General features: G+C 74.7%; 46 protein-coding genes and 3 tRNA genes. 26 read left to right on the top strand and 23 right to left on the bottom strand.

Translation table 11 applies throughout. From position 1 onward, the window contains the following. Positions 1 to 91: 91 nt before the first annotated feature. The gene (locus ACWF41_RS20600) at positions 92 to 1,756 is read right to left on the bottom strand and encodes an ABC transporter substrate-binding protein (protein ID WP_380324974.1); all 1,665 of its coding nucleotides are present in this window, start codon (positions 1,754 to 1,756) and stop codon (positions 92 to 94) included. 145 nt (positions 1,757 to 1,901) lie between these two features. Beyond that, positions 1,902 to 3,041 carry a LacI family DNA-binding transcriptional regulator gene (locus ACWF41_RS20595; RefSeq protein WP_380324976.1) on the bottom strand — a complete coding sequence of 380 codons (1,140 nt, stop codon included), beginning with the start codon at positions 3,039 to 3,041 and terminating at the stop codon, positions 1,902 to 1,904. Positions 3,042 to 3,305: 264 nt separating this feature from the next. Here ACWF41_RS20595 and ACWF41_RS20590 point away from each other — a divergent pair, with 264 nt between their 5' ends. Beyond that, complete coding sequence (locus ACWF41_RS20590; protein WP_380324979.1) at positions 3,306 to 4,091, top strand: hypothetical protein; 786 nt, start codon at positions 3,306 to 3,308, stop codon at positions 4,089 to 4,091. A gap of 86 nt (positions 4,092 to 4,177) precedes the next feature. On the opposite strand, the gene hemL is transcribed toward ACWF41_RS20590, so the two are convergent. The 6 genes from hemL to hemE form a co-directional block, all read right to left on the bottom strand. Further along, positions 4,178 to 5,527, bottom strand: a complete 1,350-nt coding sequence (gene hemL / locus ACWF41_RS20585) for a glutamate-1-semialdehyde 2,1-aminomutase (RefSeq protein WP_380325306.1) — start codon at positions 5,525 to 5,527, stop codon at positions 4,178 to 4,180. Next, complete coding sequence (hemB, locus tag ACWF41_RS20580; protein WP_380325309.1) at positions 5,515 to 6,465, bottom strand: porphobilinogen synthase; 951 nt, start codon at positions 6,463 to 6,465, stop codon at positions 5,515 to 5,517. The genes hemL and hemB overlap by 13 nt, the downstream gene beginning before the upstream one ends. A 62-nt stretch (positions 6,466 to 6,527) precedes the next feature. Further along, on the bottom strand, positions 6,528 to 7,388 hold the full coding sequence (locus ACWF41_RS20575; RefSeq protein ID WP_380325303.1) for a uroporphyrinogen-III synthase: 861 nt from the start codon (positions 7,386 to 7,388) through the stop codon (positions 6,528 to 6,530). Continuing rightward, a complete protein-coding gene (hemC, locus tag ACWF41_RS20570) occupies positions 7,385 to 8,455 on the bottom strand; it encodes a hydroxymethylbilane synthase (RefSeq protein ID WP_380325300.1) in 1,071 nt (356 codons plus the stop codon). The genes ACWF41_RS20575 and hemC overlap by 4 nt, the downstream gene beginning before the upstream one ends. Before the next feature lie 224 nt (positions 8,456 to 8,679). Beyond that, positions 8,680 to 10,191 (bottom strand): protoporphyrinogen/coproporphyrinogen oxidase, encoded by a 1,512-nt coding sequence (locus ACWF41_RS20565; protein ID WP_380325297.1) that lies wholly within the window; start codon positions 10,189 to 10,191, stop codon positions 8,680 to 8,682. Beyond that, positions 10,188 to 11,342 carry a uroporphyrinogen decarboxylase gene (gene hemE, locus ACWF41_RS20560; RefSeq protein WP_380325294.1) on the bottom strand — a complete coding sequence of 385 codons (1,155 nt, stop codon included), beginning with the start codon at positions 11,340 to 11,342 and terminating at the stop codon, positions 10,188 to 10,190. Before hemE ends, ACWF41_RS20565 begins: the two co-directional genes overlap by 4 nt. A gap of 49 nt (positions 11,343 to 11,391) precedes the next feature. Here hemE and ACWF41_RS20555 point away from each other — a divergent pair, with 49 nt between their 5' ends. The 3 genes from ACWF41_RS20555 (at position 11,392) to ACWF41_RS20545 (ending at position 14,410) form a co-directional block, all read left to right on the top strand. Then, entirely contained in the window at positions 11,392 to 12,798 is a 1,407-nt protein-coding gene (locus ACWF41_RS20555) for a glutamyl-tRNA reductase (protein WP_380325291.1), read from the top strand. Between the two features lie 197 nt (positions 12,799 to 12,995). Continuing rightward, the gene (locus ACWF41_RS20550; protein WP_380325288.1) at positions 12,996 to 13,370 is read left to right on the top strand and encodes an SHOCT domain-containing protein; all 375 of its coding nucleotides are present in this window, start codon (positions 12,996 to 12,998) and stop codon (positions 13,368 to 13,370) included. A gap of 92 nt (positions 13,371 to 13,462) precedes the next feature. Beyond that, complete coding sequence (locus tag ACWF41_RS20545; protein WP_380318969.1) at positions 13,463 to 14,410, top strand: Ppx/GppA phosphatase family protein; 948 nt, start codon at positions 13,463 to 13,465, stop codon at positions 14,408 to 14,410. 28 nt (positions 14,411 to 14,438) lie between these two features. On the opposite strand, the gene ACWF41_RS20540 is transcribed toward ACWF41_RS20545, so the two are convergent. The 4 genes from ACWF41_RS20540 to ACWF41_RS20525 all read right to left on the bottom strand — a co-directional run bounded on the left by ACWF41_RS20540 (position 14,439) and on the right by ACWF41_RS20525 (position 17,525). Further along, the gene (locus ACWF41_RS20540) at positions 14,439 to 14,729 is read right to left on the bottom strand and encodes a DUF6510 family protein (protein WP_380318966.1); all 291 of its coding nucleotides are present in this window, start codon (positions 14,727 to 14,729) and stop codon (positions 14,439 to 14,441) included. Further along, entirely contained in the window at positions 14,729 to 15,451 is a 723-nt protein-coding gene (locus tag ACWF41_RS20535; protein ID WP_380318963.1) for an FAD-binding oxidoreductase, read from the bottom strand. Before ACWF41_RS20535 ends, ACWF41_RS20540 begins: the two co-directional genes overlap by 1 nt. Beyond that, a complete protein-coding gene (locus ACWF41_RS20530) occupies positions 15,448 to 16,041 on the bottom strand; it encodes a sulfite oxidase-like oxidoreductase (protein WP_380318960.1) in 594 nt (197 codons plus the stop codon). The genes ACWF41_RS20535 and ACWF41_RS20530 overlap by 4 nt, the downstream gene beginning before the upstream one ends. Positions 16,042 to 16,163: 122 nt before the next feature. After that, positions 16,164 to 17,525, bottom strand: a complete 1,362-nt coding sequence (locus tag ACWF41_RS20525; protein ID WP_380318957.1) for a CoA transferase — start codon at positions 17,523 to 17,525, stop codon at positions 16,164 to 16,166. Positions 17,526 to 17,735: 210 nt separating this feature from the next. Between ACWF41_RS20525 and ACWF41_RS20520 the strand changes: the two genes are divergently transcribed. The 5 genes from ACWF41_RS20520 (at position 17,736) to ACWF41_RS20500 (ending at position 23,438) form a co-directional block, all read left to right on the top strand. Further along, complete coding sequence (locus ACWF41_RS20520) at positions 17,736 to 18,569, top strand: DUF5926 family protein (protein WP_380318954.1); 834 nt, start codon at positions 17,736 to 17,738, stop codon at positions 18,567 to 18,569. Between the two features lie 253 nt (positions 18,570 to 18,822). After that, positions 18,823 to 19,749, top strand: coding sequence for a glycosyltransferase family 2 protein (locus ACWF41_RS20515; RefSeq protein ID WP_380318951.1), 927 nt, complete (start codon positions 18,823 to 18,825; stop codon positions 19,747 to 19,749). 136 nt (positions 19,750 to 19,885) lie between these two features. Continuing rightward, complete coding sequence (locus ACWF41_RS20510) at positions 19,886 to 21,049, top strand: ROK family protein (protein WP_380318948.1); 1,164 nt, start codon at positions 19,886 to 19,888, stop codon at positions 21,047 to 21,049. Beyond that, entirely contained in the window at positions 21,046 to 22,035 is a 990-nt protein-coding gene (locus tag ACWF41_RS20505) for a ChbG/HpnK family deacetylase (RefSeq protein ID WP_380318945.1), read from the top strand. Before ACWF41_RS20510 ends, ACWF41_RS20505 begins: the two co-directional genes overlap by 4 nt. Beyond that, positions 22,032 to 23,438 (top strand): MFS transporter, encoded by a 1,407-nt coding sequence (locus ACWF41_RS20500; RefSeq protein ID WP_380318942.1) that lies wholly within the window; start codon positions 22,032 to 22,034, stop codon positions 23,436 to 23,438. Before ACWF41_RS20505 ends, ACWF41_RS20500 begins: the two co-directional genes overlap by 4 nt. 29 nt (positions 23,439 to 23,467) lie before the next feature. On the opposite strand, the gene ACWF41_RS20495 is transcribed toward ACWF41_RS20500, so the two are convergent. Beyond that, entirely contained in the window at positions 23,468 to 24,709 is a 1,242-nt protein-coding gene (locus tag ACWF41_RS20495; RefSeq protein WP_380318939.1) for an MFS transporter, read from the bottom strand. Between the two features lie 127 nt (positions 24,710 to 24,836). After that, positions 24,837 to 26,516 (bottom strand): glycoside hydrolase family 13 protein, encoded by a 1,680-nt coding sequence (locus ACWF41_RS20490; protein WP_380318936.1) that lies wholly within the window; start codon positions 26,514 to 26,516, stop codon positions 24,837 to 24,839. Between the two features lie 216 nt (positions 26,517 to 26,732). Between ACWF41_RS20490 and ACWF41_RS20485 the strand changes: the two genes are divergently transcribed. After that, positions 26,733 to 27,983, top strand: coding sequence for an ROK family protein (locus tag ACWF41_RS20485; protein ID WP_380318933.1), 1,251 nt, complete (start codon positions 26,733 to 26,735; stop codon positions 27,981 to 27,983). Positions 27,984 to 28,017: 34 nt separating this feature from the next. Here the strand turns inward: ACWF41_RS20485 and ACWF41_RS20480 are convergent, their stop codons facing one another. Next, positions 28,018 to 28,974 (bottom strand): hypothetical protein, encoded by a 957-nt coding sequence (locus ACWF41_RS20480; RefSeq protein WP_380318930.1) that lies wholly within the window; start codon positions 28,972 to 28,974, stop codon positions 28,018 to 28,020. Between the two features lie 206 nt (positions 28,975 to 29,180). On the opposite strand from ACWF41_RS20480, the gene ACWF41_RS20475 reads away from it, so the two are divergent. Next, a complete protein-coding gene (locus ACWF41_RS20475; protein WP_380318927.1) occupies positions 29,181 to 29,738 on the top strand; it encodes a hypothetical protein in 558 nt (185 codons plus the stop codon). 87 nt (positions 29,739 to 29,825) lie between these two features. Here the strand turns inward: ACWF41_RS20475 and ACWF41_RS20470 are convergent, their stop codons facing one another. Beyond that, on the bottom strand, positions 29,826 to 30,623 hold the full coding sequence (locus ACWF41_RS20470; RefSeq protein WP_380318924.1) for an SDR family NAD(P)-dependent oxidoreductase: 798 nt from the start codon (positions 30,621 to 30,623) through the stop codon (positions 29,826 to 29,828). A 126-nt stretch (positions 30,624 to 30,749) separates the two neighbouring features. Between ACWF41_RS20470 and ACWF41_RS20465 the strand changes: the two genes are divergently transcribed. After that, positions 30,750 to 31,370: a TetR/AcrR family transcriptional regulator gene (locus tag ACWF41_RS20465; protein ID WP_380318921.1), complete on the top strand. Its 621-nt coding sequence runs from the start codon at positions 30,750 to 30,752 to the stop codon at positions 31,368 to 31,370. On the opposite strand, the gene ACWF41_RS20460 is transcribed toward ACWF41_RS20465, so the two are convergent. After that, positions 31,354 to 35,964 (bottom strand): hypothetical protein, encoded by a 4,611-nt coding sequence (locus ACWF41_RS20460; RefSeq protein WP_380318918.1) that lies wholly within the window; start codon positions 35,962 to 35,964, stop codon positions 31,354 to 31,356. The two genes, ACWF41_RS20465 and ACWF41_RS20460, sit on opposite strands and share 17 nt — an antisense overlap. A gap of 147 nt (positions 35,965 to 36,111) precedes the next feature. Further along, positions 36,112 to 37,221: a diacylglycerol/lipid kinase family protein gene (locus ACWF41_RS20455; RefSeq protein ID WP_380318915.1), complete on the bottom strand. Its 1,110-nt coding sequence runs from the start codon at positions 37,219 to 37,221 to the stop codon at positions 36,112 to 36,114. Between the two features lie 189 nt (positions 37,222 to 37,410). Between ACWF41_RS20455 and serS the strand changes: the two genes are divergently transcribed. Together serS and ACWF41_RS20445 are read left to right on the top strand one after the other, a co-directional pair. Further along, on the top strand, positions 37,411 to 38,682 hold the full coding sequence (gene serS / locus ACWF41_RS20450; protein ID WP_380318912.1) for a serine--tRNA ligase: 1,272 nt from the start codon (positions 37,411 to 37,413) through the stop codon (positions 38,680 to 38,682). Further along, a complete protein-coding gene (locus ACWF41_RS20445; protein ID WP_380318909.1) occupies positions 38,679 to 39,515 on the top strand; it encodes an HAD family hydrolase in 837 nt (278 codons plus the stop codon). The genes serS and ACWF41_RS20445 overlap by 4 nt, the downstream gene beginning before the upstream one ends. Here the strand turns inward: ACWF41_RS20445 and map are convergent. Beyond that, positions 39,499 to 40,281: a type I methionyl aminopeptidase gene (map, locus tag ACWF41_RS20440; protein WP_380318906.1), complete on the bottom strand. Its 783-nt coding sequence runs from the start codon at positions 40,279 to 40,281 to the stop codon at positions 39,499 to 39,501. The genes ACWF41_RS20445 and map overlap by 17 nt on opposite strands. Positions 40,282 to 40,505: 224 nt before the next feature. Here map and ACWF41_RS20435 point away from each other — a divergent pair, with 224 nt between their 5' ends. From ACWF41_RS20435 to ACWF41_RS20425, 3 genes are all read left to right on the top strand, one after another. Further along, entirely contained in the window at positions 40,506 to 41,909 is a 1,404-nt protein-coding gene (locus ACWF41_RS20435) for an ABC transporter substrate-binding protein (RefSeq protein ID WP_380318903.1), read from the top strand. 113 nt (positions 41,910 to 42,022) lie between these two features. Beyond that, positions 42,023 to 43,012, top strand: coding sequence for a carbohydrate ABC transporter permease (locus ACWF41_RS20430; protein WP_380327111.1), 990 nt, complete (start codon positions 42,023 to 42,025; stop codon positions 43,010 to 43,012). After that, on the top strand, positions 43,009 to 43,989 hold the full coding sequence (locus tag ACWF41_RS20425) for a carbohydrate ABC transporter permease (RefSeq protein ID WP_380327108.1): 981 nt from the start codon (positions 43,009 to 43,011) through the stop codon (positions 43,987 to 43,989). The genes ACWF41_RS20430 and ACWF41_RS20425 overlap by 4 nt, the downstream gene beginning before the upstream one ends. Positions 43,990 to 44,073: 84 nt before the next feature. Here ACWF41_RS20425 and ACWF41_RS20420 read toward each other — a convergent pair whose 3' ends face one another. After that, positions 44,074 to 44,463, bottom strand: coding sequence for a DUF805 domain-containing protein (locus ACWF41_RS20420; protein ID WP_380324098.1), 390 nt, complete (start codon positions 44,461 to 44,463; stop codon positions 44,074 to 44,076). A gap of 243 nt (positions 44,464 to 44,706) precedes the next feature. Between ACWF41_RS20420 and ACWF41_RS20415 the strand changes: the two genes are divergently transcribed. Next, a complete protein-coding gene (locus ACWF41_RS20415; RefSeq protein ID WP_380324104.1) occupies positions 44,707 to 45,537 on the top strand; it encodes an EamA family transporter in 831 nt (276 codons plus the stop codon). Positions 45,538 to 45,550: 13 nt separating this feature from the next. Here the strand turns inward: ACWF41_RS20415 and ACWF41_RS20410 are convergent, their stop codons facing one another. Together ACWF41_RS20410 and ACWF41_RS20405 are read right to left on the bottom strand one after the other, a co-directional pair. Then, positions 45,551 to 46,153: a bacterial proteasome activator family protein gene (locus ACWF41_RS20410; protein ID WP_380324095.1), complete on the bottom strand. Its 603-nt coding sequence runs from the start codon at positions 46,151 to 46,153 to the stop codon at positions 45,551 to 45,553. A gap of 54 nt (positions 46,154 to 46,207) precedes the next feature. Beyond that, on the bottom strand, positions 46,208 to 47,185 hold the full coding sequence (locus tag ACWF41_RS20405; RefSeq protein WP_380324092.1) for an NAD(P)H-quinone oxidoreductase: 978 nt from the start codon (positions 47,183 to 47,185) through the stop codon (positions 46,208 to 46,210). A gap of 183 nt (positions 47,186 to 47,368) precedes the next feature. Here ACWF41_RS20405 and ACWF41_RS20400 point away from each other — a divergent pair, with 183 nt between their 5' ends. The 5 genes from ACWF41_RS20400 to ACWF41_RS20380 all read left to right on the top strand — a co-directional run bounded on the left by ACWF41_RS20400 (position 47,369) and on the right by ACWF41_RS20380 (position 53,129). Further along, entirely contained in the window at positions 47,369 to 51,073 is a 3,705-nt protein-coding gene (locus ACWF41_RS20400) for a sensor histidine kinase (protein WP_380324089.1), read from the top strand. 34 nt (positions 51,074 to 51,107) lie between these two features. After that, on the top strand, positions 51,108 to 51,557 hold the full coding sequence (locus ACWF41_RS20395) for a roadblock/LC7 domain-containing protein (protein ID WP_380324086.1): 450 nt from the start codon (positions 51,108 to 51,110) through the stop codon (positions 51,555 to 51,557). 10 nt (positions 51,558 to 51,567) lie between these two features. Then, on the top strand, positions 51,568 to 51,984 hold the full coding sequence (locus tag ACWF41_RS20390) for a DUF742 domain-containing protein (protein ID WP_380324083.1): 417 nt from the start codon (positions 51,568 to 51,570) through the stop codon (positions 51,982 to 51,984). 397 nt (positions 51,985 to 52,381) lie between these two features. Beyond that, positions 52,382 to 52,927, top strand: a complete 546-nt coding sequence (locus ACWF41_RS20385) for a GTP-binding protein (RefSeq protein WP_380324101.1) — start codon at positions 52,382 to 52,384, stop codon at positions 52,925 to 52,927. A gap of 114 nt (positions 52,928 to 53,041) precedes the next feature. Continuing rightward, positions 53,042 to 53,129: transfer RNA gene (locus ACWF41_RS20380), tRNA-Ser, on the top strand. A gap of 51 nt (positions 53,130 to 53,180) precedes the next feature. Here ACWF41_RS20380 and ACWF41_RS20375 read toward each other — a convergent pair. After that, the gene (locus tag ACWF41_RS20375; protein WP_380324080.1) at positions 53,181 to 55,070 is read right to left on the bottom strand and encodes a GMC oxidoreductase; all 1,890 of its coding nucleotides are present in this window, start codon (positions 55,068 to 55,070) and stop codon (positions 53,181 to 53,183) included. Between the two features lie 112 nt (positions 55,071 to 55,182). Here ACWF41_RS20375 and ACWF41_RS20370 point away from each other — a divergent pair. The 3 genes from ACWF41_RS20370 (at position 55,183) to putP (ending at position 57,228) form a co-directional block, all read left to right on the top strand. Further along, positions 55,183 to 55,274, top strand: a tRNA-Ser gene (locus tag ACWF41_RS20370). A gap of 185 nt (positions 55,275 to 55,459) precedes the next feature. Then, positions 55,460 to 55,532, top strand: a tRNA-Arg gene (locus ACWF41_RS20365). Positions 55,533 to 55,722: 190 nt separating this feature from the next. Next, positions 55,723 to 57,228 (top strand): sodium/proline symporter PutP, encoded by a 1,506-nt coding sequence (gene putP / locus ACWF41_RS20360; RefSeq protein ID WP_380324077.1) that lies wholly within the window; start codon positions 55,723 to 55,725, stop codon positions 57,226 to 57,228. The last annotated feature ends 443 nt before the right edge of the window (positions 57,229 to 57,671 follow it).

Below are 57,671 nucleotides of genomic sequence, written 5' to 3'. Positions count from 1 at the left end.
CCTCCGGGTCGGTGGTCGGTCGGTCGGGTGGGGTCGTGCGGGGGCGCCGCCCGGCGCGCCCCGTGATGGGGCGGCGCTGGGCGGCGGCGGGTCAGCCCTGGGCGGGCTTGAGGTGCGTGAGGATCAGCAGCGGGGTCGAGTCCCACGTCTTCGGGGAGGCGTAGGGGTCGTCCGCGCTGGGCCAGCCGGTGAAGTTCTTGTTCGAGAACAGGCCCCACGAGCCGCCGTAGAAGAGCGCGACCATCGGCAGCTCCTCGTAGGCGATGTTCTCGAGCTGGTGGGTGATCTTGAGCTGCTTCGCCTCGTCGGTGGTGACCTTCAGCTCGGCGAGGAGCTGGTCGGCCTCCTTCGACTCGAACCGGCCGAAGTTGCCGGCCGCCGTCTCGCCGACGGGGAGGCGGAACTCGGAGCCCATGAGGCCGTTGTAGTCCTGGAACGGCTGGCCGGAGCCGCCGACGGTGCCCATGATCATGTCGAAGTCGCCCGAGCGGAGCTCCTTCTGGTAGGCCGCGGGCTGCGGCTGCACGACGGTGACGTCGATGCCGATCGCGCTGAGCTGGCTCTTGACCTGCTCCACGCCCTGCAGCCAGTCGGACCAGCCGTTGGGGGTGGTGATGTTGATCTTGAGCTGCTTGCCGGACTTGTCGACGAGCTGCTTGCCCTTCTGGGTGTAGCCGGCCTTCTCGAACGAGGCGAGCGCCGCGTCGGTGTCCTGCTCGATGTAGCCCTGGTTGGGGATCGTCGAGTCGAGGACGGACTCCTGGTTGGGGAGCATGAGGCCGGTCTGGCTGGCCATGTCGACGTAGCCCTGCTCGGCCTTGTCGGCGATGACCTGCTTGTCGAGGGCCAGGGCGACGCCCTTGCGGAAGTTGACGTCGTCGTACGGCGCCTTCGTCATGTTCGGGATCAGCGAGATCGCCGCGCCGGCCGGGAACCAGTAGGTGTTGTTCTCGGGGTCGGCCTTGACCCAGGTGTCCTCGACGTCGCTCATGAACGCGTAGGCCCAGTCGTAGCCGTTGTTGACGATGTCCAGCTCGGAGTTGGCGGCGGGCTGCACGAGCTCGTCCACCGCGACCTTGTCGGCCTGCCAGTACGTCGGGTTCTTCTTCAGCGTGTACTGGTTCGGCGTGAACTGGCCGAGGGTGTACGGGCCGGACCCGACGGGCTCCTCGTTGGTCCAGGTGACCGGGTCCTTGACGTCCTTCCAGATGTGCTCGGGGACGATGAGCTGCTGCGAGATGATCTGCGCGGCGGGCACGTCCTCGGCCTGCAGGTGCGCGACGACCTTGGAGCCGTCGACCTCGACGGACTTCAGGTGCGACCAGACGCCCTTGAGGTCCATCTCGGGGTGCTTCTTGACGAGGTCGAAGGAGTACTTCACGTCCTCGGCGGTGAGGGGCTGGCCGTCCGACCACTTCACGCCGTCGCGCATGGTGAAGACGACGGTCTTGGCGTCGGGCTGCTCGTAGCCCGTGGCCAGCCAGGGGGTCTCCTCGCCGCTCATCTCGTTGATGACGACCAGCGGCTCGTACATGTACGTCGTCGTGTTGCGCTTGCCGGACGAGTACGGGTTGAAGTTCCGGTCGAACGTGGGCGAGCCGTTGTCGGCCGCGATGAGCATCGACGTCGCGCCGCCCGCGGCGCCGTCGTCGTCGCCCTTGTTCTGCACCGGTGCCGAGCAGGCCGCCGTGGCCAGCACCGCGACGGTGGCCGCGATGGCGGCCAGACGCCGCCCCGAGCGCGCTGTACGCGTCATGGACTTTTACTCCTCTTCGTCGAGGCCTCTCCTGCGAGGGCCCGTGCGCGCCTGGTCGGCGCGCGCCGTCCTTGGGAGTGTATGCGCATACATTTAGCGGCGCCAAACCGCCGGACAAACCCCGAGGCCAGACGCCCGGACGCCCTCAGTGGCAGCCGCAGCTCTCGCGCAGCAGCACCCGCACGGGGAGGTTCACCGTGGCCGCCGCCGAGGTCGGGTCGGCCAGCCGGGAGCGCAGCAGCTCCACGGCCGCGCGCCCCAGCTCCACCATCGGCTGGCTCACCGTCGTGAGCCGGGGGATGGAGGCCTGCGTCGCGTCGATGCCGTCGAAGCCCGTGAGGACCACGTCGCCCGGCACGTCCACGCCCGCCTCGGTGAGGACGTCGAGGAAGCCCAGCGCCGTCTGGTCGTTGGAGCACACCAGCGCGCGGGGGAGCGAGGTGCCCGTGCCGCCACGCGCCCCGCCGCCGCGCCCGGTGACGTGGGTCTCGAGCATCCGCCGCGCCAGCGTGCGCGCGCCGTCGCGGGTGAAGTCGCTGCGCGCCGCCGGCTCGTCGGGCACCGGCAGCCCGGCCGCCCCGAGGGCGTCGCGGAACCCCTGGAACCGCTCGTGCGCGTCGGGGGAGTCGAACGGGCCGCCGACGAACGCGAGGTCGCGGATGCCGTGCTCGGCGATCAGATGGTCCACCAGGGCGCGCGTGCCCGCCCGGTTGTCGACGGAGATGTGGTCGTAGGCGTCCTCCTGCGGCGGCCCCGCCATCACGACCACCGGGACGCGGCGGGCGATGTGCGCCAGGAGGTCGTCGGGCACCGACTTCGAGAGCACCGCGAGCCCGTCCACGCGGCCGGCGAGCTCGTTCACCGCCTCCGCCCGGCGCAGGCCGCGGGCCACGCCGATCATCACCGCGTGCCCGGTGCGCCACGCCTCCAGCTCGGCGCCGCGCATCACCTCGCCGAGGTACAGGTTGCTCCAGCGGGCCGCGGCCGGGCCGCCGACGTCGCGGACCACCTCGACCGCCTCGCCCACCCGGACCGGGTCGGGCAGGTCGGCGATCTCGTCGATGCCGTCGACGTCCGGGAAGCACAGGCCCAGCACGCCCGTCGAGCGCGCGGCGAGCCCGCGCGCCGCGCCCGACGGGACGTAGCCGAGCTCGTTGATCGCCTCGTGCACCACCGTGCGGGTGCTCTCGCGGACGTCGTCGGGGCGCCGCAGCACCCGCGAGACCGTCGCGATCGAGACCCCTGCGCGCTGGGCGACGTCGTACACCGTGGGGGCCTTCGCCACCGGAACTCCTTGACCGCTCACATCGCCCGCACGGCCGTGCGAGCGGTCCCACGATAGTGATTGCGCATACATTTCCGCATCGCGGCAGGTCAGCCCTCCGGGTGTGTTCCACCGCGGCGGCGTGAGAGCTTCGGCCGCACGGTCGGAGCGTTCCGTGGGCGCGGCGTGAAGACCGCCCACGACCGCCCGAACCGCCGTCGCGCGCCACGTACGCTCCTGGCGGCCCGCAGGCGGGCCGCCACGCGAGAGCAGGGGAAAGTCCACATGAAGCGCAAGATCGTCGCGTCGCTCGTCGGCGCGGTCGTGGCCGTCGGCGCCGTCGCCGGGCCGGCCGCGGCCGGTACCGGGTCGACCACCGACACCGACTACGACGGCCGGTCGGTCAAGATGACCGTCACCACGCCCACGTACGTGACGATCAACCGCGCGGGGTACACGAAGATCCCGGTGACGGCGAAGCTGGCGTTCTCCGGGCCGGGGACGTTCACCGGGTGGTGGGCGAGCGGCAGCGCGACGGCGGAGTCCATCAACGGTCCGTGGCAGTGGTCGGACTCGGAGTTCACGAACACCGTCTCGACGACGAAGAAGACGACGATCACGTTCCGGAAGTACGACCACCTCGTGCCGCAGAGGCTGGCGGTCGGGGCGGACCTCGCTCCGGAGTACGGCGAGGCGTGGCTCTACCCGGAGAAGGACCACCTGACCACCGTCTACCTGCGCAACAAGCGCGCGGTGGGGGGCACCAACGCCTACCGCGCCAAGGGCTCCCGCGCGTACGTCCAGGTGCGCGGCACGGTCAAGGAGAACGTCTGGAAGAACTCGTACACCGACTCGGGCACCTGGAAGGGCAAGAAGGGCGTGCGCGTCGCGGTCCGCTTCAACCCGACCGGCCCGGCCGGGTGGCGCACCGTCAAGCACGTGACGACCGGCACGGGCGGCAAGGTCGTCACGCGGGTGAAGAGCTCGAAGGCCGGCACCTACCAGATCGTCGTGCCGGCGACGACGAAGACCACCGCCGCGAGCGGTAAGGACGGCGTCGCCCGCCGCTGACGCCCGTTCCCTTCGAGCAAGCGATCCGTCGCGCCATCACCCCGGATGGCGCGACGGATCTCGCTTGCTCGAAGGGGGCTCTCCGGTCAGGCGGTCGCCGCGGCGGCGGCCTTCGCGCCGGCGGGCAAGGCCTCGAGGATGCGGTTCACGGCGTCGTCGTCGTGCGCGGCCGAGACGAACCACGCCTCGAAGACCGACGGCGGCAGGTTCACGCCGGCGTCGAGCAGCGCGTGGAACAGCGCCCGGTGGCGGAAGACCTCCTGGGCCTGCGCCTGCGCGTAGTCGCGCACGCCGTGCTCCGCGGCGAACGGGCCGAAGAAGACGGAGAACAGCGAGCCCGCGCGCTGCACGCGGTGGGCCACGCCCTCGGCGGACAGGGCGTCCCCGAGCGCGGTGGCCAGGGTGTCGGCGACGGCGTCGACCCGCGCGTAGACGGCCTCGTCGGCCAGGCGCAGCGTGGCGAGGCCCGCCGCGACGGCCACCGGGTTCCCGGACAGGGTGCCCGCCTGGTAGACGGGGCCGGTGGGCGCGAGCTGGTCCATGATCGCCGCGGGCCCTCCCAGGCCGGCCACGGGCATCCCGCCTCCCACGACCTTGCCGAACGTCAGCAGGTCGGGCGCGTACCCCTCGCCGCCGCCGGCGCGGATCGCGGCGTTCTCCAGGCCCCACCAGCCCGACGGGCCGACGCGGAAACCGGTGAGCACCTCGTCCATGACGAACAGGGCGCCGTGCGCGCGCGTGATGCGGCGCAGGCCCTCGTTGAAGCCCTCCGCGGGCGGCACCACGCCCATGTTCGCGGGGCTCGCCTCGGTGATGACCGCGGCGATCCGGGAGCCGTGCTGCGCGAACGCGGCCTCCACGGCGGCCAGGTCGTTGTACGGCAGCACCAGCGTCTCGGCGGCCGACGCCTCCGTCACGCCCGCCGTGCCCGGCATGGCGAGCGTCGCGACGCCCGACCCGGCCTCCGCCAGCAGCGCGTCGACGTGGCCGTGGTAGCAGCCGGCGAACTTCACGACCAGCGGCCGCCCGGTGACGCCGCGCGCGAGCCGGATCGCCGTCATCGTCGCCTCGGTGCCCGTGGACACCAGCCGCACGCGCTCCGCGACGGGCACGCGACGGCGGATCTCCTCCGCGAGCTCCACCTCGGCCACGGTGGGGGCGCCGAACGACAGGCCCCGCGCGGCGGCGTCCTGCACGGCCGCGACGACCTCGGGGTGCGCGTGGCCCAGCAGGGCCGGGCCCCACGAGCACACGAGGTCCACGTACTCGCGCCCCGCGACGTCGGTGACGTACGGGCCGCGGGCGCTCGCGAGGAACCGCGGGTCGCCGCCCACCGAGCCGTACGCGCGCACGGGGGAGTTCACGCCCCCGGGGATCGCGGCCTGGGCGCGCAGGAACGCGGTGTGGTTGTCGAGGTGCTCGGTCACTTGATCCACTCCGCGATCTCGTTGGCCCAGTAGGTGAGGACGATGTCGGCGCCGGCGCGCTTGATGGCGGTCACCGACTCGAGCACGGCGCCCTTCCGGTCGATCCAGCCGTGCGCGGCAGCCGCCTCGATCATGGCGTACTCGCCGCTGACCTGGTACGCCGCGACCGGCACGTCGGACCGGTCCGCGACGCCCCGCAGCACGTCGAGGGACGTGCCGGCGGGCTTCACCATGACGATGTCGGCGCCCTCGGCGAGGTCGAGGTCGGCCTCGCGAAGCCCTTCGCGGGAGTTGGCGGCGTCCATCTGGTAGGTGCGCCGGTCGCCCTGGAGCGCGCTGTCGACGGCCTCGCGGAACGGGCCGTAGAACGCGCTGGCGTACTTGGCGCTGTAGGCGAGGACGGAGACGTCGGTGAAGCCCGCGTCGTCGAGCGCGTCGCGCAGGACGGCGACCTGGCCGTCCATCATCCCCGACGGCGCCACGACCTCGGCGCCCGCGCGGGCCTGCGCGACGGCCATCGCGGCGTAGCGGTCGAGGGTCGCGTCGTTGTCGACCGCGCCGTCCGCGGTGAGCACGCCGCAGTGGCCGTGGTCGGTGAACTCGTCGAGGCACGTGTCGGCCATGACGACCGGCCCCGGCCGGCCCGTCGCCGCCTCGACCTCGGCGACGGCCTCGCGCGCGATCCGGATGCCGCGCTGCAGGATGCCGTCCGGGTCGTCGCCCGCGGAGCCGGTGGCGTCACGCACGGCGGGGATGCCGAACAGCATCACGCCGCCCAGGCCCGCGCGGGCGGCCTCGGCCACGGCGTCGCGCAGGGTGCCCTCGGTGTGCTGCACCTGGCCCGGCATCGAGGTGATCGGGGCGGGCGCGTCGAGACCCTCCTTGACGAACAGCGGCAGCACGAGGTCCGCCGGGTGCAGGCGGGTCTCGGCGGCCAGCCGTCGCATGCGCGGCGTGGTGCGCATGCGGCGCGGCCGGTACACGATGCCGGACGTGGTGCCCGAGGTGCTCACGGGTGCTCCTTCGTGGGGGTGGGGGCGCCCGCCGTCGGGTCGGCGGCGGGCGCGGTGGTGCCGGGGGAGTGCAGGTCCGGGTCGACGGCCGGGTCGAAGGCGGCGGCGACGGCCGCCGCGAGCGCGTCGTCGGTCGGGTGGGTGGCGACGGCCGCCACGTGCAGCCCCGCGTCGCGCGCGGCGTCGGCGGAGGGGCCGCCGATGGCGACGACGGCGGTGGCCGTCCCCGCCTGGGCGGCGATCTCGCGCGCCACCGAGCCGGACGACACGACCACCAGGTCGAAGCCCCCGGCGCGGGCGCGGTCCGCGACGTCGGCGGGCAGCGCGTGGTGCACCGTGCGGTAGGCGGTCACGACGTGCGGCGCCCAGCCGCGGACGGCCAGGCCGTCGTCCAGGGTGGGCCGGGCGAGGTCGCCGAGCGGCAGCAGCACGGCGCGCGGCTCGTCGTCGGTGGCCTCCGGGTCGGGGAACGCCGCGACCAGCCCGGCGGCGGTGGCGTCGGCCTCCGGCACGAGGTCGGTCGTGACGCCCGCGGCGGCGAGGGCACGGGTGGTCGCGGGCCCGACGGCGGCCCAGCGGACCGGCGCACCGGCGAGGTTCGCGCCGGTGCGGGCGGCCGCGTCCACGAGGGCGTCGACGGCGTTGACGCTGGTCACGACGGCCCAGGCGAAGGCGCCGCCGGCGAGGCCGCGGACGGCGTCGTCGAGGGGGCCGAGGTCGGCCGCGGGCGCGCGCTCGATGACGGGGGCGACCACGACGTCGTGCCCGGCCGCCCGTAGCAGCGCCGCGAGCGATGCCCCGCGCTCGGTCGTGCGCGCCACGAGGACGGCGCGCCCCGTGGTGCGCTCGCCGGTCACGAACCCTCCGGGTCGTCCGTGCCGGTGGGGGCGTGGAGCGGCTCGACGTCCTGTCGCGGCGCGACGTGGTCCGCCTCGCCGGTGCGCGGCATTCCCGTGCCGCCCACGAGCGGCGCGAGCCGTTCGGCACCGTCGGCCAGCAGGGACTCCGCCACCCGGACGCCGAGCGCCGTCGCGGCCTCGTCCTGCGCGACGGCGTCGCCCCCGAGCGGCGCGGACGCGGCGTGGGTGAGCTGCTCGGTGCCGTCGACGCGCGCCACGACGGCGGTGAGCTGCAGCTCGCCCGCCTCGACCCGGGCGTGCGCGCCGACCGGCGCGGCGCAGCCGGCCTCCAGCCGCGCGAGCACCGCGCGCTCGGCGAGCACGGCGAGCCGGGTGGGGCGGTGGTCGAGCGCGGCGAACGCCTCGCCCAGCGCGGACCCCGCCAGGTCCGCGGTGCGTGCCTCGACGGCGAGCGCGCCCTGCCCGGGGGCGGGTGCGACGACGGCGGGGTCGAGCAGGTGCGTCACGACCTCCGTGCGGCCCAGGCGCGACAGCCCGGCGTGCGCGAGGACGACGGCGTCGAGGTCGGCGTCGGGGCCGAGGGCGCGCGCGAGCCGCGTCTCCACGTTGCCGCGGATGTCGACCAGCTCGACGTCGGGGCGTGCGGCCTTCACCTGTGCGGCCCGGCGCGGCGACCCGGTGCCCACGCGGGCGCCGCGCGGCAGCGTGTCGAGGGTCAGCCCGTCGCGGGCGCACAGGGCGTCGCGCGGGTCCTCGCGCTCGGGGGTGACGATCGTGAGGTCGGCGGGCTGCGCCGTGGGCAGGTCCTTGAGCGAGTGCACGGCGACGTCGCAGCGCCCGTCGAGCAGGGCCTCCCGCAGCGCGGTGACGAAGACGCCGGTGCCGCCCAGCGAGGCGAGCGAGCCGGTCTTCACGTCGCCCTCGGTGCGGATCCGGACCAGCTCGACCGGCCGGCCCAGCAGCTCCTCCAGCCGGCGCGCGACCATGCCGGACTGCGTCGTGGCGAGGGCGCTGCCGCGGGTGCCGAGGCGCAGCGGGGCAGGGGCTGTCTCGGGGGTGCTCACCCGTCCAGTGTCGCGCAGCGGTGCGGCCTGTGGACAACTTCCGGCCGGACGGGCGACCGATCTCACACGGTGCGCCCGTCGTCCTGACGTCCGGTCGTGACAGCGCGTCACCACCATCGCCGAGGTAGTTCGAGAATCGCCGAGGTAGTTCCAGACCCCGCGAGGTAGTCCACTACCTCGTCAGGTCTCGAACTACCTCGTCAGGTCTCGAACTACCTCGCGGGTCAGAGGGCGGCGACGGCGGCCTGCGCGTGCGCGACGATCGCCGCGAGGCCGGTGCCGGCCACCCACCCCCCGGTGACGGCCAGCCCCGGCGTGTGCCCGACGGCGGCGGTGAACGCCGCGACGTCGGCGCGGTAGGCGGGGGTGGGCGGCGGCAGGGAGCCGTCCCACCGCTGCAGCAGGTGGTCGCGGACCCGGCCGGTGAGGTCGACGCCGAGCAGCGCGGACGCGTCGCGGGCGGCCTCGTCGGCGGTGGGCGGCACCGTCGGGGTGCCGATGCGGCCGTACGACAGGCGCACCACGTGCACGCCCGGCCCGACGGCGGCGCGCACGCGGTCGGCGAGCCACGGCCACTTCGCGGTGGCGTGGGTGAGCGCCTTCGCCCGCACCCCGGAGCCGGCGCCCTCGTCGTCCGGCGCCACGAGCATCCCGGAGCCGCGGGGCGCGTCGTCGAGCTCGGGGGCGTCGAGCAGGAGGGTCGCGAGCCAGATGTCGGCGCCGTCCTCGGGGGTGGGCACGACGACGCCGACCGGCGCGGTCACCGGGTCGTTCTCGAGCGGCGCGACCCACGGCGCGAGCAGCGGGGCGACGCGCGGCGTCGTCACGACCAGCCGCGGGGCGCGCACGGTGCCGCCGGCGGACGTCGTGACCTGCCACTGGGTGCCGAGACGCTCGACGGCCACCACCCGCTGCGCCACGCGGACGGCGGCGTGGATGGGGCCGGTCGCGTCGGTGCGCGGGGAGTCGGCGAACTCCTCGGCGCTGGCGGCGATCTCGCCGGTCAGGGCCTCGACGAGGGCGTGGATGCCGCCGTCGATGCCGCGGACGGCGGACCCGGCGGGCGCGGCGGACCGCAGCTCGCCGACGGCGCGCGACAGCGACCCGGTGCGGGCGAAGGCGTCGAGCAGCCCGGGCGCGACGGTGGCCACGTCGAGCCGGTCGAGCGGCGCGGAGTGCACGCCGGTCGCCACCGGGGCCACGAGGCGGTCGGCCACGCGCCGCCCGAGACGGGAGCGCACCAGCGTCCCGAGGTCCGTGGTGTCGGCGACGAACCGCGGCAGCACCCGGTCGAGGCTCGCCCGCAGCACGCCGGGCCAGCCGATCGCACGCCGCACGTCGGGGGCCCACGGCGTCGACGGGATACCGAGCACGCCCGCCTTCGGCAGGGGGAACGCGTGGCCGGCGGAGTAGCCCCACGCGGACAGGGGGGCCGGGCTCACGACGTCCAGCCCGAGCTCGTCGGCCAGATCCGTGACGGCGGTGCCGCGGGCGGCGAACGACTCCGCACCCAGGTCGAGGCGCACGGGCACCGACCCGAACGCGCCGCCGCGCACGGGGCCGCCGACGCGGTCCGACGCCTCGAGCACCACGACCTGCAGCCCGCGCCGCACCAGCGTGCGCGCGGCGACGAGCCCGCCGATCCCGCCGCCCACGACCACGGCGTCGACGTGCTCCGCGGCCCGCGCGGGCGGGGTCGCGGCGTCGGGGGAGCCGAGCGGCGGGAGCGGCGTCACAGCGAGTGGACCAGCTCGACGACGCGGGTCAGCACGGTCGGGTCGGTGTCCGGCGGCACGCCGTGGCCGAGGTTGACCACGTGGCCGGGCGCGGTCGCGCCGCGTGCGACGACGTCGCGCACGTGCGCCTCGAGCACCGGCCACGGGGCGGCGAGCAGCGCGGGGTCGATGTTGCCCTGCACGGGCACGGCGCCGCGGGGGTGGTCGGCGAGCAGGGCGGCGGCCTCGTCGATCGGGGTGCGGTAGTCGACACCGACGGCGGGGTGGGTGACGCCCGCCGCGTCGAGCACGTCGCGCAGCGCGGGCAGCAGGTGCCCGGTGCCGGTGCCGAAGTGGATGGCGGCCAGGCCGTCGTCGCTGCCGGGGAGGCGCAGGTCGGAGACGTGCGACAGCGCGGCCGTCGACGAGGGCGCGACGTGCGCCGTGTAGTCGGCGAGCGCGAGCGAGCCGGCCCAGGAGTCGAAGAGCTGGACGGCGGACGCGCCGGCGAGCACCTGCGTCCGCAGGAACCGGCCGGTGAGCTCCGCGGTCCACGCGGTGAGCCGCGCCCAGGTCTCGGGGTCCGCGTGCATGAGGGTGCGCGCGGCGAGGTGGTCGCGCGACGGGCGCCCCTCCACCAGGTAGGCGGCGAGCGTGAACGGCGCGCCGCCGAAGCCGAGCAGCGGCACGTCGCCGAGCTCGGCCACGGTGAGGCGCACGGCCTCGGCGATCGGGGCGAGGGCGCCGTCGTCGAGGGTGCGCGAGGTGAGGCGGGCGACGTCCTCGGCCGTGCGGTACGGCTGGTCCATCACGGGCCCGACGCCGGGCTTGATGTCCACGTCGACGCCCGCCAGCCGCAGCGGCACGACGATGTCGCTGAAGAAGACGGCCGCGTCCACGTGGTGGCGCCGCACGGGCTGGAGGGTGATTTCCGCGGCGAGCGGTGGCCGGAGGCAGGAGTCGAGCATCCCTACCCCCTGACGGACCTCGCGGTACTCGGGCAGGGACCTGCCGGCCTGCCGCATGAACCACACGGGGGTCACGTCCGGACGATCGCCCCGCAGGGCACGCACCAGCGGGGCGTGCGTCGTCCGGCCGTCGACCAGCGGGTGGTCGGCGGGCAGCAGGGTGGGCTCGCGCCCCGGCTCGGAGGCGATCGTGGGGGATGTCACGGTCCATGATTCTGCCCCGGTTGTTCGGCCCTCTTAAAGTGGAGCCACTGTGGTACTCCTCTCCCTCACCGCCTCGCACCGCGAGCTGGACCTGGACGCGCTCGAGCGGCTGTCCACCGGTTCCGGCTCCGTCGGGCGAGTCGCCGTGGGTTCCTGCGGGCCCGTCCAGGGCGCCGTGGTGATCTCCACGTGCAACCGTTTCGAGCTCTACCTGGACGTCGACGCGCCGGTGCACGGCGACGCCGTGCGGCACACGACGAAGCACGTCGCGGCCCTGGTGGCGGCGGGTTCCGGCGTGACCGAGGAGGTCGCGGCGGACTCGTTCACGGTCCGCACCGGGCCCGAGGTCACCTCGCACCTGTTCGCGGTCGCCGCCGGGCTGGACTCGATGGTCGTGGGGGAGCGGGAGATCGCCGGTCAGGTGAAGCGCGCCCTCGCCGAGGCCCGCGAGGACGGCACCACGTCCAAGACCCTCGAGCTGCTGTTCCAGACGGCGTCGCGCACGTCGAAGCGCGTCGGCACGCGGACGGAGCTCGGCGCCGCCGGGCGGTCCGTCGTGTCGCTCGGTCTGGACCTCGCAGGCCGGGACCTCCTGCGCGGCCGGGGCGAGCACGACGGCTCGTGGCGGGGCGTGCGGACGGTGCTCATCGGCACGGGCTCGTACGCGGGGGCGTCGGTGGCGGCCCTGCGCGCCCGCGGCTGCGACGACGTGCGGGTGTACTCGCGCTCCGGCCGCGCCGAGGTCTTCGCGGAGGGCCACGACGTCGAGGCGGCGCCGGACCTGATCGAGGCGCTCGCCGACGCCGACCTCGTGGTGTCGTGCTCGGGTGCCCGCGGACGCGGTCCCGCCGGCGGGGTCGCGGACGGGCGGGCCGAGGCCTCCCTGGAGTACGTGCTCGACGCCGCCGCCGTGGTGCGCTCGCGCGAGCGGGCCGCGGCCGCCGCGGGAGACGAGCCCGAGCCGCGGCCCCTCGTGGTCCTCGACCTGGCGCTGCACCGCGACGTCGACCCGCGGGTCGCGGACGTCGAGGGCGTGCTGCTGTACGACCTGGGCACGCTCAAGGCGCACGCCCCGGCCACGGCCGCGGACGTCGTCGACCGCGCCCGGCGGATCGTGGACGACGCGGCCGAGGGCTTCGAGGAGACCCGCCTGGGCCGCGCCGCGGACGCCGCCGTCGTGGCGCTGTTCGACGCGGCCGAGGTCGAGGTCCGGCGTGAGGTCGACGCGGCGGTCGACCGCCTGACGACGGAGCTCGCGGCCCGCGGCGAGACCCCCGACGAGGCCGACGTCGACGCCATCGCGCGCGACGTCCGCAAACGCGCGCACGCCGCCCTGCACGGCGAGATCGTGGCGGTGCGCGCCGACGCGCTGGCGCGGGCGCGGGCCGAGGAGGCCGCCGTCGTGTCCGGGGCCGAGGAGCTCGTCTCCGACGCGGAGCGCGGGGCCCGCCGCTGAGCGGTCGCTGACCGGGACCCGAGCAGGGTCCGGCCTGTCGCGATCGTCCGGCAGAGCCCGGTTCGGCGGGGGAGTCCTGGATCACCCTGTTTCAGCGCGCGCGTCCGGCATGTCAGCACTAGCGTTCCGAGCGCGGGCCACCGGTCCGCCACAAGCCGGCCGTCGACGGCTGGGTCCGCCTCGAAAGGACGCACGAGATGAACACGTTCTGGGACTTCTTCTGGTACCTCGTCTGGATCTTCCTCTTCATCGCCTACCTGATGGTGCTGTTCCAGATCCTCACCGACCTGTTCCGCGACCGGGAGCTCAACGGCTGGTGGAAGGCCCTGTGGGTGGTCCTCCTGATCTTCATCCCGCTGCTCACGGCCCTCGTATACCTCATCGCCCGCGGCCGGGGGATGTCGGAGCGGCAGATCGCGGCGGTGAAGGAGGCCAAGGCCGGTACCGACGCGTACATCCGCGACGTGGCGGGGGCGCCGGCGGACCACATCGCCTCGGCCAAGAAGCTGCTGGACGAGGGCACGATCACGCCCGAGGAGTTCGAGCGCCTCAAGGCGAAGGCCCTCTCCTGACGGTAGCCGCCTGACCAGCGCACGACGACGCCCGGCCCCGCACCCCGCGGGGCCGGGCGTCGTCGTCCCCGCGCGTCGCTACGCTCGGCAGCATGACCTCGGCGACGGCCCGGGCGCCGCGGCTCGGCGTGATCGACATCGGCTCCAACACGGTGCATCTGCTCGTCATGGACGCCCGGTACGGCGTGCGGCCGGCGCCGCACGCGTCGCGCAAGATCGCCGTGCGGCTGATGCGCTACCTCGACGACGAGGGCGCGGTGACGCCGGAGGGCCGCACCGCGCTCCTCGCGGCGGTCGACGACGTCATGGCCGTCGCGCGTGAGTCCGCCGTCGAGGAGCTGATGCCGATGGCCACCTCGGCCCTCCGCGACGCGGCGAACGGCGCCGAGGTGCTGGCCGCGATCTCCGCGCGGGTGGGACGCGACGTCGTCGTCCTGTCGGGGGAGGACGAGGCACGCCTGACGTTCCTCGCCGCCCGCCGCTGGCACGGGTGGGCCGCCGGTCGGCTGCTGGTGCTCGACATCGGGGGCGGCTCCCTGGAGATCGCGACCGGCGTGGACGAGGAGCCGGACCTCGCCGCGTCCGTCCCGCTCGGCGCCGGCCGCACGACGCGCGAGTTCCTGCGGCACGACCCGCCGTCCGCCGACGAGGTGCAGGCCTTGCGCGAGCACGCCCGCGCGCTGCTGGCGCCCGTCGTCGAGCGGCTCGCGGCCGTGGCTGCCCCGGATCACGTCGTGGCGACGTCGAAGACCTTCCGCTCCCTGGCGCGTCTCGCCGGGATGCAGGTGGAGGCCGTCGGCCCGGACGACCGCTGGCGGATGCGCCTGGCGCAGCTCGCCGACTGGGTGCCGCGCCTGGCCCGCATCCCCGCCGACGGGCGCACCGCCCTGCCGGGCGTCACCACCGACCGCACGTACCAGATCGTCGGCGGCGGGGTCGTGGCGGAGGAGACCATGCGCGCGCTCGGCGTCGACGAGGTCGAGATCTGCCCGTGGGCCCTGCGCGAGGGCGCCGTGCTCCAGCGCCTCGACCGGATGTAGGGGGCGCCGAGCCGTCGATCCGGGGCGGTCAGGGGCGCGGCGGCGCCTGCACCCACGCGGCGCCGGGGGACGACACGCGCGCGCCGTCGGGCCGGTCCACGACGACGAGCAGGACGGCGGCGCAGGTCGCGCAGCGCACGACGCCGCCCATGGCGGACAGGTGCACGGTGGTGCGGGCGAGGACGTCGGTGTGCCCGCAGTGCGCGCAGCGCACGACCGCGAGGGTGGCGTCGAAGGAGTAGACCTCGCTGAGCAGCCCGGCCAGGGCCGAGCCGTCGAGGACGGGCCTGTCGGGGGTGGTCGGGGCGGTGGACGTCATCAGGCACCTCCGAAGCGTTCGGTGCGGACCCGGGCGGACGGGTGTCCGAGGCCGGTGAGCAGCTCGGCCGCGGCCTCGACGAAGCGGGTGGGGCCGCAGACGAAGACGTTCGTGCCGTCGTCGGGGCCGAACCCGGGGGCAGAGAGGTCGTCCGGCGTGAGGCGCGCCGGGGGCGTGGGCCAGCCGGGCGGCACCTCGCGCGTGTAGACCCACCGCACGTCGAGGCCCGGGTCGGGGGAGTCGATCTCGTCGCGCCCGATGGCGCCCGCCGGCCCGCGCACGGAGCAGACGAGCCGGAACGGGGCCCGGCGCCCCGACAGGCGACGGGCGCGCAGCATCGCCAGGAACGGCACGACGCCGGAGCCGCCGGCCACCAGCAGCACGGGGGCGGGGTCGTCGTCGTGCCACACGAAGTACCCGCCCAGCGGGCCGCGGACCTCGACCTGGTCGCCGGGGCGCGCGTCGTGGGTCAGGTAGGGCGACACCTCCCCGTCCGGCACCTCGTCCACGACGAGGTCGACCCGCTCGTCCACGCCCGCCGTCGCGAGCGAGTAGGCGCGGGTGGCCTGGTAGCCGTCCGGCGCGGTGAGGCGCACGTCGACGTGCTGGCCGGGCAGCGTGCCGCCGAACCCCGGCACGGCGAGCGTGAGCTCCCGCGCCGTGTCGGTGAGCGGCCGGGCGCCGACGACGGTCGCCACGTGCCACCCGGTCTGCCAGGTCACGAGTACCGCTGCTCGAGCCAGGGGTCGCCGTACGCGTGGTACCCGTTCTGCTCCCAGAAGCCGAGGTCCTCGGCGTCCATCAGCTCCAGGCCGCGCAGCCACTTGGCGCTCTTCCAGAAGTACAGGTGCGGCACCAGCAGCCGCGCCGGCCCGCCGTGCACCGGCTCCAGCGGCTCGCCCTCGAACTCGAACGCGACCCACGCCTGCCCGTCGAGCAGGTCCTGGAGCGGCAGGTTGGTCGTGTAGCCGCCGTAGGAGTGCGCCATGACGAACTCCGCGCTCGTCTCGACGTCGGCCAGCAGGGTGTCCAGCGAGACGCCGCGCCATGACGTGCCGAGCTTGGTCCAGTGCGTGACGCAGTGGATGTCGGTCTCGATCTCCTCGGCCGGCAGCGCCATCAGGGCGTCCCAGGTCCAGGTACGGCCCTCGCCCGTCTCCGTGCGGACGGTGAGCTCCCAGTGCGCCTCGTCGACGTGCGGCGTCGGGCCGGCGGACAGCACCGGGAAGTCGTCGGTGACGAACTGGCCCGGCGGGATCTGGTGCTCCGGCTCGGGGCGCCGGCCCCCGAAGCCCCGCGTGACGACGCCCATCGGGCCTCCCTCTCGCCGTGGTCGGGCCTGCCGGCCCTGGATTCCTCACCCGGGTCGCTCGAACCCTGCGTCCGATGAGACCAGAGGCGCGGGCCCCTCGCACCTGCCGGGCGGGGGAAGTGTCAGCGCGGCGACCAGGCGGCGTGGTCCGTGCCCCACGGGCGCGCGGGCGCCGGGTGGTCGTCGACGCCGGGCAGCGCGGGGCGCGCGGTGGTGACGCGCGGCCGGTGGCCGTGACTCACGACCGACCCAGGCCCGGGCACCCCGGCCGGCGGGTGGCCGGGGTCGCGGCCGTCGGCGTCGAGCAGCCAGGTGGCCGTGCGGGCCAGCGCGGTCACGACGTCCCGCCCGCACCCGTCGTGGCCGCGGGCGGCGAGCGCGTCGACGACACCGGCGGCGAGCAGGTACCCGGTGGCATGGTCCAGCGCCTGCGCGGGCAGCGCGCCGGGGGTCGCGCCGTCGGTGGACTCGAGCAGCGCGACGCCCGACGCCGCCTGCACGATGGAGTCGAAGCCGCGGCGGCGGGACCACGGCCCGGCCTCGCCCCACGCGGAGACGCGGCCGACGACGGCGCCCGGCGGCGGGCGCAGCCCGAATCCCTCGAGAGCGCCGGGCCGGTAGCCGGTGACCAGTACGTCCGCGTCGTCCAGCAGCGCCTGGGCGCGCTCGCGGTCGCCCGCGTCGTGCAGGTCGAGCAGGGTGGTGCGCTTGCCCTGCCCGACGTCGAGGTGCTGGTGGCGGATCTCCGCTGGCACCGGCGGGTCCACGCGCAGCACGTCGGCGCCGAGCGCGGCCAGCGCGCGGGTGGCGACGGGCCCGGCGATGACGCGGGTCAGGTCGAGCACCCGCACCCCGGCGAGCGGCGTGTGCCCGCCGGGAAGGAGGACCGGGCGCGCGGCCACGTCGTCGCGCACCGCGACCCGCACGAGCGGGCCCCGCGCCGCGGCCGCCCCGGGCGCCGACGCCCGCCACGCGGCCTCGTCCCGGACGCGCGCGACGATCGCGCCGACCGCCGCGGCATCGTCCTCGAGCCCGGCGGCGGAGACGTCCGCGAGGCGCGCGGCCAGGCCGTCGCGGTCCGTGCCGTCGGGCAGCCCGAGCAGCCGCAGCAGCCGCGCCCGGTGGTGCGGGTAGTTGGCGTGCGTGCGCACCCACCCGTCGCCGGTGGCGAAGAAGCCGGACAGCGGCGCGAACCCGGCGACTGGTCGGCCGTCCAGCCGGAGCAGCCGGTCCGAGCCGAACGACGCCGCCACCCGTGCCGGCGACGGGCCGCGCTCCACCAGCGGCCCCGTCGCCCCCGCTCGGCCGGCGGCCGAGCACAGCGCGGCGACCGACCCGAGCGCCAGGTCGAGCGCGGGCAGCGTCGCCGCGAGCCACGCTCCCCGCGCGCCGTCGAGCGCCGTCGCCCGGTCCCCGCCGTCGTGCGCGAGGCCCGGTGCGACTCCGTCCCGGTAGTCCGCCACGAGGCGGCGCCAGCCCTCCACGGAGTCACCGTACCCACCGCCGTCGAGACAGCTCAGGTGCCCGCGAGGTAGTCCAGATCCCCGCGAGGTAGTTCCGGACCTGCCGAGGTAGTTCAGATCCCCGCGAAGTAGTCCGGATCTCGCCCAGGTAGCTCGGCCCGTTCCCTACCTCGCGGAGTTCCGGACTACCCCGCGGGAGGGCGGGACCGCGGGCCGGATAGGATCGCGGGCATGGCCAAGAGCTCTGCGACCACCCCCGTCCTGCGTCCGTTCGAGGGTCTGCCGGGGGAGGCGGACTGGGTCGCGATGCGCGAGGTGGTGCCGTCCGCCACGGCGACGGCGCGGACGACGCCGGACCACGGCGGCCGCGACATCGTCGTCACGACCGTCCTCCCGGGCGGCTGGTGCGCGCTGCACCGCGAGGACGGCACCGTCCTGCTCGCGCTGCACGGCATGGGCGCCTCCGACGACCTCAGCCGCGACCTGGCCGCCGCGCTGCTCGCGGCCGCCGCGGCGGAGCCCGGCACGGGCGTGCTGCCCGAGGAGCTGCCGGCCCCCGAGGACGGCGACCCGCGGCTGCAGGACGTGCTCGACCTCGACGTCCCGTTCGAGGTGACCGTGCACGACGACTACGACTACTGGCTCGACGCCGGCACCGAGATGACCGACGAGATCCGCGAGTCGCTCGACGAGGCGGCCGAGGCGTCCATCCCGACGGTGAAGCTGTCGTCGGTGCCGGCGGCGTACTGGTGCCGGATGTCGCGGGAGTTCCTGCGGTGGGCGCGCACGGAGGACGAGGACCGCGTCGTGGACGCGATCGCCCGCCTGCACGCGCGCCGCGAGTCGGGCCTCGTCGGCGGCAAGTTCCTCGGCATGTTCCGCGCCTGCGGCCTCGTGGTGCCCGTCTGGGAGCTGCCGCGCGGCACCGAGGCGGCGGAGCTCGAGGAGCCGGTGGCGGAGCTCGCGGCCCGACTCGACGAGGCGCTCGCGGTCACCGAGCCGCTCGACGCGAACGAGCGGCGGGCCCGGGCCGGTATCGTCTCCCGACAGGTGACGCTGCGCTGACGCAGCGCCCCCGCGCGGCCCCCGCCGCGGGCGGGACGACCGGCTCGGCGGCGGCTCCGCACGATCTTCACGGCACGTCCCGGACGACACCCTTTCTTGACCCGAGATCGGGCCTTCCGGGGGAGTACAGTTCTTCGGGAAAAGTTTGCTCTTCTGATCCCCGGTGATTCCCCCAAGGAGCCACCGCACAGCAGCGCCGCGCGGGCGTCGTCCGCACGGCCGACACGGGCAGAGACCCAACAGGCAGGGAGTCGTGAACACGGACCACGGAGCGACCCGCACGGGCGCTGAGGTGTCCACCAGCCAGGACGATGCCGGCGAGCGGAACTCGGTCGACGGCCAGGACGGCGCAGGCGCGTCCGTCACCACCCGCGGGGGTGCGCTGCCCGTCGCCAAGACGCCGCGCCCACCGACGGCGCAGGGGCGCCGCAACCCGCAGCGGGTCGCGGTGATCATCCCCGCCAAGGACGAGTCGGCGCGCATCGCCGCCACCGTGCGGTCGGCCCGCGCGATCCCGCACGTCGACCTCGTGCTCGTGGTCGACGACGGTTCGACGGACGACACGCAGCACGTCGCCCGCGACGCCGGCGCCGTCGTGGTGCGGCACTCGCACAACCGGGGCAAGGCCGCCGCGATGGAGACCGGCGCGGCCGTCGTCGCCATGCGCGACGCCGACGGGCGCGCCCCGCGCCTCCTGCTCTTCGTGGACGGCGACCTGGGCGACACGGCCGTCAACACGGCCCCGCTGGTCGCGCCCGTGCGCGAGGGCGTCGCGGACCTCGCGATCGCCCTGCTGCCGCGGCAGACCGGGGCCGGCGGCCGGGGGATCGTCGTGGGCACGGCGCGGCGCGCCATCCAGCACCTCACCGGGTGGAGCCCCACGCAGCCGCTGTCCGGCATGCGCTGCCTCACCCGCGAGGCGTTCGAGGCGGCGACGCCGCTCGCGCACGGCTGGGGCGTCGAGACGGGCATGACGATCGACCTGCTCCGCCAGGGGTACGTGGCCGTCGAGGTGCCGTGCGACCTCAAGCACCGCGCGTCGTCGAACGACCTCAAGGGGCAGATCCACCGCGCGGGGCAGTATCGCGACGTCGTGCTCGCCGTGAACGCGCGGCGGGTCCGCGGCGCGGTCGACGCCGTCCGCGGGATCGGTCGCTCGCGCGACCACGCGGCGTCCTGAGCGCGTCCCTGATCTGCACCGACGTGCCGTTCGCCCCCCGCAGGGGCGGCGGGGCCTGCGTCGACAACCCCCGGGGGCGTGGCTAGGCTCGCAGCCCGGGCGGGGCTTCCCGTCCCGCACCCCTGACGGAGGCTCGATGCCCACCTCTGACACCGGAACCCCCGACCCGCTGCGCGGGCCCGACGTCCGCGCCGTGCTGGACGCGCTGGCCTCCGGCGAGCCCGCCGGCGAGGGCGCCGTGGTCGAGGCGACGGGCCTGCCCGCCGCGACCGTCGACCGCGCGCTCGCCGCGCTGACCCAGGCCGGGGCCGTCGTCGCCGACGGGGCGCCGGGCGAGGTCCGGGTGGACCCGGACTCGGCCTTCGGGCTCGGCGTCGACGTCGCGCGCGACCGCGTGCGGGTGGCCCTCGTCGACGCGACGGGCACGGTGCGCGCGCGGGCCGAGCGCCGGGACGTGCAGCCCACGCCGGTGGCCCGGGCGCGCGCCGCGGCGGGCCTCGCGAACTCCTGTCGCGAGGACGTGGAGGCGCGGCTCGGGCCGGGCCACCGGGTCGAGGTGGGCCGCGCGGTCGTCGCGTTCCCCGCCGTCGTCGGCGCCGACCACACCACCGTGCTGCACGTGCCCGGGTACGAGAAGGGCGGCACGACGCTGCACGACGCGCTGGCCGACGCTCTCGCCTGTCCGGTCTCGCTCGACAACGACGTGAACCTCGCCGCCGTCGCCGAGCAGCACCTGGGGGCGGGCCGCGGCCGGTCGTCGTTCGTCACGCTCGCGTTCGGGGAGGGCTTCGGCGCGGGCCTCGTGCTCGACGGGCGCCTGCACCGGGGGGCGTCGGGCGTCGCGGGCGAGGTCGCCTTCCTGCCGCAGCCGGGCCACGCGCTGGGCGAGCAGGTGCTGGGCGACGCCGCGGTCGCCGCGCTCGCAAAGGACCACGACCTGCCCGAGGACATCACGGTGCGGGAGCTGATCGACCGCGCGGACGCCGGGGACGGGGTGGCGGACGAGGTCGTGGCGGAGATGGCGCGTCGCGTCGCCGTGGTGGTGGCGTCGCTCGCGATCGTGCTCGACCCGGAGCTCTTCGTCCTCGCGGACCAGGCGGCGCGACCGGCGGTCGCGGACCGGGTCATCGCTTTCCTGCGCGACCGCATCGCCGTGCTGCCGGCCCGGATCGAGGCGTCCCCGCTGGGCGCCGACGGCGCCGTGCTGGGCGCCGGGCACGCGGCCGGCGAGGCCCTGCGCGCCGTGGTCGCGGACCGTGCGGCGGCGGCGTTCGACGGCGACGGCGGGGCGTCCCGGTGACCGCTCCGGGCACGCCGTCCGACACGACCGCGACGTCCGACACGACCGCGCCGTCGGACCTCACCGCGCGCCTGGGGCTGGACCCGGACGCCCGCGCGATCATCCTCAACGCCGACGACCTGGGCATGTGCCGCGCCGCGAACCGCGCGATCATGCCGCTGCTGGCCGCGGGGCACCTGGACTCCTCGACGGTGATGGTGCCGTGCCCGTGGGCGCCGGACGCGCTCGCCACGGCGGCCGCGGACCCGGGCCTCGACGTCGGCGTGCACCTCGTGCTCACCAGCGAGTGGACGCGGTACCGCTGGCGGCCGCTCACGGGCGTCGGCACGTCGCTGGTGGACGACGCGGGGTACTTCCCCGCGGCCGTGGACGCCGTGGAGCGGGGCGCGGCGGACGAGGACGTCGCCGCCGAGCTCGCGGCGCAGCTGGACGCCGCGCTCGCCGCGGGCGTGGACGTGAGCCACCTCGACAACCACATGGGCTCGGTCTACGGGCTCGCGACCGGCCGCTCCTTCCTGCCGCAGGTGCTCGCGCTCGCCGCCGAGCGGGGTCTTCCGTTCCGCCTGCCGCGCTCGCTCGACGGGCTCGAGTCGATGGGCGCGGACCCGGACGCGCCCGGCTCGCAGGCGCTGCTCGACGCCGCCACGGCCGCCGCCGACGCGGCCGGCGTCGTCATCCTCGACCGGCTGTGGACGCACCCGTTCGAGCTCGCCGGGGAGGGCACGCCCGACGCCGAGGACTACGAGACGGTCAAGGCCGGCTTCCTCGACCTGCTGCGGGGCGTGCGTCCCGGCGTGACCGAGATCTTCCTGCACCCGATGCTGGTGGGCGACGAGCTGGTCGACGCCGTCGACTACGCCGCCCCCAAGCGCGGGTACGAGGAGCGGCTGCTGCGCGACCCGGACGTGGCGGCGACCGTCGCGGCGGAGGGGCTCGTGCGGGTGGGTTGGCGCGACCTGCGCGCGGTGCAGCGGGGCGAGCGGTGAGCCGACCCGGGGCCGCGCCCGCCCGCGAGGGCGGGGCGCTCGCCCGGTTGCGCGACCGGCGCCTCGTCGGGGCGCCGAGCCGCGCGCAGGCCGTGGCCTACGGGGCGTCCGCGTTCCCGGCGAACCTCCTGCTGAACACGTTCTCCGCGTTCGTCGTCTTCTTCTACGTCGACCACCTCGGGGTGCCCGCCGGCTGGGTCGCGGCCGCGATGGTGGCGCACGGCATCCTCAACGCAGTGCTCAACCCGCTGGTCGGCGCGGCGTCCGACCGGCACCGCACGCGCTGGGGCCGCCGCGTCCCGTGGATCGTGCTGGGCGTGGTGCCGCTGCTCGTGGCGTTCGCGCTCGTGTGGATGCCGCCGGCGTTCCCGCCCGCGGGGCTGGTCGTGTGGTTCCTCGTGGTCGTCGCGCTGTTCGACGTCGCGTACGTCGCGGTGGTGCTCAACGTGTCCGCGCTGTTCCCCGAGATCTTCCGCACGACGGCGGAGCGGGCGCGGGGCAACAGCCCGCGGCAGCTCTTCGCGCTGGTGGGCATGATCCTCGGCACCGCGGGCGCGCCCCTGCTGTACGACTCGATCGGCTGGGCGTGGATGGGTGTCGCGCTCGCCGTGGTGTGCGCCGGCTTCTTCGCCTGGTCGCTGGCGGGGATGGTGGAGCGGGACGCCGACGACGCGGCCCGGGCCCGTGAGTCCGCGGTCGGGCTGCGCGACCAGCTCCGGTACACGTTCGCCAACCGCGCGTTCGTCACGTACGTGCTCGGGTCGCTGCTGCTGCAGAGCACCACGGCGGTGCTGCTCGCGGGCGTGCCGTTCTACGTGAAGTACACCGTCGGCGGCGTCGAGGCGGACTCCACGCTCATGCTGGCGCCGATCTTCGTGGCCGCGATCCCGGCGATCTGGGGCTGGTCCTGGGTGGTGCGCCGCCTCGGCCCGCGCACGACGATGCTCGCCGTCGTCGCCGTCTACGGGCTCGCGACCTGCCTCTACCTGATCCCCACGACGGTGCCCGGCGCCGCGGCGGCGGGGCTCGCCGTCGGGCTGGGCGTGGCGGGCCTCATGCAGGTGCTGGAGGTGGCGCTCGGGCAGGTGATCGACGACGACGAGCGGCGCACCGGCCTGCGTCGCGAGGGCATGTACTTCGGCGCCAACGGCTTCGTGGTGCGCGGCTCCGTGGTGGTGCAGGCGGTGGTCCTGGCGGGCGTGCTCGCCGCGAGCGGGTACGTCGAGGGCGTGGCGCCGGAGGCGCAGGCCGCGACGGTGTCCACCGGGGTCCGCCTGCTCCTCGGCGGCGTGCCCGTGGCTCTCGCGGCGCTCGCGTTCGTCTGCTTCTGGCTCTACCCCCTCCGCGCCCGGGGCGCCGAACAGGCAGTTGACACCGCTATGGGACGCGAATCGCGCCCATAGCGGTATCAACTGCCTGTTCGGCAGCGCGCTCAGGCCCGGCCGACGAGGTCGCGGGCGTGCGCGCGCCGGGCGACGAGCCGGTTGAGGCGCTCGGACATCAGCAGGCCCAGCGCCACGAGCACCGCGAGGAACAGCGGGAAGACCCAGAGCCCGGCCCATGTCGAGAGCACGCCGAAGAGCGGGGGCGCGAGGGTCGAGCCGGTGTAGGCGGCGGCCATCTGGATCCCGATGATGGCCTGGGAGTTGCGCGGGCCGAAGTTGACCGGCGTGGAGTGGATGATGGCCGGGTAGATCGGGGCGCACCCGAGCCCCATGATCACCAGCCCGACCAGGGCGGGCACCGGCGTGCCGAGCGGGAGCGCGACGAGCACCACGCCCACGCCGACGGCCGCGAAGCCGCCGCGGATCAGCAGCCGGTCACCGATCCGGTCGGCGAAGAAGCCGGCGAGGAACCGCCCCGCGGTGATGCCGAGGAGGAAGAGCGACGCGAACGCGGCCGCGGTGGCGTCCGCGACGCCGCGGTCGGCGACCAGGTACGTCGACGCCCACAGGATCGAGGTGCTCTCGAGGGCGCAGTAGGCGAAGAAGGCGGCCAGGATCAGCAGGACGCCGGGGATCCGCAGGGCGGTCGCGAGCGGGACGTGGGAGCGGTGGCCCCCCGCGGCCTCGTCGTCGGACGGTGGCGCGTCCGTGGCCTCGGCGACCCCGACCGCCGGGGCCGGCCGGACCTTGCCCCAGAGCGGGATGCTGACGATCAGGACGGCCGTGAGCACGGCCTGCGCGACCCCGACGATGCGGTAGGCGCTCGACCACCCGAGGCCCGAGGTGAGGGCGTAGCTCATGATGAACGGGCTGATCGAGGCGCCCACGCCCCAGAAGCTGTGCAGCCAGTTCATGTGCCGCGCCGCGTAGTGCAGGGCCACGTAGTTGTTGAGCGCGGCGTCCACCGCGCCCGCGCCCAGCCCGTAGGGGATGGCCCAGAGGCACAGCACCCAGAACGAGCCCGAGACGGAGAAGCCCACGAGGGCGGCGGCGGTCAGGCCGACACTGACGGCGGTGACGACGCCGACGCCGAACCGTCGCGTCATCCGTTCGGAGGCCAGGCTGGACAGGATCGTCCCGCCGGCGATGATCATCGTGATGATGCCGGCGAAGGCGACGGGGACGCCGAGGTCGGCGTGCATGACGGGCCAGCCGGCGCCGACGAGCGAGTCCGGGAGCCCGAGGCTGACGAAGGCGACGTAGACGATCGCCAGGAGGAGCGAGTACACGGTGGGGTGGCCGGCCTTTCAGGGGGCGCCGGGGAGGGGTGCGGGGCCCATCGTCTCAGCCGTCGGGCGCCCGACGTGCGGGCGCCCGACGCCCGGGAAGGGGCCGGATGGTCTCAGGCTGGCGGGCTCAGGCCCGGAGCCAGGCGGTCGTGGCGCCGGGCAGGGTGCCGCCGTCGGACAGCGGGCCGCTGGAGAGCAGCACCTCGCCCGCGGGCAGCGGCGCGGGGACGGCGCCGAAGTTGGTGACGCTGGTCCAGCCGTTCGGGCGGCGGAACGCGAGGACGTCCGGGGAGCCGGTCTCCAGCCACTCGAGCTCCTCGGCCGTCTGCAGCCGGCGCCGCAGGCCGAGCGCGGTGCGGTACAGCTCCAGCGTCGAGCCGTCGACGCCGTCCTGGGCGTCGGCGGCATGGTCGGCGAACCAGGCCGGCTGCGGCAGGTGCGCAGGCCCGGAGCCGAAGCCGAGCGACGGCCCGGTGGACGTCCAGGGCAGCGGCACGCGGCAGCCGTCGCGGCCGATCTCGACGCCGCGGTTGCGGAAGAAGGTCGGGTCCTGGCGCTGGTCGTCGGGGATGTCGGCGACCTCGTGCAGGCCGAGCTCCTCGCCCTGGTAGAGGTACGACGAGCCGGGCAGCGCCAGCTCCAGCAGGGTCGCGGCGCGGGCCTTCGCCAGGCCGGACGCGCGGTCGAGCCGGTCCTCGGGCCCGCCGGCGAGCAGCCAGTCCGCGCCGCCCTTGCGCCGGTCCTCCCCGCGCGGGGGCAGGCCGTAGCGGGTGGCGTGCCGCACCACGTCGTGGTTGGAGAACACCCACGTGGTCGACGAGCCGGACGCGGCGGCGAGCTCCAGGTTGGCCGTGATGATGCGGCGGAACTGCGCGGCGTCGAAGTCGGCCTCGAGCAGGTCGAAGTTGAACGCCTGCCCCAGCCCGTCCTTGCTCGCGTACCGCGCGCGGCGCTCGGCGGAGCCCACCCACGCCTCCGCGACGGCGGTGCGGGGCGGGTCGTAGGAGTCGAAGACCTCGCGCCACCCGACGTACACGTCGTGCACGTCGTCGCGGTCGAACAGCGGGTGCTGCCCGTCCTGGGGCAGCGCCTCGAGCTCGGCCTGCGAGGGGAGCGGCTCGCCCGGCGCGGGCAGGTCCTTGGTGAGCATGTGGGCGACGTCGATGCGGAAGCCGTCGACGCCGCGGTCGGACCAGAAGCGCAGCGTGCGCAGGAAGTCCTCGCGCACCTCGGGGTTGTCCCAGTTGAGGTCCGGCTGCTCGATGGCGAAGTGGTGGAAGTACCACTGCCCGTCGCCCACCGGCTCCCAGGCGGGCCCGCCGAAGGTGGAGGTCCAGTCCGCGGGCGGCAGCTCGCCGTGCTCGCCGAGCCCGTCGCGGAAGATGTACCGGTCGCGGGCGGGCGAGCCCTTCGGGGAGGCGAGCGCCTCGGCGAACCACGCGTGCAGGTCCGACGTGTGGTTGGGGACGATGTCGACGACGACGCGGATCCCCGCGCCGTGCAGCGCCGCGACCATCTCGTCGAAGTCGGCGAGCGTGCCGATCTTCGGGTCGACGTCGCGGTAGTCGGCGACGTCGTACCCGCCGTCGGCCAGGGCGGACGGGTAGAACGGGCTGAGCCACACGGCGTCGACCCCGAGGGCGGCCAGGTAGTCCACGCGGGAGGTGATGCCGCGCAGGTTGCCGATGCCGTCGCCGTCGGAGTCCGCGAAGCTGCGCGGGTAGATCTGGTACACGGCGGCCTGGCGCCACCAGGTGGCGTCGGAGCCCTCGGCAGCGGTGGCGGGGACGTCGAGCAGGTCGCTCATCGGTGATGCCCTTCCTCGGTGGACCGGTACGTCGTCGTACTAAATGGTGGACTGAAATTTAATCCGTCCAGCACGATCTCACCCGTGCTCCCGAGGGGTCAACCCCCTCGGGCCGCGAGAAGATCGCGGCCTAGAATCAACCGCCTGGCGTCGGCTGTCGGTGGGACCGGCGCCGAGGCGGACGACGACGCGAGGACGACGCGAGGCGGGAGCGCGATGACGAACGGCCCCGAGGCCACGACGCCCTCGACGCACCTGGTGCGGCGGCTCAACGCCGAGCGCGTGCTCCAGGAGGTCTGGGACGGGGCGCCGGTCACGGCCAGCGACCTCATGGCCGCCACCGGCCTGGCGCGCTCCACCGTCCTGGCCCTGTGCCGGGAGCTCACGGACCGGGGCTGGCTCGTCGAGCTCGACGACGCGCGCGCGGCCGGCGCGTACACGAAGGGTCGCCCGGCGCTGCGCTACGCGTTCCGGCCGGACGCGGCGCTGGTCGTCGGCGTCGACGCGGGTCAGCACCGGGTGTCGGCGGCGGTCGCGGACCTGCACGGCCGCGTGCTCGCCGAGGAGGTCGTGCAGGTGGACCCGGCGAGCGACGCCGATGCGCGCCGGGCGACGGTCCGCGACGCCGTGGACGCGGCGGTCGCCCGGTCGGGGCGCGACGGCGGGGCCGTCGCCGCCGCGGTGCTGGGGGTGCCCGCGCCCGTGGCGACCGGCGGAGTCCCCGCCGGCGAGCGCAACCCGTTCTGGGCGCTGATGAACCCCGGCCTGGGCGACCTCTTCGCGCTGCGCGGCTGGGACGTCGTCGTCGAGAACGACGCGAACCTCGCCGCCGTCGCCGAGGCCGAGCACGGGGACGGCGCCGCCGCGTACGCCGCGCTCCTCGTGGGCGAGCGGATCGGGGCCGGCATCGTGCTGGACGGCGCCCTGCGGCGGGGGCCGCGCGGGGCGATCGGCGAGATGCGCGTCCTCGACCTGGTGGCGGGCGTCGGGTCCAGCGACGGCCTGGGCGCGCTGGCGCGGGACGAGGCGCGCCGCCTCCTCGACTCCGGAGAGGCTTCCGGCGACGACTCCGACGACGGCGTCGGTGCGGCGGGCAGCGCGCTGGCCGACGTCCCGCGCGACCTCCTCGACGCGGAGCACGTGCTCGCGGCCGCGGCGGCGGGCGACGCCCTCGCGCAGCAGGTGGTCGACGGCCTCGCCGACCGCCTCGCGCGGATCTGCGCCGTCCTGTCGGGGCTGCTGGACCTCGACCGGGTGATCGTCACGGGGGCGATGGCTCCCGCGCTCGGCCCGATGGTCGACCGCGCGCGCGGGCTGCTCCCGGACCACCTGCACGCGCCGGCGGTGGAGGTGGTGGTCTCCGACCTGGGCCCGGACGTCGTGCGGTCGGGCGCGCTGCGCCTCGCGGTCGAGCACGTCCGCGCGCGGGCGCTGGACCAGGACCTGCCCGCGCGGGTCTCGGTCTGATCACCGCGCGGCGCGGGGTCGCCTGCCCTCGGCGTCAGTCGCTGATCCAGTCGCCGTTCGCGTCGCGGATGTAGTCGTCGACGCTGCCGCCGACCCAGACCGTGCCGTCCGTCATGGTGGTGAGCTGGACCTCGGCGAAGCTTGTGAGGTCGCCGTCGTCGTCGGTCGCGGGGATCTCCAGCTCGACGGCCTCGTCCGGGTCGAACGGGTCGGCCGCGCAGTCGCCCACCACGGTCACGGTCGAGCCGTCGTCGGTGACGTAGACCCCGTCCTCGGGGGCGGCGTCGTCCAGCTCCGAGGCGGGTGCGCCGGTCTCGGCGAGGTCGAGGGCCGGCGCGATGCGATCCGCGACCGGGGTGGCCGTCACCTTCCGGGCATGCTCGGCGGCCGACTCCTCGGCGGAGGAGATGCCCTTCGCCACGAGCTCGGCGCCGGTGTCGCCCTCCTCGTAGAGGTCGCCCATGTCGGAACCGACCAGCCCGATGTGGACGAGCTGCGACCGGAGCCCTGTCCCCTCCTGCTCGATGAGGTCGTCGACGCGGGCCGCTGCCTCGTCCAGCGACGAGACGTCGAAGGCCGACAGCAGCTCGTGCTCCGCGAAGTCGCGGGCCTCCTCCGCGGCCGCCTCGGCGTCCACCGGTCCGGCGATCGCCTCGAGGCCGCCGTCGGCGTACGTGATCGCGAGGTCGGCCGCGCAGTGGTCCAGCCCGTCGAGGTCGTGCGCCGTGACGTGGATGCTGTCGACCAGGACGGCCCCGGCCTGGACGCCGAGCGCTTCGCGCAGGTCGTCGGGGACGACGACGGTGACGTCGGTGGCGGGCTCGATGCCGTCCAGGGGGAAGTCGAAGACGGTGCTGGCGGCTCGGCCGTGCGCGTCCGTGCCGGCCTCGTCCGCGGAGGTCGGCCCCCCGTCCCCTCCGGAGCAGGCGGCGAGCAGCAGGGCGGCGGCGCCGACGGTCGCGGTCGCCAGTGTTCGAGTCGTGGTCTTCAAGGTCGGCCCCTCCGTCGTCGCTCGGCGGAGCGAGCCTAGGTGGCGTGGTCGGTGCCCTTCCATGGGGCGAGGTGCCCATGGCCTGCGAACGGACGCCCTGTGACCGGAGGCACCGGTGACGGGGGCCACCATCGGCCCGCGGCGCCCCGAATCTTGGGATTCCATTCGTAGGCTGGTGGTCGGCACCCGACCATCGAGGAGACCCGATGACGCACGTACCTGGGCACCCGACGCCTCGGCGCCCGGCACTCCGGAGCTCGGCGGCACGGCGGTCGTCGGCCCTGGTCGCGGGCGTGCTCGCGGCGGGCCTCGCGCTCGCCGCCTGCGCGGCCCCCGACGATGCCGGCTTCGACGACGACACCGCCACGTCGTCGGCCGCCGGCACCCCGACGGACGCCTCGACGGAAGCCGCGACCGACGACGCGGACGGCGCCGCGGCGTACACGGTTCGCTACACGGACGACCACAAGACCGTGATCACGCTCGACCGCGCCCAGGTGGAGGGGCTCACCGGCGCCGACCTCGGCGCGGGCGGCGCCGCCGACGCGCGGAGCGTCCTGGCGGAGCGCGCCACGTGGACGTCCGGCGCGACGGCGGACCACGGGGACGTGATCGCCGAGGCGGCGGCCCGCGAGGGCGACACGATCGGCCGCGTGCTGGCGCAGCAGGCCGACGGCCGGGACGTCGAGCTCCGCCTCTTCGTCAAGCACGACCAGCACGCGCACGTCGCCCACTTCGGCGAGGACGACGGCGGCGACGACTGACCGTGCCGAGATCCGCGAGGTAGTTCGAGAGTCCGCGGGGTGGTCCGAGTCTCGGACCACCCCGTGGAGGCGGTCAGCCGTGCGCGGTCAGAAGTGGGTCCCGCCGTCGATGCGGACCTCGGTGCCGGTGATGAACGCGCCGTCGTCGCTGGCGAGCATCGCGACGACCGACGCGACGGTCTCCGGGCCGGCGAAGCCGCTGCCGAGCGCGGGCTGCAGCTTGGCGAACAGGCGCATGTCGGCGTCCTCGGGCAGGCCGGGGCCCATGCTCTGGCGGCTGGCGCCGGAGCCGTCGGTCATGCCGGAGGAGATGGAGCCGGGCTGCACGGCGGTGAACCGGACGCCGCGGCCGGCGTACTCGGCGGCGAGCGCGTGCGTCATGGACTGCACCCCGCCCTTGCTGGCGGCGTAGGCGGCCATGTACGGGTGGGCGAACATCGCGGACGTCGAGCTGAAGTTGACGACCGCCGCGCCCCGGCCCTCGAGCAGGGCGGGCAGCGCCTCGCGGATCACGAGGAACGTACCCACGAGGTTGATCCGCACCACCTGCTCGAAGCTCTCCAGCGTGGTCTGCTCGGTGTGCGACGAGCGCAGGATGCCCGCGGCGTTGACCAGCGCGTCCAGGCCGCCGAGACGCTCGACGGCGGCGCCCACGCCGCCCCGGACGGACTCCTCGTCGGCGATGTTCATGGTGACGACGTCGAGGCGGTCGGCGTGCTCGCCCGCCTTCGCGACGGTGTCGGCGAGCCCGGCCTCGCTGATGTCGGCGCCGACGACGCGACCGCCCTCCGCGAGCATCCGCAGCACCGTGGCCTGCCCGATGCCCGAGCCTGCCCCGGTCACCAGCACCCGGCGTCCGTCGTAGCGGTTCGTGGTCGTCGTCATGGTCGTCTCCTTCGCGCGTGGAGGGCGCGGCACGCGCCCATACCGCTTCACTGTACGCCTGAATGGCACAACGTGTCAGAGAGGCCAAGTGTGGCATGGTGTCATCCCGCGCGTAGGGTGGAGGCCGTGACCCTGCAGCCCGAGCCGCCCCGTTCCCTCACCGCGCGGCGCAAGGCCGCGACCCAGCTGGAGATCGCGGAGGTCGCCGCGCGGCTCTTCGGCGAGCGGGGCGCCGCGTCCGTCACGGCCGAGGCCGTCGCGGCCGACGCCGGCGTCTCGCTCCGCACCTTCTACCGGTACTGCCGCACCAAGGAGGACGCCGTCGCGCCGCTCCTCGCGGTGGGCGCCGACCGGTGGCGCGCCCGGCTCGCCGCGAGCGACGCGGCGGACGGGCTCCTGCCCGCCGTCGAGGAGGCGATGCGCGCCGCCCTCAGCCCGGACGAGGACGCCGACGAGCGAGACTTCCTGCGCACCCGCGGGCTGCTGCGGAGCGTCCCCGGCGACGCGGCGCTGGCCGACGTCTGGTACCGCGTGAACCGCGAGTCCGAACAGCAGCTGGAGCCGCTGCTCGCCGGCCTCGCGCCCGACGAGGACCGGCTGGAGCGCAGGCTCGTCGCGGCCGCCGCCACCGACGCCATCCGCATCGCGCTGGAGGAGTGGGTCACGACCGACGCCCCCGTCGGCGGGCCGGACGGCCCCGCCGAGCTGGCCGTCCGCTGCTTCCGCCGCCTCACCGGCGGGCGCTGACCTCCGGGAGGTCCTCCCCGGCGTCGTCGCCGTCCCCGTTCTCCCCGTCGGCGGCGGGCGTCTCGAGCGCGTGCAGCACGGCCAGGGTCAGGAGGGGGACGGCGGGCACCAGCGCGACGGCGGCGATGCGGATGCCGAAGTCGTTCACGGCCGAGCCGGCGACGCACACGATCCACAGGGCCAGCACGGTCGGGCGCAGCAGCGGCCACGCCTCCTCGGTGCGGGCGAACCAGCGCGGCGTGAACCGCGCCGGCGCGAACAGGAGCAGCGCGCCCGCGACGAGCACCAGCACCGTCAGCCAGACGGGCACGCCGCCGAGCAGCGACCGGGCGGCGTAGCCGGCCTTGCGGGCCAGCGTCTCCCACGCCTCGCCCTCGACCACCTGCGCGACGAAGCGGCCCAGGTGCGAGCGCTCGTCCTCCGGCCGCAGCCAGTCGAGGACCCCCACCGCGGCCACGGCGCCGACGCCCACGGCGGCCACGCCCACGAAGCGGCGCAGCGTGAGCCGGGCCCCGGAGGTGGCCAGCCCCAGCACGGCGAACGCGGGCACGAGGACCAGGCCGCCGCCGAGGTCGGCGCCGAGCGTGGGCCACACGTCCACGACCATGGTGACGACGCCGATCACGCCCACCGCGAGGGCCGCGGTCCGTCTCCGCCCGGCCCGCACCAGCGGCTGCGCCACGGCCGCGGCGACGACCAGGGCGGCGACCGCGTAGACGGAGAACGTCGGGTTCCCGAACCCGTAGAACCGCGCCCCGAAGGTGGGGGCCGCGCCCAGCGGGCTCGCCCGGTTGAGCGGGGTGCCGACGACGGCGTCGAGCGTGAGCACGACGAACGTCAGCCCCGCGACGATCCCCGGACCCAGCCAGACGGGCCGCCGGGGGGCGAGCGCGCCGAGCGCCGCGACGACCGCCGTGGCGACCAGCGCCGACACGACGAACGCGAGCATCGGCTGGTCGAACCGCCACCACCCGCTCAGCGACACGAGGAACGACGCCGCGGGGAGGGCGGCGAGCACGAGGGCGGCGCCGCGAGCCCACGCCCACAGCCGCCGGCGCCGCGCGCGGGCGCGGTCGGTGTCGGCCTGCGGCCGGGCGGCCACGGCCAGGCAGGCCAGTGCGAGCGCGAGCCCGGCGTACAGGGGGACGTCGACGAACCAGGTGTAGACGGTGCGGCGCACGTGGTCGAGCGTCGTGAGGTCGCTCAGCGCGTCGGCCGACGCCGTGGCGTCCTGCGGCCGCGGCGAGCCCCAGGCGAGCGGGGTGTCCTGCACGGGCGCGACGGGCGTGAGGCCGGCGGCGCCCAGCACGGTGGCGGGGACGTCGAGCACGCGGGCGACCCCGTCGGTGCGGGTCGCGGCGCTCGTGAGGTACCGCGGCTGGTCGGGTCCGGTCGCGGTGGGGCGCACCAGGGCGGTGCCGAGCACGGGGCGGGTGCCGGGGGTGCCGGCCACGTCGACGACCAGCACCGTGGCGGTGGAGGGGACGGCGGCCAGGACCCGTCGCACGGTGTCGTCCACCTGGGCGAGGCGGTCCACGTGGCCCTGCAGGCGGACGGCCCTCGCCTCGTCGGCGGGCAGGGACGGGTCGGCCGGGGGCGCGGTCGCGTCGCCGGCGTCCACCACGGTGACCTGGCAGTCGAACCCGTCCGAGCCGGCCTCGAGCGCGTCGTCCAGCTCGCGGTAGCGGGCGACGTCGCCGGCGGGGTCGGCCAGCGCGAGGGCCGCGCCGGGGCCGACGGCGGTGGCGCACCCGGCCGGGGCGAGCTGCGCCCCGAGCGTGCCGAGGCGCGCCTGGTACGTCGAGCCCTTCTGGAGGTCGACGAGGGCGTCCCAGCCGCCGACGGTGGCGCCGTCGCCGCGGGCCTCGGGCCGCGTCGTCGGGCACTGCCAGGAGCCGTCGGCGGCACGGCCCGTCGCCACCTCGGCGAGGGTGCCGGCCGACAGCGCCAGCCAGCCGCCGTCGACGCAGCGGCTCCCGGCCCCGGTCGGCTGCGACACGCCGCCCGCGGACGCGCCGTCGGCGAGCATGCCCTGCAGCGTGGGGGCGCGGCCCTCGGCGAGGTCGTCCCAGCGCACGCCCGTGGTGCCGACCACCACGAGCGGGCCGTCGACCCCCACGGTGTCCGCCCGCGAGGGCGTGACCTGCGAGCCGGCCTGGGCGACGTCGGACGCGGACCGCAGCCCCGCCGCGGAGACCACCGACGACGCGAGCAGCAGCACCACGAGCAGCGTGCCGCCGGCGGTGACGAGCACGGTGGGCATGCGCCGGATGCCGGGCTCGTGGACGTCGGCCGTCGCCGGGGCGGCGTCCTCGAGGTGGCCGGCGAGCAGCACGGGCACCGCCAGGGTGAGCACGAGGAACCCGACGGCGATGCCGGAGTCGTTGAGGACGGAGCCGACGGCGGCCGTCACGACGAGCGCGACGACGAGGCGGCGCAGCAGCGGGTCGCGGCGGTAGGCGGCGGCGAGCCCCGGCAGGCGGGCGCGGTCCGGGTCGAGCACGGCCCAGGCGGCGGCGACGCACAGGACCAGCGCGGCGGCGCCCGCGGGGTTCGCGACGGTGGCCCAGGCGCCGGCGGCCTTGCCGGCGACGACCCCCACCGCGCGCCCGTCGACCACGGACTGCACGAAGCCGCCCAGGTGGCTGCTGGACCCGCCGACCAGCCAGTCGACCACGGCGACGACCGCGACCACGGCGACGGTGGCGGCGCCCACCAGCAGCACGCGACGCCAGGTGAGGCGCACCCCGGCGACGCCCAGCGCCAGCACGGCGAAGCCGGGCACCAGCGCGAGGATTCCCCCCAGGTCGGCGCCGAACGGCGGCAGCCCGTCGACGGCCACGGTCACGACGCCGACGACTCCGGCCACCGCCCCGGCGCGCACCGGGCGGACGCCGCGCGCCCGCAGCAGGGCGGCCAACCCGGCGGCGAGGACGAGCCCCGCCACCGCGTACACGGCGAAGACGGTGTTGGAGAAGCCGTAGAACCGCGCGCCCATCGAGGGGGCCGGCCCGAGCAGCGAGCCCTGCTGGAGGGTGGTGCCGGTGAGCCCGTCGACGGTGAGCACCAGCCAGGTGACGGCCGCGAGGCACGTCGTGAGCCGCCACGGCGACGCCGGCAGGAGGCGCCGCGCCCACCAGGCGAGGAGCGCGACGACGAGGGCCGCGCCCGTCAGCGCGAGCAGCAGCGTCATCACGGGCGACGGCCAGGCCCACCAGCGCGCCAGAGTCGCGAGGGTCGCGGCGACGGGGAGGCCGGCGGCCACGACGAGCAGGGCGAGGGTCACGCGCCAGGCGGCGGGCGGGAGGCCGGCGCGGGCGGTGCCGCCGCGGCGGCGGGCGAGGAGCAGCGCCGCGACGGCGAGCACGTCGGCGAGGACGACGACGCCGAGCAGCAGCGGGGACAGCCGCGGCACCGTGTCGGTGAGCACGCTGAGGTACTGCCGGTTCTCCACCGTGCGGGCCACGGGGATGCGCCGCTCGTCGCCGCGCTCCAGCGGGGACCCGGTGAAGGGGTCGAGGGCGGCGGCGAGGGGGTCGGTGCCCTGCTCCTCGTCCGCGGTGGCGTCGTCGCCGTCGCCCTCGTCGGTGCTGGTGCCCGAGAGCGCGCCGCCGGTCACGGTGTCGGCCACGGTCGCGGAGAGGTCGGCGAGCACGACGACGCCCACCCAGCGCGAGGACGTGGAGGTGAGCCAGGTGGCATGGCCGCCGGGCGAGGTCCAGTCGACCACGGCCTGCAGGTCGGACGGGCCGAGCGGGGTGTCCGAGACGCCCGCGACGACGAGCCGCCCGCCCGTAGGCAGGAGACCCGCGAGCCGCCCGACCTGGTCGTCGAGCGCCTCGACGGCGGCCGCCCGCTCGCCCGCGGCGTCGGGCAGCACGCCGAGGTCGACGACGGTGGCGGGGCACTCTGCCACCTGCTCGGCCGTGAGCTGGCGGGCGTCGGACAGGTAGCGCGACACGTCGCCGTCGGTGTCGGCGAGCGCCACCGCAGCGCCGGGGCCGACCGCCGTCGCGCACGTGCCCGCCACGCCGACCAGGCGCTCGAGGGCGCCCGGCTCGGCGGTCGCGGGCACGAGGGGGTCGACGGCGGTGAGCCCGGACCAGCCCGGCACGCTCGCACGCTCCGCGGTGCCGGAGGTGAGCGACGGGGCGGGCACCGGCGGGCAGCCGAGGGCGGAGGCGTCCTCCTGGGCGGCCGAGCCCGCGTCGTCGTCCCCGTCCGCGCCGTGGTCGTCGTCGGCGACGTCCTCCTCGTGCTGCGCCGTGACCTTGCTCCCGCCCGAGATCGACAGCCAGGCGTCCAGGGGGCAGGTGGGGGTCAACGTGCGCACGGCGATCGACGCGACGGAGCCGCCGCCGATGAGGCGCCACAGGTGCGGGGTGCGGGTGGCGTCCACGTCCGACCACTGGAGCCCGGAGACGCCGGCCAGGACCAGCGGGGCGTCGGGGGCCTCGGCGTCGTCGGCGGCGGGGGCGGCCGCCGCGCGCCCGGCGCCGGCGAGCGTGGTCAGCAGCAGGAGCAGCAGGGCCGCCACGACCAGGGTGGCGCGCGAGGCGCGGACGGCCGAGGACGGGCGGGCGGGGCTGATCACGCAGGCCACCCTAAGCGGGGCGGTCCGCCGGGCCGCCGCAGGTGACGGGCCGGGTGGGGACGTTCACACGATCAGCTCCTCTCCTGCGCCCGCGGTGCCTCTGCGAGCGTCAGCCGGTCCCGTGCGCCGAGAGTGCCGCGGCGAGCGTCAGCCGGTCCTGACCACGAGTGCGCCGGGCTCGACCCAGGTCTCCAGCTCGACGGCCATCCCGAGGGGGTCGCCGTCGACCTGGGCCTGCTCGCCGTCGTCCACCCGGATCACGGCGCGGCGTGCCCGCGTGTGGTCGATCCGGCCGATCTTGCCGGGCAGGTCGTTGCGCACGCCCAGCCCCTGCGCCACGACCTCGCCGAAGAGCTGCGCCCAGCCCGCGAGCCCGCCGCGGGTGTCGATCGCGGCGACGTCGAGCTCCCCGTCGTCGATCACGGCGTCGGGGAGCAGGGTGATGCCGCCGGGCAGGCGGCCGCAGTTGCCGACCATGATGCTGCGCAGCCGCGCCTCGACCGCCTCGCCGTCGTCGAGGCGGATGGTGGCGCGCATGCGCCGCCCGTGCAGGTGCCGCGCGCCGGCGACGAAGTACGCCACCCACCCGACCTTGGCCTTGAGCTGGTCGTCGGCGTCGGCCACCATCGCGGCGTCGAAGCCGAGGCCCGCGATGACGAGGAAGATGTGCGCGCGGTCGCGGTCGTCGGGGACCTCGGCGTCCGCGGCGTACTCGGTGACCCGGGCCCGGCCGACGTCGATGGCCCGGTCCGTGCCGCCCAGCACGACGGCCACCGCGTCGGTGACCGACGTGAGCGGCAGGTCGAGGTTGCGCGCCAGCAGGTTGCCGGTGCCGACCGGGATGAGCCCCATCGGCCGCCCCGTCCCGGCGAGCGCCTCGGCGACGGCGCGCACGGTGCCGTCGCCGCCGGCCGCGACCACCACCTCGGCCCCGTCCGCCAGCGCCTGCCGCGCCTGGCCGGTGCCGGGGTCGTCCACGGTGGTCTCGTAGAACAGGGGCCGGGGCAGCGCGGCGTCGGCGCACACCCGCTCGACGACGGCACGCACGTCCGCCGCGCCCTCCTTCGACGGGTTGATGACCACCGCGAGCTGCAGGCCCCGGGCCCGGCCGTCCTCGACGCGCTGCGCGTCCCGATCCGCCATGGCGTGCTCGCGGGTGCGGGTGCGTCGCCACAGGACCACGGTGGCGGTGAGCGCCGACAGGGCGAGGACCAGCACGACGACGAGCGCGACGGCACCCGCGTACTCATCCGGCATGACGGCAACCTACGACGGATCGTGCCGCCGGACCCGGCGAAGTCGCCCATCTCACGCCGAGGTAGTTCCGGGAGCCGCGAGGTGTGGGGTGTGCGGCGGGGCGGTCCGGCCCCCGCGAGGTCGTTCCGGGCGGGGAGCCGCGTGGATGTCCGTGGGGTCGCGAGCGGCCCGGCCGTTAGGCTTGCGGGCGTGATCGACCTCCGACTGCTGCGCGACAACCCCGACGTCGTCCGTGCGAGCCAGCTGGCCCGCGGCGACGACCCCGCCCTCGTGGACGCGGCGCTCGACGCCGACGCGCGCCGTCGTTCCTCCCTGACGGAGTTCGAGACGCTGCGCGCGGAGCAGAAGGCGCTCGGCAAGCAGGTCGCGAAGGCGCAGGGCGAGGAGAAGGCCGAGCTGCTGGCCCGCACCAAGCACCTCGCCGAGCAGGTGAAGGCGAGGCAGGCCGACGCGTCGGAGGCCGCGACGGAGGTCGACGAGCTGCTCTACCGCATCGCGAACGTCGTCGAGGGCGCCCCTCCCGGGGGCGAGGACGACTACGTCGTCGTGAGGCAGGTGGGCACGCCCCGCGACTTCGAGGCCGAGGGCTTCTCCCCGCGCGACCACCTGGAGCTCGGCGAGGGCCTGGCCGCGATCGACACCGCGCGCGGCGCGAAGGTGTCGGGCTCGCGGTTCTACTTCCTCACCGGCATCGGCGCCCGCCTGGAGCTGGCGCTGCTGAACGCCGCCGTCGACCAGGCGGTCGCGGCCGGCTTCACGCCGATGATCACGCCGACGCTGGTGAAGCCGGAGACGATGCGCGGCACCGGGTTCCTCGGCAGCCACGCGGACGAGGTCTACCACCTGGAGAAGGACGACCTGTACCTGGTCGGCACCAGCGAGGTGGCGCTCGCGGGCTATCACGCGGACGAGATCCTCGACCTGTCGGAGGGCCCGCGGCGCTACGCGGGCTGGAGCGCGTGCTACCGCCGGGAGGCGGGCGCCGCGGGTCGTGACACCCGCGGCATCATCCGCGTGCACCAGTTCCACAAGGTCGAGATGTTCAGCTACTGCGACCCCGAGGACGCGGCGGCCGAGCACCAGCGTCTGCTCGCCTGGGAGGAGGCCATGCTGGCGAAGGTCGAGCTGCCGTACCGCGTCATCGACACCGCGGCGGGCGACCTCGGCTCGTCGGCGGCGCGCAAGTTCGACTGCGAGGCGTGGCTGCCCACCCAGCAGCGCTTCCTCGAGCTGACGTCCACCTCGAACTGCACCACGTTCCAGGCCCGGCGCCTGGGCGTGCGCGAGCGCACCGCGGACGGCAGCACCCGCCCGGTGGCCACGCTCAACGGCACGCTCGGCACCACCCGCTGGATCGTCGCCATCCTGGAGAACCACCAGCAGGCGGACGGCTCGGTGCGCGTGCCCGAGGGGCTGCGCCCCTACCTGGGCGGCCTCGAGGTGCTCGAGCCGGTCGCGTGAGCGCGCCCCCCGCGCAGGCCGTCGCGCCGCACCTCGTCGCCCTCGACATCGACGGGACGCTGCTCGGGTACGACGGCGGCCTGTCGTCCGCGGTGCGCGACGCCGTGGCCACCGTCCAGGACGCGGGGCACCACGTGGTGCTGTCGTCGGGGCGGTCGCTCGTCGCGATGACGCCGGTGGCCGAGCTGCTGGGCATCACGTCCGGCTGGATGGTCTGCTCCAACGGCGCCGTGACCGTGCGCCTCGACCCGGCGCTGCCGCACGGCTGGGAGCTCGACGAGGTGCGGACCTTCGACCCGGGTCCGGCGCTGCGCCTGCTGCGCACCGAGCTGCCCGACGCCCGGTTCGCCGTCGAGGACATCGGCGTCGGCTTCCGGATGAACGCGCTCTTCCCGGAGGGCGAGCTCGACGGCGTGCACCAGGTCGTGGCGTTCGAGCAGCTCTGGTCCCGCGACGTGACGCGCGTGGTCATCCGCAGCCCCGAGCACACCCCGGCGCAGTTCAGCGCGATGGCCGCGCGGCTGGGTCTGGGCGACGTCACCTACGCCATCGGCTGGACGGCGTGGATGGACGTCGCCCCGAAGGGCGTCACCAAGGCGTCCGGGCTGGAGCGGCTGCGCGCGGAGCTGGGCGTCGACCCGGCCGCCACGGTCGCGGTGGGCGACGGGCACAACGACGTCGACATGCTCCGCTGGGCGGGTCGCGGGGTCGCGATGGGCCACGCGGACGACGTCGTGCGCGCCGCGGCCGACGAGGTCACCGGCTCCATCGAGGAGGACGGCGTCGTCCCGGTGCTGCTCTCCCTGCCTCCGCGCGTCAGTCGCGGGCGGTGAGGACGAGCGGGCCGTCGGCGGTGACGGCGATGGTGTGCTCGCTGTGGGCCCCGCGGGAGCCGTCGGCGGACCGGAGGGTCCAGCCGTCGGGGTCGGTGTAGATCTCGTCGGTGGTCTCGAGGAACCAGGGCTCGATGGCGATGACGAGGCCCGGCTTGAGCGGGAACCCGCGCTTGGCCCGGCCGTCGTTCGGCACGTGCGGGTCGCCGTGCATGGTGCGGCCGACGCCGTGCCCGCCGAAGTCGGTGTTGATCGTGTAGCCCGCGCCGTGCGCCACCTCGGCGATCGCGGCGGAGATGTCGCCGATCTTGTTGCCCGGGAGCGCGGCGGCGATGCCGGCCTCGAGCGCCACCTCGGTGGTCTTGATGAGCTTGGCGTCGGCGGCGGCGCGCTCCGGGGTGGTGGAGCCGCCGACCACGAACGACAGGGCGGAGTCCGAGACCCAGCCGTCCACGGAGGCGGCGAAGTCGATGCTCAGCAGGTCGCCGTCGCGCAGGGCGTAGTCGAACGGCAGGCCGTGCAGGACGGCGTCGTTGACGGACGTGCAGATCACCTTGCCGAACGGCATCGCGCCGAACGACGGGTGGTAGTCGATGTAGCAGGACTCGGCGCCGCGGTCGCGGATCATGCGGTGGGCGAGGGCGTCGAGCTCGAGCAGGTTCACCCCGACGGCGGCGGCGTCGCGTACCGCGGTGAGCACGTCGGCCACGAAACGCCCGGCGGGGCGCATCTGGTCGATCTCTCGCGGGCTCCTCAGCTCGATCATGGTGGTCCTCTCGGAAAACGGTCGTGACACGGGTCCGGCACCAGGGTGTCATGAATCGTCATCGAGTCGTGACCGTGAAACGTGTTGCAGGAACTTGCATCGGGTGGCCCAGGTGCGATGAACTCCAGGGGGAGGCAGTATCCCGGTCTAGGGGGACCTGGGATCACGAGCCGCCGATCGGTGGGCAAACTTCCGTGAACCACGACGCAGTGGAGGAGCTTGGCATGACCACACGAACGACGACGGCGCGGCGACGCGCCCTGGCGCTGGCCGCGACCGGCGCGAGCCTGGCGCTCGTGCTGGCCGCCTGCAGCGACCCGGACGGAGAAGGCGGAACCGGGGAGGACACTGGAGGTGGTAGCGCTTCCGCAGCCGCCATCGACTGCTCCGCGTACGACGAGTTCGGCGACCTCGACGGCAAGACGGTCAACGTCTACACCTCGATCGTCGACCCCGAGGGCGCGACGCAGCAGGCGTCCTACAAGGCGTTCGAGGACTGCACGGGCGTCAAGATCAACTACGAGGCGTCCCGCGAGTTCGAGGCGCAGCTGCTCGTGCGCATCAAGGCGGGCAACGCGCCCGACATCGCGTACCTGCCGCAGCCCGGGCTGCTGAACACGATCGTCAAGGACTACCCCGACGCCATCAAGCCGGCGCCGGACGCGACGGCCAAGAACGTCGACGAGTTCTGGAACGAGACCTGGAAGGGCTACGGCACCGTCGACGGCACCTTCTACTCGGCGCCGCTCGGCGCGAACGCCAAGTCGTTCGTCTGGTACTCGCCGAAGATGTTCGCGGACGCCGGCTACGAGGTCCCGCAGACGTGGACCGAGCTGCTGGACCTCACCCAGAAGATCCACGACGACAACGACGGCGCGAAGGTCTGGTGCGCGGGCGTCGAGTCCGGTGACGCGACCGGCTGGCCGGGTACCGACTTCATCGAGGACATGATGCTCCGCACCGCGGGCATCGAGGACTACACGAAGTGGTACACCCACGAGATCCCGTTCAACGACCCCAAGGTCGTCAAGGCCTGGGACACGGCGGGCGAGATCCTCAAGAACCCGGACTACGTCAACGCGGGCCTGGGCGACGTCAACTCGATCGCCACGCAGTCGTGGACGGACGCCGGCAACGGCATCCTCGACGGCAACTGCTGGATGCACCGCGCGGCGAACTTCTACCAGACCCAGTGGCCCCAGGGCACCACGGTCTCCAAGGACGGCGACGTGTTCGCCTTCTACCTGCCCACGGACCAGACCGACGTCAAGCCGATGCTCGGCGGCGGCGAGTTCGTGGCCGCGTTCAGCGACAAGCCCGAGGTGCAGGCCTTCCAGACCTACCTCTCGAGCGACGACTGGGCCAACCAGAAGGCGCTGAACACCCCCGACGGCGGCTGGGTGAGCGCCAACAGCGGGCTCGACCCGAAGAACCTCGCCACCGAGTTCGACCAGTACGTCGCCGGCGTCCTGTCCGACCCGAACACCGTCGTCGCCTTCGACGCCTCGGACCTCATGCCGGGCGAGGTCGGTGCCGGCACGTTCTGGACCGGCATCGTCGACTGGCTCACGGGGGCGAGCACCAAGGAGGTCACGGACAAGATCGAGGCGTCCTGGCCGAGCAGCTGACCCTGCCGCTCGCCTGAACCCTGCTCGATCCCGCGGTCCGGGCACGTCGTCCGACGTGCCCGGACCGTGCGTCCTGACCCCGGTCGTTCCCTGACTTCTCGAGGAGGTCGTCGATGTCCTGGTTGCTCGAGCCCGACACCACGACGCAGAAGCTCCTGCTCATGGTGCTCGCCGTGGCGCTGTTCGCCGCGGTGATGGGCCTCATCCTGTTCCTGGTGGACCGCCCGAAGCGGATCGCGTCGTGGGTGGTGGCGCTCGGCTTCGTCGGGGTGCCGCTCCTGTTCCTCGCGTACGGCCTGCTGCGTCCGGGTCTCATCACGCTGTGGCAGTCGTTCTTCAACCGCAACGGATCCGAGTTCGTCGGGTTCGACAACTACGTGCGGGCCTTCACCGAGGGCCAGTTCCAGCACGTGCTCGTGGTCACGGCGGCCTGGGTGATCCTGGCCCCGCTGCTGAGCGCGGTCATCGGGCTGTCGTACGCGGTGCTCGTCGACCGCACCCGCTTCGAGAAGCTCGCCAAGGCGCTCGTGTTCGTGCCGATGGCGATCTCGATGGTCGGCGCGTCGATCATCTGGAAGTTCGTCTACGAGTTCCGCCCCGACCAGCCGGGGATCGAGCAGATCGGCCTGCTCAACCAGGTGCTGGTCTGGGTCGGTCTGCCGCCCCAGCAGTTCCTCATCGGGCAGCCCTGGAACACGTGGTTCCTCATCGTCGTGATGATCTGGATCCAGACCGGGTTCGCCATGACGGTGCTGTCCGCGGCGATCAAGGCCATCCCGGACGACATCGTCGAGGCGGCCCGCCTGGACGGGCTGCACGGCATGGGGATGTTCCGCTACATCACGGTGCCCAGCATCCGGCCGGCGCTGGTCGTGGTGCTCACCACGATCGCGATGGGAACGCTCAAGGCCTTCGACATCGTGCGCACGATGACCGGTGGCCAGTTCGGCACCCAGGTCGTGGCGAACGAGTTCTACACCCAGGCCTTCCGGCAGGGGAACCAGGGGCTCGCGGCCGCGCTCGCGGTCGTCCTGTTCATCCTCGTCATCCCGATCATCGCCTACAACGTGCGGCAGATGCGCAAGTCGGAGGAGATCCGATGACCTCGACACCCACCCCCGGCCAGGCCGTCGCGGGCGCCGCGCTGGACGACGACGTCCCGCAGCAGCAGATCCGCAAGCTCTCCCGCATGGAGCGCCGGGCGATCGCCACCAAGGGCAAGCTGAGCTCCCCGTGGGCGTCGGGGATCGCGATCATCATCGCGATCCTGTGGACGATCCCGTCGCTGGGGCTGCTCATCACGTCGTTCCGGCCGCAGGACGACATCCGCAAGAGCGGCTGGTGGACGGTGTTCACCGGCAACGCCACGTTCACGATGGACAACTACAACGAGGCGCTCTACGGGAACAGCAACGACCTGTCGACGTTCTTCGTGAACTCGTTCGTCATCACGATCCCGGCGGTCCTCATCCCGATCACGCTGTCGCTGCTGGCGGCGTACGCGTTCGCGTGGATCAAGTTCCCCCTGCGGAACTTCCTGTTCGTCGCGGTGTTCTCCCTGCAGGTCGTGCCGCTGCAGGTGGCGCTGGTGCCGCTGCTGGCCGACTACGTCGACTCGAACGACTTCTTCCAGGCCGTCTTCGGCGCCAACATGTCCGGCAGCTTCTGGACCGTCTGGCTGTCGCACTCGATCTTCGCGCTGCCGCTGGCGATCTTCCTGCTGCACAACTTCATGAAGGACATCCCGGCGTCCCTCGTGGAGGCGGCCCGCGTCGACGGCGCCGGGCACGTGAAGATCTTCTTCCGCGTGCTGTTCCCGCTCCTGGTCCCGGCGATCGCGTCGTTCGCGATCTTCCAGTTCCTGTGGGTGTGGAACGACCTGCTCGTCGGCCTGACGTTCGCCAATCCGGCGTACCAGCCGCTGACGGTGAAGATCGCCGAGCTGGCGGGTACCCGCGGCGGCGACTGGTACCTCCTCACCGCCGGCGCGTTCATCGCGATGGTCGTGCCGCTGATCGTCTTCATCGGCCTGCAGCGCTTCTTCGTCCGCGGCATGCTCGCGGGTGCGGTCAAGGGCTGACGGGGGAGAGAGAAGGAGCGGGGACGACGACGGCGGCCCGGGCAGGAGCCCGGGCCGCCGTCGTCGTGCGTGGCGGGTGGCGCGTCAGGCCGCCGGGGCGCCGTACGGCGCGCCGGTCTGGGCGCCCTTCGGGTTCTCGCCGTACTGGTTCGCGCCGGGCTGGCTGTCCTGCGCCCACCAGACGATCAGCATGATCCAGCCGATGATCGGCAGGAACGCCCAGAACAGGCGGAAGCCGGACTTGCCGGTGTCGTGCAGGCGGCGGGCGCCGACGGCCAGCTGCGGGAGCAGGAGCGCGAGCGCGGCGAGGCTGTTGAGGATCGCGTTCTCGAACAGCATGCGGTCGAGGCTGTTCGTGATGATGTTGACCAGCACCACGAACAGGTAGAAGTACCAGAACTCCGAGCGGCGGGCGCGGCCCGTGAACGTGGCGTACTGGGAGAAGACGGTCTTGATCGCGTCCTGGAAGGACATGGCGGCCTCACGGGGTCGTCGGAGGGGGCGTCCGGCGGAGCCGGTGCGCGCGGAGTGCGCGCTGCCCCCGGTGGCCCCGCGAGCGTAGGGGGCCCGCGCACCGCACGTCCAGGCATCGTCCACGGATCGTCCACATCCCGGGCGTGGAGACGTCCTCGTCCGGGGGCGAGGGCGCCCGCGCGGCGCCCGTATGCTCCCTGGGTGCCGACCCCCGCCCCCACCCCGCGCGGAGCGCTGGACCGCGTGCCGGCGCCGCTCCTGTTCATCGTCTCCGGCCTCACCCTGTACGCCGGGGCGGCCGTCGCGGTCGGCCTCTTCGACACGCTCGCCGCGCCCGCCGTCGGCTGGTGGCGCATCCTGCTCGCCGCCGTCGTGCTGGTCGCGTGGCGACGCCCCTGGCGGCGCCGCTGGAGCCGGCACGACTTCGTCGCCGCCGCGCTGTTCGGCGTCGTCCTCGCGGCGATGAACGTGGCCTTCTACGTCGCCGTCGCGCACCTCCCGCTCGGGGTGGCCGTCGCGATCGAGTTCCTCGGCCCGGTGGCCGTGGCCGCGATCACCGGGCGCGGGTGGCAGGAGCGCGCCGCGATCGCCGTGGCGGCGGCCGGCGTGCTGCTGCTCGCGGGCGTCACCCTCGGCTCCGGGATCCCGCGGGAGGATGCCGTCGTCGGGCTCGCCGCGATCCTCGCGGCGGCCGCGTGCTGGGCCGGGTACATCGTGCTGGGCAAGCGCGTCGCCGGCGCAGGCACGGGGATCGACGGGCTCGCCGTCGGCATGGTGGCGGGCGCCGTCGCCTTCGCGCCGTTCTTCGGCTCGACGGCGGCGACCGTCGTCCCGGATCCCGCGCTGCTCGTCTTCCTCCTGGTCGTGGCGGTCTGCTCGTCCGTCGTGCCCTACGTCCTCGACCAGGTGGTGCTGCGCCGTGTCGGGACGGCGACGTTCTCCGTGATGCTGGCCCTGCTGCCGGCCACCGCCGTGCTCGTGGGCGCCGTCGTGCTGCAGCAGATCCCCACCTGGCCCGAGCTGGCCGGCCTCGCGCTGGTCTCCGGCGCGATCGCCATGACCGCCCGGACCTGACCGACTGGCCCGGCTACAGGTACTGGCCGGGCGAGGGGCGGCGGTCGTCGCCGGGCTGCGCCGGTCCTTCGCCCGGCCCGCCGGGACCGCCGGGCCCGAACGGTGCCGGGTGCGCGCCCGGCGGGAGCGCCCGGCGCATCTGCGAGAGCTGCGCCTGGGCGGCCATCTGCTGCGCGACGAGCGCCGTCTGGATGCCGTGGAAGAGGCCCTCGAGCCAGCCGACGAGCTGCGCCTGCGCCACCCGGAGCTCGGCGTCCGACGGCACGCCCTCGTCGGAGAACGGCAGGGTGATCCGGTGCAGCTCCTCGACGAGGTCGGGGGACAGGCCCTCCTCGAGCTCGGTGAGGGAGCGCTCGTGGATCTCCGCCAGGCGGGTGCGCGCCGCGTCGTCGAGCGGGGCGTCGCGCACCTCGTCCAGGAGGCGCTTGATCATGCCGCCGATGCGCATGACCTTCGCCGGCTCCTCGATGCGCGACGTCTCACCCGGCTCGGCGTCGGGGGCGCCGCCGTCGGGGCCACCCTCCTCGGCGGGGGCGGAGTCCTCTCCCTCGGGCGCGACCACCCGCGCGCGGGGCTCGTCGGAGCGTGCTTCGGTGGCGTCGTCGCTCTCGGTCATGCCTCCCAGTGTGGCCCAGCCCACCGACGACGGCCGGTCGGGCCGCGGGACCCGTCAGGGGACGAGGAGGACCTTGCCGAACGGCACGCCCGACTCGAGCAGCTCGTGCGCGCGGGCGGCGTCGGCGAGGGGGAGCCGAGCGTGCACGACGGGGCGCACGCGGCCGTCGGCCACCATCGGCCACACCCGCTCGCAGACCGTGGCGACGAGGGCAGCCTTCTCGTCGGCGGACCGGGAGCGCAGCGTCGTGCCGGTCACCCAGGCCCGCTTCGCCATGAGGGCGGCCAGGTCCAGCTCGCCGCGGCGGCCCTGCTGCAGCCCGATGACGACGAGCCGCCCGCCGGGGGCCAGCGCCCGCACGTTGTCGCGCAGGCCGCCCCCGCCGAGCACGTCCAGCACGACGTCCGCCCCGCGCCCGTCGGTCGCGTCCCGGACGGCGGCGACGACGTCCTGCGTGCGGTGGTCGACGCCGACGGCGGCACCGAGCTCGACGCAGCGGGCGGCCCGCTCGGGGCCGCCCGCCGTGGCCACGACGTGCGCGCCGAGCGCGGCCGCGAGCTGGACCGCCACGCTGCCCACGCCGCCGGACCCGCCCTGCACGAGGACGGTCTCCCCGGCGTGCAGGCGCCCGGCGTCGACGAGGTTGGTCCACGCGGTGCACACCGCCTCGGGCAGGCCGGCGGCGTCGACGAGCCCCACGCCGTCGGGCAGGGGGAGCAGCTGGGCGGCGCGCGCGACGGCCTGCTCCGCGTACCCGCCGCCCTCGAGCAGCGCGACCACGCGGTCGCCGGGTGCCCAGCCGGTCACACCTGGGCCGAGCGCGCGGACCGTACCCGAGATCTCGAGACCCGGCCACTCGGGAGCGCCGGGCGGCGGCGGGTAGTTTCCCGCGCGTTGTAGCAGGTCAGCACGGTTGACGCCCGCCGAAGCGACGTCGACCAGGACTTCGCCGGGGCCCGGTTTGACCTGGTTGACGAGGGATAGGGCGAGTTTCCCTGGACCGCCTGGTGCCGATATCGTGACCGCTCGCACACCGATGGAGCCTACTCGCGCGCCTGGAAGCCCACCCGGGCCGCGCCGAGGGGTGCCGGACGTGATGGCACCCATCCGGGATACGGACGGCGACGGCCGCCCGCACTCGACGAACAGTGTTGGAGAGAGGTTCAGATGCTCCGCAGGTTGGGCGTTCGCGGGAAGATTCTTGCGACACTCGCCGTGCCGATCTTCGTCCTGGCGTTGACGGCGGGCTGGATCACCTGGCAGTCGTTGCAGGAGAACACGCGGGCCGAGCAGACCGCCGCGCTGATGGAGTCGCTCGAGGCGCAGGACTCCGCCGGCTCGGCGGTCGCCGCCGAGCGCGGCACCAACATCGGCGTGTGGATGGGTCTGCCGGGCGCGAAGAAGCAGCTCGTCGGCCTGCAGGAGAAGACGGACGTCGCGCTCGACGCGCGCAACGACGCGCTCGAGCCCCTCGCCACGACGAACCTCTCGCCGAACGTCCAGGACGCCGTGGCGCGCACGATCCGCGACCGGATCGCGATGGACGACCTCCAGCGCAACGTCGCCGCCAACCAGGTGACGGAGAAGCAGGCGACCGAGCGCTACACCGCCCTGATCGAGAGCGCGCTCAACGTGCCCCGCTCGGTGGCGCAGAGCTCCGAGGACCCCCAGCTGACCCGGCGCGCGCAGGCGTACATCGCCCTCGACGAGGCCATGCTCGCCAACACCCTGGAGCGCCCGCTGGTGGCGGCGGTGCTGCAGCAGGCCGCGAACGGCGAGGAGATCGACTCCGAGCTCGTCAGCCGCATGGTCTCCGCGCTCGAGTCGACCGACTCACTGCGCAAGGAGGCGCAGGACCGCCTCGACGCGATCCCCGGCGACATCAAGGTCCCGGCCTATGACCCGTCGCTCGACCGCCTCCGCCTGCAGCTGCGGTACTGGAACCTCTCCGGCATCGAGCCCGAGGTCGCCGCCAAGTGGGGCGAGCTGTCGCAGGGCTGGGTCGACGCCACCCAGGACGTGCGCGACGAGGTCCGCGCCGACTCCGTGACCCGTGCGAACGACCTGGCCGGCCAGGCCCAGCGGACCGCGATCCTGACCGGTGCCGGCGCGTTCGGCGTCGTGCTCGTGTCGCTCCTGCTGGCGCTGCTCATCGCGCGCCGCATCGTGCAGCCGCTGGCCCGCCTCACGTCCGCGACGGCGGACGTCCGCGACCGGTTGCCACGCATGGTCGAGCAGATGGCGGTGCCCGGTCAGGGCCCGTCGATCGACCTCGTCCAGGTGCCGGTCGAGTCGAGCGACGAGATCGGACGACTGGCGGCGGCGTTCAACGAGGTGAACGAGACGACGATGGTCGTGGCGCGCGAGCAGGCGGCGCTCCGCGGCTCCATCGCCGAGATGTTCGTCAACGTGGCCCGTCGCGACCAGGTGCTGCTCAACCGCCAGCTGTCGTTCCTCGACGAGCTGGAGCGGTCCGAGGAGGACCCGAGCACCCTGTCGAACCTGTTCCGCCTGGACCACCTCGCCACGCGTATGCGCCGCAACGCCGAGTCCCTGCTCGTCCTCGCGGGCATCGACTCCGGCCGTCGCGTGCGCAACCCGATGCCGATCTCCGACGTCGTCCGGACGGCGTCCTCCGAGATCGAGCTGTACGACCGCGTCCGCCTCGACCTGCGCGTCGACCCGCACATGCTCGGGCACAACGCCCTGAGCGCCGCGCACCTGCTCGCGGAGCTGCTGGAGAACGCGACGATGTTCTCCGAGCCGCACACGCCCGTCGAGGTGTCGACGGCGCGCGACCAGCGCGGCGTGGTCGTCACGGTCCGCGACCACGGCCTGGGGATGAGCCCCGAGGAGATCGCGGACGCCAACACGAAGGTCGCCAGCCGGGCCGCGTCGGACGCCGTCGGCGCCCAGCGCCTGGGCCTGTACGTGGTCGGCCGTCTGGCCGATCGCCTCAACGCCCGCGTGTCGTTCCGCGCCGGCGACGGCGGCCAGGGCACCGAGGTGACGGTGCTGTTCCCGGCGGACCTGTTCCTGCCCGACGACGCGCTCCCGCTGCCCGAGCCGACGGACCCGCTGGAGGCGGCGACGCAGAGCGCGGCCGCCGACCTGAGCGGCCAGGCCGTGGGCACCGTCGCCGCGCCCGCCTCGAGCCCGGTCGACGCCGTGCCCGCCGCCGCGGAGAGCGTCGCCGAGCCCGCACCGTTCGCGGAGCCCACGCCCCTCGCGGAGCCCGCGCCGTTCGCCGCGCCGGGGTTCGGTACCCCGGTCGACGACACCCGGACCATGCCGACCCCGGCGATCTCGTCGTCGCTGCCCGTCGCGCCCGAGCCCCCCGCCGCGGTCGCGGTGGACCTCGACGCGCTCACGGACGGCACGACGTCGATCGGCATGCCGCGCCGTCGGCGCTCCGAGGCTCCCGCGGACAACGCCCCGGCTCCCGCCGGCGTCGACACCGGCCCGATCGTGCTGCCGCCGCTGGCCACCCCGGACCTCCCGGAGCTCGCGGACGAGTCGACCACCGACGCCTGGCGCCCGCCGGCGGCGGTGGAGGCCTCCGCGTCGTCGCTGCCGAGCCGGCACCGCGCCGAGCCGGAGCCACAGGCGGCGGAGCCCGAGCCCGTGTCGGCGCCGGTGCTCAACGTCGACCAGCGCGCGGGGCTGTTCTCCAGCTTCCGGTCCATGGGGTCGATCGACGTCTCCGAGACCGAGAGCACGCTGCAGCTCGACGCCGTCACGGAGGACCCGGCCGCGCTCCCGGAGGCGTTCGCCCCGGTGGCCGTCGACGAGCCGCCCGCGGCGGCCCACGTCGTGCCGGTCGCCGAGCCCGAGGAGGCGCCGGCGCCCGCCCCGGCGCCGGCCCCTGTGCAGCAGGAGGCGTACCGCCCCGCCACTGAGGCCTCGCCCGCGGTGGCGCTCCCCACGCGCGCCGCTGCGCCCGCCCCGGCGGCACCGGTGGAGCCCGGTCCGGTCGCGCCCGCCGCGGCCTCGCCCGCTCCGGTGGCCCCGGCGCCGGCGCCGGTCGCGTACGCCGGCCCCGCCACCTCGGCGTTCGAACCGGTCGTGCGCGAGGTCGTCGAGCCCGTCGCGACGTCGTCGTTCGACCCGGTCACGCCCCCGGTCCAGGCGCCGCGCGACTCCCTCGCCCCGGCGCCGCAGGCCGAGCCCGCCCAGGACGCGTTCCAGGAGCTCCCCGCGTTCGAGGACCTCATCGCGGACCTGCCGACGCGTCGCGCCGCCCGCGAGAGCGAGCAGGCGCAGGCGGGCCGCAAGCGCGGCCTGTTCGGCCGCAAGCCCTCGTCCGAGGAGCCTGCGGCGCCCGCCGCGTCGACGCCGTTCCCGGCGTCGATGGGTGCCGTCCAGGAGCCCACCCGCCCCGAGCCGGCGCCGTTCGACGCCGCCCCTGCGGCGTACGAGGCGCCGCGCGAGGAGGCCCGGCCGGAGCCGCGCGAGGAGCCGGCGGCCACCTCGTACGGCGGCTCGGTGCTCCCGCTGCGCCCGACGGAGACCGGCGGCAACGACCCGCTTGACCCGCACTTCGTGCCGGACACGGTCGAGGCGCGGTCGGAGTGGATGGCCTCGGCCGTCCTGTACGAGGAGATGTCCACGATGCTGCAGCGCGGCGTCTTCCAGGAAGGGAACGTGACTTCGACGAACGACGAGCAGACCTACCGCCCGACGACGGTCTCGAGCGTGTCGGGCGGCCTGGCACGGCGCCAGCGGGCGGGGGAGACCTCGGGGGCGACCGAGCGGTTCACGGCCCGTATCGAGCGGGACCCGGAGCAGCTCCGCTCGCGTCTGTCGGCCTTCCAGTCGGCCACGAGCCGCGGCCGTGACGACGCGAGTGCCCTCGGGGCCTCGACGCCGGCCGTCCCTACCGTGAATGATGTCCCTGGATCCGCGCCGCAGCAGCGGTGACCTGCGCCTTCGGCGTACTTGACGAGGAGGAAGCGTGACCCTCAGTACTGAAGCGACCAACTTCGGGTGGCTTCTCGACAACTTCGTGCGCACCGTCCCGGGCAGCCGCCACACCCTGGTGGTCTCGGCGGACGGTCTGCTCATGGCGATGTCCGACCAGCTCGACCGCACCAGCGGCGACCAGCTCGCGGCGATCGTCTCCGGCATGTCGAGCCTCACCCGTGGGGCCGCCCGCCAGCTCAACGGCGGCAACGTGCGCCAGGCCGTCATCGAGATGGACAACGGGTTCCTCTTCCTGATGAACGTCTCGAACGGTTCCGTCCTCGCGGTGGTCGCCGAGTCGTCCTGCGACATCGGCCTCATCGGCTACGAGATGGCGCTGCTCGTGTCCCGCACCGAGGCCACGCTCACCCCGCAGCTGATCTCGGAGATGCGAGGGAACCTTCCGGTGGACGGCTCGACGCGCTCCGCGCGGGTGGGATGAGGTCGCGACCATGACGCATGCATCGTTCGGTTCTCTGGGTGCGCACTCGGCAGACGGCTACGAGGCCTCGACGGTGCGTCCCTACGCGGTCACGGGCGGCCGCGTCCGTTCCGCCATGTCCGACCTGCCGCTCGAGGCGCTGGTCGAGGTGCTGCCCGGTGCCGTCACGAGCATGGGCCTCACTCCGGAGAAGCGGGCGATCCTGCAGCACGCCGCGCACACCTACGTCTCGATCGCGGAGCTCTCCGCGCTGCTGCGCCTGCCCCTCGGCGTCGTCCGCATCCTGGTCGCGGACATGCAGGAGGAGGGGCACATCACCGTGCACACCTCGACCCCGGTGAACGTCCACACGGGTCACGGCAGTTCCCACTCGGGCCTGTCTCTGAGCGTCTTGGAGAGTGTTCTCAATGGCATTTCCGCCCTCTGACAGCCCGACGCCCGGAGCGTCCGGGGGGATGTCCCCGGCCTGGGCGCCGGTCTCGCAGACCGTCGGCGCGGTGAGCACGCCGACGGTCGGCGGTGCTCCGGCGGCGGTGGGCGCCCCGCAGCGGCAGAGCGTGCTCGGCGGTGCCCCGGCGGCCCAGGCAGCCCCTGGCCCGATCACCTCGGTGCCGACGGCCGCCGCCCCGGTGGCCGAGGCGGCGTCGCGTCCGGTCGCGCAGCAGGTCCAGGCGCCGCAGACCGCGGCCGCGCAGGCTCCGGCCGCGCAGGCCCAGCCCTCGCAGGCGGCGCCGGCCGCGGCCGCGGCGACCCCCGCGGCCCCGGCGCAGTCCGCCCCCGCGGCGGCCCCCGCCCAGCCGTCCACCGCCCCGACCGTCACGAAGATCGTCGTCGCGGGCGGGTTCGCCGTCGGCAAGACGACGTTCATCGGTTCCATCTCCGACGTCGAGCCGCTCAACACCGAGGCCGCGATGACGGAGCACTCGGTGGGCGTCGACGACGCGGGTGGCGTGTCCGACCGCAAGACCACCACGACCGTGGCGATGGACTTCGGCCGCGTGGCCCTGCCGGGCAACCTGTGGCTCTACCTGTTCGGCACGCCGGGCCAGGACCGCTTCCTGTTCATGTGGGACGACCTGATCCGCGGCGCCATCGGCGCCGTCGTGCTCGTCGACACGGACCGCCTGGAGCAGTGCTTCCCGGCGATCGACTACTTCGAGTCGCGGGGCGTGCCCTTCGTCGTCGGTGTGAACTGCTTCGACGGCGTGGCCAAGCACCGGCTCGAGGACGTCCGCGAGGCGCTCCAGATCCCGGCGCACGTGCCGATGCTCTACACGGACGCCCGCTCGCGCGCGGCGACGAAGCAGACGCTCATCGCCCTGGTCCAGCTCGCGATGCGCCAGCTGCGCTCGGGCGGCGGCGCGGCCTGACGGTCGCCCGTCCACCGGCCGTCCCCGCGGCCCCGGTGCGCCTCGGCGTCCGGGGCCGCGGGCGTGCCCGGCCGGTACACTGCTGAGCCGGACGGCGGCCTCGCCGCCGTTCCGGGAGGGCTGACAGAGCGGCCTAATGTGACGGTCTTGAAAACCGTTGTGCAGCAATGCACCGGGGGTTCGAATCCCTCGCCCTCCGCCACGCACCAAAGCGCCCCCGACGGTCCCGTCGGGGGCGCTTTCCTGCGTCGCCTCAGCGGATCTCGACGATCGGCAGCCGCAGGGCGCCCGGCGCGGCGGCCGGGACGACGGGATGGCGTGGCGCCGTGGGCGGGACGACGGCGTACGCGGACCCCGGTGCGGGCCGGGCGTCGGGGTCGCCGCGGTGGGGCCACAGGGCGCACGCGCGCTCGGCCTGGGCGGCGATCGTCAGGGAGGGGTTGACGCCGAGGTTCGCCGTCACCGTCGAGCCGTCGAGCACGTGCAGGCCGGGATGGCCGTGCACCCGGTGGTACGGGTCGACGACGCCCGTGTCGGGGGAGTCGCCGATCGTGCAGCCGCCGAGGATGTGCGCGGTCATCGGCACGTCGAACGGGTCGCCCGCGCTGCCGCCGGCGAGCCCGCCCATGCGGGCCGCCATCGCGCGGACGGCGTCGTGGGCCAGGGGGATCCATGTCGGGTTCGGCGCACCGGTGCCCTGCCGGGACGTGAGGCGCCGCCCGAAGGGGCCGCGCCGCGTGAACGTCGTGAGCGAGTTGTCGCGGCTCTGCATCACCAGCGCGATCACGGTGCGCTGCGACCAGCCGCGGAGGTCGTAGAGGGCCGGGACGTCCCGGCGCCGTTGCCAGAGCTCGCCGAGCCACCGCCGCCAGCGCGGCCCCTCGCCCGGTGCGACGCCGTCGACCAGCACGGTCTGCAGCAGCCCCATCGCGTTGGAGCCGCGCCCGTACCGGACGGGCTCGACGTGCGTCTGCTCGTCCGGGTAGAAGGACGACGTGATGGCCACGCCCTCGGAGTAGTCGGGCTCGCCGACCTGCCCGCGCCGCACGGGGCGCATGGCTCCGAGCAGCGCCTCGGAGTTGGTGCGCGTGAGGTGCCCGAGACGGTCGGACAGGTGCGGCAGGTCGCCGCTGTCGCGCATCGCGTGGAGGAGCCGCTGGGTGCCGAGCGTGCCCGCGGCGAGGACCACCTGCCGGGCGCGGTAGGTGCGACGGCCGGCCCAGCCCCGTCCTGTCCGGTGCGTGCGCACCTCGTAGCCGCCCTCGGCCCGTGGCACGACGGCGGTGGCCGTGGTCAGCGGGTGCACCCGGGCGCCGGCACCCTCCGCGAGGTGCAGGTAGTTCTTGACGAGGGTGTTCTTGGCGTTGTGCCGGCAGCCGGTCATGCACTCGCCGCAGTGCAGGCACGGGTTCCGCTCCGGTCCCGCGCCGCCGAAGAAGGGGTCGGGGACGGCGGCGCCGGGGGCGCCGCACGGCCGGGTCGGGTCCGCCGTCTCCTCGTCCCCGAGGAACACGCCGACCCGCACCTTGCGGAACGTGTGGCCGACGCCCATCTCCTCGGCGACGTCGCGCATCACCTCGTCGGCCGGGGTCGTGCGCCGGTAGTCCACGGCGCCGAGCATCCGCTCCGCCTGGTCGTAGTACGGCTCGAGCTCCGCCTTCCAGTCCGTCACGTGCGCCCAGGCGGGGTCGGACCAGAACGCGTCGAGCGGGCGGTACAGGGTGTTCGCGTAGACGAGGGAGCCGCCGCCCACGCCCGCGCCGGCCAGGACCAGCACGTCCTTGAGGCGGTGGATCCGCTGGATGCCGAAGCAGCCCAGCGCGGGCGCCCACAGGAAGCGGCGCAGGTCCCACGACGTGCGCGGCAGCTCGTCGTCGGCGAACCGGCGGCCGGCCTCGAGCACTCCGACGCGGTACCCCTTCTCCGTCAGTCGGAGCGCCGCCACGCTGCCGCCGAACCCCGAGCCGACGACGAGGACGTCGTAGTCGACGTCCTGGTCTCCGCGCCCGTCGTCGCCATGCTCATCGGCCTGGTCCTCGGCCTCGTCGTCGCCCTGGTCGCGAGGGTGCCCGCCGTCGTGCGGGGTGGTGTCCGGGCGCCCGTCAGGGGCGCGCCGGCGGTCCTGGTCGTCGTCGTCCAGCATGGGCCCGACCGTAGCGTGGGCGGCCGTGTGGCGGGGTCGACGGCGCGCGGCTTTGCCCCCGGGCATCCCCGGCGGTTAGTCTGGGCGCCGCGGTGCTGCTGTGCTGCCGCGAGGAGACGTCGCATAGTCTGGTCTAGTGCGCCACCCTGCTAAGGTGGTAACGGGGCAACCCGTTCGCGGGTTCAAATCCCGCCGTCTCCGCCAGGAAGGCTCCGGCTGCTGAACGCCCGGGGCCTTTTCTGTTGCCCGGGACGGTGGGGCGACGGCGAGGACGGGCCCGAGAAGCCCGGCTCCGGTGTCGTGCATCACGATGGGCATCCTCGGTTTGGGGAACCGGCCGAGGGCCTGTAATGTTCTCGTCGGTCGGTGCGACAGCGCCGATCAGGACTGCGCCCGTAGCTCAACGGATAGAGCATCTGACTACGGATCAGAAGGTTGGGGGTTCGAATCCCTCCGGGCGCACCGAAGACACCACGGCTCGATCCCTCCTCGGGATCGGGCCGTTGTGTTTTCCGGCCCTTTGGGGTGGCACAGCAGCGAGGTCAGCGCCGACCGCGTACCGACCTGGCCCCGGTCCGTCGTGCACCACGCGGCGGTCGGCGCGTCCAGCGCCAGACGCTGCAACGACACGACCGAGAGGGTGATCGATCGCATGAGCGATCAGACCTGGCAGACGATCGCGATCGTCGTGTACCTCCTGGCGATGCTGGGCATCGGGTACGCCGCCTACCGCCGCACCGACGACCTGGACGACTACATGCTCGGCGGGCGGCGGCTGCGCCCGAGCGTCGCCGCGCTGAGCGCGGGAGCCTCCGACATGTCGGGCTGGCTCCTCATGGGCCTCCCCGGCGCGATCTACCTGACGGGCCTCGTCGAGGCGTGGATCGCGGTGGGCCTGACCATCGGCGCCTGGCTCAACTGGAAGTTCGTGGCGCCGCGCCTGCGCGCCTACACGGAGGTCGCGAACAACTCGATCACCATCCCGAGCTTCTTCGACAACCGGCTGCGCGACCCCGCACACCTGCTGCGCATCGCGGCCGGCGTCATCGTCCTGGTGTTCTTCACGTTCTACGTCTCCTCCGGGATGGTGGCCGGGGGGACCTTCTTCGAGAGCTCGTTCGGCCTGGACTACCTCACCGGGCTGCTCGTCGTGGGCGGCGTGACCCTGGCCTACACGCTCTTCGGAGGCTTCCTCGGCGCGACGTGGACCGACGTGGCCCAGGGGCTGCTCATGCTCGCGGCGCTCGTGGCCGTGCCCGTGCTCGCGATCGTCGACCTCGGCGGCTGGGCCGCGGTCCAGGAGGGCATCCGCGCCGCGGACGCCGACGGCACCACGCAGCACCTGTCGTTCTTCGCCGGCGCGACGGCGACCGGGGTGATCTCCGCGCTCGCGTGGGGGCTCGGGTACTTCGGCCAGCCGCACATCATCGTGCGCTTCATGGCGATCCGGACGCCGCAGGACGCGACCGCGGGCCGGCGCATCGGCATCGCCTGGATGGTGCTCACCGCGCTGGGCGCCGTGACGACCGGACTGGTGGGCGTCGCCTACGCGAACGTCGAGGGTCTCGAGGTCGACAACCCCGAGACGATCTTCCTGCTGCTGGCCCAGCTCCTCTTCCACCCCCTGATCGCTGGCCTGGTGCTGGCTGCGGTGCTGGCCGCGATCATGTCGACCATCTCGTCGCAGCTCATCGTGTCCTCGTCCGCCCTCGTCGAGGACCTCGTCAAGATGACCGGGCTGCGGCTGAGCACGCGCGCCGAGGTGATGCTCGGCCGCGGCGGAGTCCTCCTGGTCGCGATCGTCGCCGGCCTGATCGCGCTGGACCGCACCTCCTCGATCCTCGATCTCGTGGGGTTCGCCTGGGCAGGGTTCGGCTCGGCCTTCGGCCCCGTCGTCATCCTGAGCCTGTACTGGCGCCGCCTCACGCGGTGGGGCGCGTTGTCCGGGATGGTGGCGGGAGCCGTCGTCGCGTTCGCGTGGGGACGGTCCGGGCTCGCGGACACGCTGTACGAGATCGTCCCGGGCTTCGCTGTCGGCCTCCTGGTCGCCGTCGTGGTCAGCCTCCTGACGCCCCGGCCGGACGCCGCGGTGCTCGGGGAGTTCGACGCCGCGCGGGCGCTCGCCCGGGGGAAGGCGCCGGAGCCGGTGCCCGCCTGAGGCAGGCACGGGTACCCGCCGGGCTGTCAGGGCACGGCGGGTACCCGCCCCCCGGAGGCGTCGAGAGGGGCCTCTGGACCGGGCGTGGCCGGACGGGGCGCGCCCCACGTCCGGCCACGTTGCACGGGACGCTCCATCCGGGTAATGTTCTACGACGTCAGCCCGACGGGCCGACGGACACCGAGGAGACAGTCGAGAGACTGGGTACCGGTGGCCGGGCCGGGACTGAAACCCACACCTTCAAGGGCGGGATGCTTCGCGCATTCCTTTCGGTGGGTCGGATCGTCTTCTCGATTCCCTTTGATCCACGGATCAGGGATTTGGAAGAGGGAAAACGATCTGGTAAGTTTGAGGGGTTGCCCCGGCGGGGCTGGAACGGGAATGGTTCTGGTCTTGTGGGTGTGCGTCGGTTGTTTGAGAACTCAACAGTGTGTTTGATAGTC

Source organism: Isoptericola sp. NPDC055063 (assembly GCF_053608125.1).
The sequence above is the reverse complement of the archived record's forward strand: the minus strand, read 5'-3'. Positions and strand labels throughout refer to the sequence as shown.

Coding starts and splice junctions, on each gene's coding strand:
- ACWF41_RS20600 (WP_380324974.1), bottom strand. CDS start 1,756: ATGACGCGTACAGCGCGCTCGGGGCGGCGTCTGGCCGCCATCGCGGCC.
- ACWF41_RS20590 (WP_380324979.1), top strand. CDS start 3,306: ATGAAGCGCAAGATCGTCGCGTCGCTCGTCGGCGCGGTCGTGGCCGTC.
- hemB (WP_380325309.1), bottom strand. CDS start 6,465: ATGCGACGGCTGGCCGCCGAGACCCGCCTGCACCCGGCGGACCTCGTG.
- ACWF41_RS20550 (WP_380325288.1), top strand. CDS start 12,996: ATGAACACGTTCTGGGACTTCTTCTGGTACCTCGTCTGGATCTTCCTC.
- ACWF41_RS20545 (WP_380318969.1), top strand. CDS start 13,463: ATGACCTCGGCGACGGCCCGGGCGCCGCGGCTCGGCGTGATCGACATC.
- ACWF41_RS20540 (WP_380318966.1), bottom strand. CDS start 14,729: ATGACGTCCACCGCCCCGACCACCCCCGACAGGCCCGTCCTCGACGGC.
- ACWF41_RS20530 (WP_380318960.1), bottom strand. CDS start 16,041: ATGGGCGTCGTCACGCGGGGCTTCGGGGGCCGGCGCCCCGAGCCGGAG.
- ACWF41_RS20520 (WP_380318954.1), top strand. CDS start 17,736: ATGGCCAAGAGCTCTGCGACCACCCCCGTCCTGCGTCCGTTCGAGGGT.
- ACWF41_RS20510 (WP_380318948.1), top strand. CDS start 19,886: ATGCCCACCTCTGACACCGGAACCCCCGACCCGCTGCGCGGGCCCGAC.
- ACWF41_RS20490 (WP_380318936.1), bottom strand. CDS start 26,516: ATGAGCGACCTGCTCGACGTCCCCGCCACCGCTGCCGAGGGCTCCGAC.
- ACWF41_RS20485 (WP_380318933.1), top strand. CDS start 26,733: ATGACGAACGGCCCCGAGGCCACGACGCCCTCGACGCACCTGGTGCGG.
- ACWF41_RS20475 (WP_380318927.1), top strand. CDS start 29,181: ATGACGCACGTACCTGGGCACCCGACGCCTCGGCGCCCGGCACTCCGG.
- ACWF41_RS20470 (WP_380318924.1), bottom strand. CDS start 30,623: ATGACGACGACCACGAACCGCTACGACGGACGCCGGGTGCTGGTGACC.
- ACWF41_RS20455 (WP_380318915.1), bottom strand. CDS start 37,221: ATGCCGGATGAGTACGCGGGTGCCGTCGCGCTCGTCGTCGTGCTGGTC.
- map (WP_380318906.1), bottom strand. CDS start 40,281: ATGATCGAGCTGAGGAGCCCGCGAGAGATCGACCAGATGCGCCCCGCC.
- ACWF41_RS20435 (WP_380318903.1), top strand. CDS start 40,506: ATGACCACACGAACGACGACGGCGCGGCGACGCGCCCTGGCGCTGGCC.
- ACWF41_RS20430 (WP_380327111.1), top strand. CDS start 42,023: ATGTCCTGGTTGCTCGAGCCCGACACCACGACGCAGAAGCTCCTGCTC.
- ACWF41_RS20425 (WP_380327108.1), top strand. CDS start 43,009: ATGACCTCGACACCCACCCCCGGCCAGGCCGTCGCGGGCGCCGCGCTG.
- ACWF41_RS20420 (WP_380324098.1), bottom strand. CDS start 44,463: ATGTCCTTCCAGGACGCGATCAAGACCGTCTTCTCCCAGTACGCCACG.
- ACWF41_RS20410 (WP_380324095.1), bottom strand. CDS start 46,153: ATGACCGAGAGCGACGACGCCACCGAAGCACGCTCCGACGAGCCCCGC.
- ACWF41_RS20390 (WP_380324083.1), top strand. CDS start 51,568: ATGACGCATGCATCGTTCGGTTCTCTGGGTGCGCACTCGGCAGACGGC.
- ACWF41_RS20375 (WP_380324080.1), bottom strand. CDS start 55,070: ATGCTGGACGACGACGACCAGGACCGCCGGCGCGCCCCTGACGGGCGC.
- putP (WP_380324077.1), top strand. CDS start 55,723: ATGAGCGATCAGACCTGGCAGACGATCGCGATCGTCGTGTACCTCCTG.